Below are 57,671 nucleotides of genomic sequence, written 5' to 3'. Positions count from 1 at the left end.
CTACCAGTCGTCGCTGAAAAAACAGGAACTTGGTGTTCCCAACAATCGGGACCTGGCAGCCATGGCGGATGACTACGGTATCAAAGCGCCAACCGGCCCTGCCGGCTCGCTGATCATCTTCGAGTGCAACACGCTCCACGCCTCCAATGCCAATATGTCGCCCTGGCCGCGCAGCAACCTGTTTTTCGTCTATAACAGTGTGGAAAACCAGCTCCAGGCCCCATTCTGCGGCAACAAACCGCGCCCGGATTTCCTGGGCAACCGCAACAGCACTGAGGCATTGGTGCCAGTCACCTCCGAGGAACGCCGGAAGACCGGTTAGCGCTATTTACCGATACAGAAGCTGCTGAAGATCTTGCCCAGTAACTCATCAGGCGTCAGATGCCCGGTGATCTCGCCCAGGCTATCCTGGGCGGCACGCAGGTCTTCAGCCAGAAGCTCGCCGGCACCGAAACCCTCCAGCTGGCTCTGGCCCTGGATCAGCAGGGCCTGGGCGCGCTCCAGGGCATCAAGATGGCGGCGCCGGGCGAGGAAACCACCTTCTGTGGTGCTGGCAAACCCCATGCATTGTTTGAGATGGTCCCGGAGAATCTCCAGGCCCTCGGCAGACTTTGCTGCCAGACGGATCACCGGCGCGCTCTGATGCTCTTCGGCACTGATACCGACCGTTTCACCAGAGAGGTCCACCTTATTCCGTATCACCGTCACCGGGGCGTTGGCCGGTAGCTGGTCGATGAAATCCGGCCAGATTTCATGGGGACTGGTTTTATCGGTGGTAGTCGCATCCACCATCAGAAGAATGCGATCGGCCTGACGGATTTCCTCCCATGCCCGGGCAATACCGATCTGTTCCACTTCGTCCGGGCTGTCCCGCAGGCCGGCAGTATCGATAATGTGCAGGGGCATCCCATCGATGTGGATATGCTCCCGCAGGACATCACGGGTTGTGCCCTCAATCGCCGTAACAATGGCCGCTTCGCGACCGGCCAGGGCATTGAGGAGACTCGACTTGCCGGCATTAGGCCTTCCGCCGATCACCACTTTCATGCCGTCACGAAGAATCGTTCCCTGCTGGGCTTCGGCCAGGATTTTCCCGAGCCGCTCCAGGAGGTTTTGAAGGTCACTGGCCACCTTGCCGTCGGCCAGGAAGTCGATTTCCTCCTCGGGAAAATCGATCGCCGCCTCCACGTAGATCCGCAGATGAGTGACCGCCTCCACCAGATCCTCGATCTGCCTGGAGAACACACCCTGCATCGAACGAACCGCGCAGCGGGCCGCCTGTTCCGAACTGCTTTCAATCAGGTCGGCAATCGCTTCGGCCTGGGCCAGGTCCAGTTTGTCGTTCAGAAACGCCCGCTCGGAAAACTCGCCGGGCCGGGCGAGCCTTGCACCCTGGCTGCACACCTCACGGAGCAGAAGATCGAGAATCACCGTACCACCGTGCCCCTGAAGCTCGAACACATCTTCGCCGGTGAACGAGTGGGGGTTGGGGAAAAACAGGCCGATGCCCTCGTCTATTAACTCGCCATGGCTGTCATGGAAGGGGCCGTAATGGGCATATCGCGGTTTCGGCTCAAACCCCAGCATCTTTTTTGCAATGGCGAGGGCCTTGGGCCCAGAGATACGAACAATGCCAACTCCGGCCTGTCCCGGTGCGGTGGCGATGGCTGCGATGGTGTCAGAACTCTGGCTCATGCTTTTTCCACAGGCTGAAAACAACAAAGGCTCCATACAGGAGCCTTTGCCGGGTCGGTTCGGGCACCGGTCAGTGCTTCTTGCCGGCCATTTCTGCTTCGATCTTGCGGGTAATGTACCACTGCTGGGCAATGGACAGAATATTGTTCACCAGCCAGTACAGAACCAGACCTGCCGGGAACCACAGGAAGAAGACCGTAAAGATCAACGGCATCATCTTCATGATCTTGGCCTGCATCGGATCCGGAGGCGTCGGGTTCAGACTCATCTGCAGGAACATGCTGGCACCCATCAGTATCGGCAGGATGAAGTACGGGTCCATGACCGACAGATCCTGAATCCACAGCATGAATGGCGCGTGACGAAGCTGAACACTCTCGAACAGAACCCAGTACAGGGAGATGAACACCGGCATCTGTACCAGTATGGGCAGACAGCCACCCAGCGGATTGATCTTCTCCCGCTTGTACAACGCCATCATTTCCTGGGACATGCGCTGCCGGTCGTCTCCGTACAGTTCTTTCAGCCGGGTCAGCTGAGGCGCAACGGCCCGCATCTTGGCCATAGACTTGTAGCTGGTAGCGGACAGATGGAAAAACACCGCCTTGACCAGAACCGTCAGCAGGATGATGGACACGCCCCAGTTGCCAACCAGGCTATGGAACCAGTCCAGAATGATGAACAGCGGCAGCGAAATGAAGAACAACCAGCCGAAATCAACGGTACGGTCGAGGTTCGGAGCCATGCCTTCAAGGCGTTCAATGATCTTCGGCCCAACGTAGGCCCGGGCACCGATCTCTGCGGTTTCGCCCGGCGCCACACTGGTAGCCGGATAAACAAAGCCCATTACATAGTTCGGGCCACGGCGCGTGGTCTGGTACTGGGCGGGAATATCGCGCTCCGGTACCCATGCCGACAGGAAGTAGTGCTGCAGGAAGGCCAGCCAGCCGTTGGTAACCGACTGATTGATCTGGTTTTCCTGGAGGTCTCCGAAATCAAACTTCTCGTAGGGATCTTCCGGGGAGCTGATGACCAGACCCAGGAAGGCCTGGATACCCATGCTGGTCTGGGAGGTCGGGTCCGGGGACTGATCCCGGACGATCTTGCCGGTGAAATTGGCCTGCCATTCTTCACTCGACTGGTTTTCAACCAGATATTTGACGCCAATTTCGTAGCTGTTGCGTTCAAATTCATAACGCTTGGTGATCTGGACGCCATTATCAGAGGTGTAAGTCAGATCTACCTGAAGCTGGTTGTCGCCTTCCGCCAGTTCATAGCTTGCAGCGTCAGCACTGTAGACCGGAGCCGAACCGTTTTTGCGACTATCCGGGCCATCACGACCAATCAGCCCACTTTCGAGAACGTACAGGCGATTCTGCGTGTTGTTCAGGAGCGTCAACGGCTTTTCGCTGTTCAGGGTATCGTCGTAATCAAGCAGCCGTGCTTTTACCAGGTTACCGCTGACCCGATCGATCTGCAGATCGTAGACATCGGTGCGAACTGTGATGAATTGATCGCTGACCGCGGTGGTGGTTTCGGTTGAGCTGATGACAGCCTGACCAGTCTCCGGAGTGGTGAACTCGCCATCACCATCAACCTGAGCGGAGCTGTCCTCCGGAAGCACCATATTGTCGGAATTGCCCATGTTGCCAGCGGTTTGCGAAGGCTGGGATTCAGCGACCTGAGCCGTCTCGGGCGGCTGATGGTAGTCCTCATTCCAGGCAAGCACCATCAGATAACTGACAATAGCCAGGCCGGCAAATAATACGATGCGTTGAATATCCATAGAGTTACTGTCTGGTCTGGGTTGTTGTATGGGAGTGATCAGCGTGTACGCAGGCTGTTGCGGTTTCCGGAGCCCGGGGTTCTGCCGTTCCCGGTACAGGATCATAACCGCCTTCCGCCCAGGGATGACACCTTAACAGACGCCGGATTGCGAGAAATAATCCTTTAAGCGCGCCATGGTGGTTAATGGCTTCAACGGCGTATTGTGAGCAGGTGGGGTAGTGGCGGCAGTGACTGGCCATCAGCGGGCTGATTGCATACTGGTAGAAGCGGATGGGCAGAAGCAGAAGCTTGCGCATTAACCCGTTCCTCGATTGGCAGATTCCGATGGTGCTGCCCGGGATGGCTGAGATTGAGCGTACTTTTTCCTGAGACGTCGCCAGAGGTCATCCATGGATGCCCGAACCGAGTGGTTGTCCAGGGAAACCAGCCCCTGGCGTCCCAGAACCACGAGATCCAGGCCGGGCAGGTCCGTCTGGTGACGGAAACTTTCCCTGACCTGGCGCTTTACCCGGTTTCTCTGAACTGCAAGCTTCAGGTTTTTCTTCGAGAAGATCAAACCGATCCTGGCGTGACCGAGATTATTCGGTGTCGCCAGGATCAGAAAATTCCGGTGTGGAACTTTCAGCTGCACGTCGTTGAAGACTTTGCCGTAATCAGCAGGTCGCAAGAGACGATGTGATTTCGGGAAACTCAAAGCCTTCATGAGGCAATCAGAGCTTACGCGGACAGACGTGCGCGGCCCTTGGCACGACGACGGGAAATAACCTTGCGGCCGTTGGCAGTGGCCATACGGGCACGGAAACCGTGAACGCGCTTACGCTTCAGGACGCTTGGTTGAAACGTTCTTTTCATGGTGATGATCTCACAATTCGTAAGTTGGAAATTCAGTAACTGGCTGGAAAATGAACAGCCAAAACAGGAGCGGCATTCTATGCAAATACCGGTGGGAATTCAATGCTTATTGCTAGGGGGTTATGCGCATGCCCGAAATTCGGAATCAGGCAGGTCAGCTAATAAATTCAGTAAGTCTCTTTAGAATTCTTTTAAGGATTAATTATTACTGTTATTAGTACCGCAGGTTTCTGTGGATAAGCGAAGAAAATAACAGAAAAACAGTTCGTTGGGCGGTTTATAAGGGTATTGATAAGGCGCCCTGAGATCTGTGGACGATGGCAGGGTGAAATGTGGGTAAGTCGTTTTCGAAGCGAGGTTGAAAGTTATCCCCGGTTGCATCCCGTGGTTCCTAACAGGGTTAAACCCGGGCTGTACACACAGGGCTGTGGGTAACTTTCATTGTAGGAATTTTCTGTACACAAGGTTGTAGGTAAGTTCGTAAAAAATTGAAATACAAAGAAATAAATTTCCACAGGCTGTTCATGAACTGGCTTTAGCCCTTTCACTGGAGGGCCGGTCGGGTTAGAATTCGGGGTCATCTCACAGGACAGGAAGTCCCTTGTCCGTTCAGAGACATTTCAGGGTTATCGGGAGCAGGCTGTCGTGCCAAACAGTATGTGGCATCAATGTCTTGAAGTACTCCGGGACGAGTTTCCCGCACAACAGTTCAATACCTGGCTCAGGCCCCTGCAGTCCGATCACCGGGAGGGGCAGCTGATGCTGTTCGCCCCAAACCGTTTTGTCATGGATTGGGTAAACGAAAAGTACCTGCGACGTATCGAAGAGGTGCTCAAGGATCTGAACGGTGGGCAGGCGCCCCGGGTCAATATGAAAGTGGGTTCCGCACCCCGTGAAGGCGAACCGGTCAAACGGTCGGAAGCACCTGCCCGCGTCAACGGTCAGGTTCAGGAAGAGGCCGGCAGCCGGGTAACCGAAGAAGAAAAAGGCGTGGCCGCCACCGTTGCATCCACACCATCCGTGCGCCCGAAGAGTGACACCCAGCGGCGTCCGGTTCAGGTTGAAGGTGACATCAAACACCAGAGCTTCCTCAACGAGGGGTTCACCTTCGAAACCTTTGTGGAAGGCAAATCCAACCAGCTCGCCCGTGCCGCATCCATGCAGGTGGCCGAGAACCCGGGTGGCGCCTACAACCCTCTGTTTTTGTACGGCGGGGTTGGTCTTGGTAAAACACACCTGATGCATGCGATCGGCAACGAAATTGTCCGTCGTAACCCCAAGGCGAAGGTGGCCTATCTCCGTTCGGAGCGTTTTGTTGCCGATATGGTGAAGGCATTGCAGCTTAACGCCATCAACGAGTTCAAGCGCTATTACCGTTCAGTGGACGCGCTGTTGATTGATGATATCCAGTTCTTCGCCCGCAAGGAGCGTTCCCAGGAAGAGTTTTTCCATACCTTTAATGCGTTGTTGGAAGGCGGGCAGCAGGTAATCGTTACCTGCGATCGGTTTCCGAAAGAAATTGTGGATATGGAAGAGCGACTCAAATCGCGGTTTGGCTGGGGCCTGACGGTGATGGTAGAGCCGCCGGAACTGGAAACGCGGGTTGCCATTCTGATGAAAAAGGCCGATCAGGCCAATGTTAAGCTTAGCAGCGAAGCGGCCTTTTTTATTGCCCAGAAGATTCGTTCAAACGTTCGGGAGCTCGAAGGCGCGCTTCGTCTGGTGATAGCGAATGCTCACTTCACCGGCTCTGAAATCACTCCGCCGTTTATCCGGGAGAGCCTGAAAGACCTGTTGGCGCTGCACGAGAAACAGGTGAGCATCGACAACATTCAGCGCACGGTGGCGGAATATTACAAGATCAAGGTGGCCGATCTGCTATCCAAGCGCCGGACTCGAACGGTGACCCGGCCAAGGCAGGTCGCCATGGCGTTGTCGAAGGAGCTGACCAATCACAGCTTGCCGGAGATTGGTGATGCCTTTGGCGGGCGTGACCACACCACCGTATTGCATGCGTGCAAGAAAATCGTGGAGTTGCAGGAGACTGATCCGGGCATCCGCGAGGATTATCAGAATTTTATGAGACTGCTGACCACCTGATGCCGGGCGTTGGCGAACAACATTCACCCTTCCAACATAAAGAAAGCTGAGTGCCATGAAACTGACGATCAGCCGTGAATCCCTGCTTACCCCGCTGCAAAGCATTGCTGGCGTGGTGGAAAAGAAACAGACCATGCCCGTGCTCTCCAACGTCTTGCTGGTGGCCGAGGACAATACCCTGACCCTGACCGGTACCAATATGGAAGTGGAACTGGTGGCGCGGGTAACACCGGTGCATGTAGATCAGCCCGGCCGGATTACCGTCCCGGCCCGCAAGCTGTCGGATATCTCCCGGGCCCTGGGTGACGAGGCGCCGATGGAGTTGTCGCTTGAAGGCGATCGGTTGCACCTGCGGTGTGGCGCCAGCCACTTTACCCTGTCGACCCTGCCGGCGGAGCACTTTCCGAACGTGGAAGACGAAGATGAGAGCTTCCGTCTGGAATTGCCCCAGAAAGAACTCGGCCGGATGCTCGATGCCACGGCGTTCGCCATGGCTCAGCAGGACGTGCGCTATTACCTGAACGGACTGTTGCTGGAAGTGGACAAGGACCATGTGCGGACGGTAGCTACCGACGGCCATCGATTGGCCATGGCACATCTGGAACTGGCCACCAATTGCCCGGAGCTGCGTCAGGTTATTGTTCCGCGCAAAGGGGTACTGGAACTGGCCCGGTTGCTCGATGATGTGGAAACACCGGTGACCCTGGTTATTGGCGATAACCACCTGCGAGCGACGGTGGGGTCTTATACCTTCACCTCGAAACTGATTGAAGGCAAATTCCCCGACTACAATCGCGTGATTCCGCGCGGGGGCGACAAGATCGTCCTGGCGGACCGCGCCACCTTGAAGAACACCCTGCAACGGGCGGGCATCCTGTCCCACGAGAACATCCGCGGCGTGCGCCTGAACCTGGCATCCAATGAACTCCAGGTATTTGCCAACAACCCGGATCAGGAACAGGCCGAAGACGCGCTGCCGGTGGACTATCAGGGCGAATCCCTGCAAATCGGTTTTAATGTAGGCTATCTGGTGGATGTCATGAACGCGCTGGATGAGGACCAGGTAAAAATAACCCTGTCGAATCCGAACAGCAGTGCGTTGATAGAGGCGCAAAACGATAACCGTTGCCTCTATGTTGTCATGCCCATGAGGCTGTAGGAGGAGATGAGATTGATGAGTACCGTAACGAATGGAATCAAAGGCGCCTTCAGGATTGGCCAGACTGTGTCGGTACTCGGGCGCACCGGGATCAACTGGCTTCGGGGGGATCGCCCTCCAACGCCGCGCTTGCTGAGGCAGACGTTTGAATCCCTCGGTGCAACCTACATCAAACTGGGACAGTTCATTGCCAGCTCCCCGACGTTTTTCCCTAAGGAGTATGTCGAGGAGTTCCAGCACTGCCTGGACAGAACACCCAACCTGCCCTTTGGTGTGATCAAGAGAATTATCCGGGAAGAGCTTGGTCGGCCCCTGGAGGAAGTCTATTCGGAAATCGATCCGGTGGCCCTGGCGTCGGCATCGATTGCCCAGGTTCACGCCGCGCGTCTGGTCTCCGGTGAAGAAGTGGTGATCAAGGTTCAGAAGCCGGGTGTGGAAAACATTCTCTTAACCGATCTTAACTTCCTGTACCTGTCTGCCCGTATTCTGGAAATTCTGGCGCCAAAACTGTCCTGGACCTCCATGTCCGGTATCGTCGAGGAAATCCAGCGGACCATGATGGAAGAGTGCGATTTCATCAAGGAAGCGAGCAACCTGAAGGTGTTCCGGGAGTTTCTGCACGATACCCATAATGAAGATGCGGCAGTACCGAGGGTGTTCGAACACTGCAGCACCCGGCGGATCCTGACCATGGAGCGGTTCCACGGTGTGTCCCTGACCGATCTGGAAAGTATCCGCGGTTACGCCCGTGATCCGGAGCGTACCCTGATCACCGCCATGAACACCTGGTTTTCCAGTTTGACCCAATGTGAGTTTTTCCACGCGGATGTGCACGCCGGCAACCTGATGGTTCTCAAGGACGGTCGGGTTGGTTTTATTGACTTCGGAATTGTTGGTCGTATCAAGCCGGATACCTGGCAGGCGGTGAGCGATTTTATTTCAGCCGTTATGGTTGGGAATTTCGAGGGAATGGCCGACGCGATGATCCGCATCGGTATTACCCGCCAGACGGTTCGGGTAGATGATCTGGCCAGCGATTTGAGACGGCTCTACCAGCAGATGGACCGAATGGTGCCCGACGAGGTTCCCTATGAGGCGGAGCAGGCAGAAGACGATGTTAATCATATCCTGATGGATATGGTTAAGATCGGCGAAAGCCATGGCCTGCATTTTCCAAGGGAATTCGCTTTGCTACTGAAACAGTTCCTGTATTTCGATCGCTATGTTCACATCCTTGCACCAGAAATGGATGTGTTCATGGACGAACGGTTGAACATGCTCCACTGAGGCTGTCGCCTTGAGCGATTGGCTTTTGTACACTAGGGCAGCGTTACCGACGGGAAGGTAACGCTGCCTTTTTCGTTAAAGGGTTTTGTGTTGTTTCCTGCCCTCGTCCCCTTCGAGTCTGCTTTTCTATGGCGCTTGTAAAATTCCAGACTGAGAACTTCCGTAACCTGTCGTCGGCGCCGGTCAGCTTTTCATCGTCGTTTAATCTGCTTTACGGAGAAAATGGAAGCGGCAAAACAAGCGTGCTGGAAGCCATCGGTTATCTGGGATTGGGCCGTTCGTTTCGGGTGAACAGACACCAGGCAGTGGTTAGTCATGGCGAACAACGGCTGACAGTGTTTGGTGGTCTCGATCATGGGTTGGACTCACGCAGGCATGGCAGCGAGACCGATCTGGTGCATCGCCTGGGAATATCCCGGGATGTGGGTCAGAAGGAAACGATGTTACGGGTGGATGGTGAGGCGGTCAGGAGTCTTTCTGCCCTTGCCAAGCATCTGCCGGTATCTGTGATCGATCCTGGTGTTTTTGATGTGGTGGCAGGTGGACCCGGCAAGCGGCGTCAGTTTCTGGACTGGTTAGTGTTCCACGTGGAACCTTCCTTTGGATCTCTCTGGCAACAATGCCAGAGAGTGACATCACAGCGGAATCAAACGCTAAGAAATGGTAGACTAGACGAAGCTTTGTTGCGTGTCTGGGATCATCAGTACGCTACCCTGAGTGAGCGCATTACTGAGGCCCGTGCCGGCACCTTTGGCCGGTTCAAGTTGGCTTTTGAAAAGCTGGTTCGGGAAGTAGAGGTACCCTGGACCGAAGGTCTGAAGCTCGAGTATTACCCGGGCTGGGATGTCAGTCGGCCGCTGGCAGAATTACTGGTAGACCATCGGGATCAGGAGCGAAAAGTCGGGCACACATTGTATGGTCCGAATCGCGCAGACATCCGGTTGAAGTTTCAGGGCAGGCCTGTTGCCGAAACGTTCTCCCGGGGCCAGCAGAAAACCCTGGTGATTTTGATGAAGATTGCCCAAGGCATGGTGTTGAGTGCCATGGGCAAACAGGTGACCTTTTTGCTCGACGATATTAACGCCGAGTTGGATGAGGGCCATCGCGCCATGCTGGCTATCAGGTTACAGGCATTACGTTGTCAGGTGTTTATCACGTCGATTGAGCGTCCTATGGTGGATCAGCTCTGGCCCGAGGGTAATGCACCGGATTACAGATTGTTCCACGTGGAACATGGCAAATTGACGGAAGAATAAGACCGGTGCGAAGAGCAAAGAATGCTCCGGCCTATCACGCTTCAGGAGTTTCCGAATGAGTGAATCGAACTATAATTCCTCCAGTATCAAAGTCTTGAAAGGGCTGGATGCGGTGCGAAAGCGGCCAGGCATGTACATCGGGGATACCGATGATGGCACTGGCCTGCACCACATGGTCTTTGAATTGGTGGATAACTCCATCGACGAAGCGCTTGCGGGCTACTGCTCAGAGATTGGTGTGATTATCCACCCGGACGAATCGGTAACCGTGAAGGACAACGGCCGTGGCATTCCGGTGGACCTCCACGAAGAGGAAGGCGTTTCTGCTGCGGAAGTTATCATGACCGTGCTGCACGCCGGCGGTAAGTTCGACGATAACTCCTACAAGGTGTCCGGCGGTCTTCACGGCGTGGGCGTCTCGGTGGTGAACGCATTGTCCTCTACCCTCACCCTGACCATTCGTAGAGACAACAAGGTTTACGAGCAGACCTACACCCACGGTGTTCCCAATGCACCTCTGGCAGCCGTCGGCGAGACTGACGCATCGGGTACCAAGGTGCATTTCATTCCCTCGCCGGAAACCTTTACCCACATTGAATTCCACTACGACATTCTCGCCAAGCGTCTGCGTGAGCTCGCGTTCCTGAACAGTGGCGTGCGCATTCGTCTGACCGACGAGCGTTCTGGCAAGGAAGAAGTCTTCGAGTACGAAGGTGGCCTGCGCGCCTTTGTCGAGCATCTGAATTCCAGCAAGACCCCGATCAACCGCGTTTTCCATTTTAATCGCGAGCGCGAAGACGGTATCGCGGTGGAAGTCTCCATGCAGTGGAACGATGCTTTTCAGGAGAACATCTACTGCTTTACCAACAACATCCCCCAGCGCGATGGCGGCACACACCTGGCCGGCTTCCGGGCGGCCCTGACCCGTTCCCTCAATAACTATATCGAGCAGGAAGGTCTGGGGAAGAAGGCGAAAGTTGCGACCTCCGGTGACGATGCCCGGGAAGGCCTGACTGCCATCATCAGCGTCAAGGTTCCGGACCCGAAGTTCTCCTCACAGACCAAGGACAAGCTGGTCTCCTCCGAGGTGAAGACCGCGGTTGAGCAGGAGCTGTACCAGAGTTTTGCGGAGTACCTGCAGGAGCAGCCGAACGAAGCCAAACTCATCGTCAACAAAATGCTGGAAGCCGCCAGGGCTCGTGAAGCCGCTCGAAAGGCGCGTGACATGACTCGCCGCAAAGGCGCCCTGGATATCGCCGGTCTGCCCGGCAAACTGGCCGACTGCCAGGAGAAGGACCCCGCCCTTTCCGAACTTTACATTGTGGAGGGTGACTCGGCCGGTGGTAGCGCCAAACAGGGCCGTGACCGCAAGACCCAGGCAATCCTTCCGCTGAAAGGTAAGATCCTGAACGTGGAAAAAGCCCGCTTTGACAAGATGCTGTCCTCTGCAGAAGTGGGCACCCTGATCACGGCTCTGGGCTGTGGTATCGGCCGGGAAGAATTCAATCCCGATAAACTGCGTTACCACTCCATTATCATCATGACCGACGCGGACGTGGACGGTTCTCACATCCGGACACTGCTGCTGACCTTCCTGTTCCGTCAGATGCGCGAAATCATCGAGCGTGGCCATGTCTTTATCGCCATGCCGCCGCTTTACAAGGTCAAGCGTGGCAAGCAGGAGCAGTACCTGAAGGACGAGAAGGCCAAGGAAGCTTACCTCACCCAGACCGCTCTGGAAGGTGCCCAGCTCTATGTGAACCCGGAAGCCCCGGCGATCAAGGATTCCGCTCTGGAAACCATGGTCAAGGACTACCAGGCGGTCATGAACATGATTGGGCGACTGTCTCGGGCCTATCCGGCCAAAGTGCTGGAGCAGATGCTGCAGAACGTCACGCTCAAGCCTGAGCATCTGAAGGAAGAAGCTTCCGTGGCTCGCTGGGTTGCGCGTCTCGGCGATGGCCTGGACCTGGATACCCGCACCGGTACCAAATACACCTTCTCGGTCACCAAGGATACCGAGCGGGCGCTGTACCTGCCGAAGGTAACCATCTACGTGCATGGCATTCCCTACGAGCATGTATTCGGCCATGAGTTCTTTGAATCATCCTCGTACGCAGCGATCGCCCGCATGGGTGAAACTCTGGATGGCCTCATTGAAGACGGCGCCTATATCCAACGTGGCGAGCGTAAGCAGCCGGTGCTGTCGTTCGAAGGTGCCCTGGACTGGTTGATGAAAGAGGCCCAGCGCGGTCTGAATATCCAGCGCTATAAGGGTCTTGGCGAGATGAATCCAGAGCAGTTGTGGGAAACCACCATGGATCCGGAGACCCGCCGCATGATGAAAGTGACGATCGAAGACGCCATTGCGGCAGACCAGATCTTCACAACCCTGATGGGCGACGATGTCGAACCGCGTCGTAACTTCATTCAGACCAATGCCCTGGAAGTGACCAACCTGGACGTCTGATCACAACCGTCCAAAAGGCACAAAAAAAGCGGCGAAGGCTTCAAACCTTCGCCGCTTTTTTTGTTTTCGATCCTGTTCGGCAACGACCGACCCCTGGAGGTTTTATTTACCGGTGCTCGATTCCGACGATTCGTTTCGCTCCCTCTCTTTCTCCGCCAGATGCGGTGCCATCACCTCTTCCAGCGTGTACCCGGTCAGCCGGCGAATAGTGCGCCAGAGATAATAAAAGATCAGCATCATCATAATCATGGAAGGAATGGCGATCATGGGATAGCTCACCAGGGTCATCCGACCAAGCTCCTCATTGAACGCCTCGGTACCGGACGGGCTGACCACGATCCATTTAGCAATCACGTAGTTCATGATGGATGAAAACAGGAAGGTGCCCGCAAAGAAGTAACTCGCCTTGAGCAGGCGGGCCTCGAATTCCTCAACCCGATTGTGTTCTTCAAGGGTCTTATGGATCTTATCGACATCCAGAACACTTGGGTTATACAGAAGGGTGCGTACCAGAGGGTACTTGGTTCGTGTGGAAGCCAGTACCGCCAGACCTATAATCGCGGGAATCGCGGCTTCCTTGATGGCTAACCAACCCGCATCCAGCTCAAGCAGGCCAATGCCGCCTGTCAGCCCGACACTGACCAGACCGAGTACCGCAATGAAGTTTTTCTTGCGGTACTTGATCAGTTCGAACAACCCCCAGCCCAGTGGAAACGCCAGGCCGATGACCAGTGCGTTCACGCTGCCCAGATGTTCTTCGCCACTGAACTTCATCAGGATAACGGATGGAATGATAATACTGACCAGCAAGTCGACCCAGGGCCTTGGCTTGTGGTCCGGAACGTTGGCGGAGCTCGGAGACGTCATGTTCTAGCCTGATTGGTGAAACTGGAGCAGGCCGGAAGGCACTGCCGGAGTAGTCTGGGCAGTATACGATGAATACAAGTGTGGACGTAACCGCCGTCACCGCACACAGAAGCGGCGGTCTGGCTGAATAGACGCTTTCCAAACGGGCATAAAAAAGCCGGGCTTATGCCCGGCTTTTCTGTTTCCTCTTGAACGTCAGCGCCGATCAGGCACCCACTTCCTTGAGGCTTTCTTCCACAATCGCCAGTCCTTCTTCCAGCACCTCGTCTTCGATGGTGACCGGCATCAGGAACCGCAAGGTGTTGCCGTACATACCACAGCTCAGGAGAATCAGACCCTTCTCCTTCGCCTTCTTGGTTACCGCCGCTGCCAGTTCCGGCTTCGGCGTACGGCTTTCCTTGCTTTCCACCAGCTCAAACGCAGCCATGGGACCAAGATTGCGCACATTGTCGACGTGGGCAAACTGTTCCTGCCACTGGCTGAAGCGCTGCTTCAGTTTTTCGCCCAGCGCCTGGGACTTGCCGAGGATGTCCTCTTCCTTGAACACGTCGAATACGGCCAGGGCTGCCGCACAGGCGGTCGGGCTGCCCGTGTAGGTGCCGCCCAGAGAGTTCGGGCCGGACGCGTCCATGTACTTGTCGGTACCGACGATGGCGGAAATCGGCATGCCATCAGCCATACTCTTGGCCATGGTCATCAGATCCGGCTCAACGCCACTGTGCTCGATGGCAAACATCTTGCCGGTCCGGCCAAAACCGCTCTGCACTTCGTCTGCGATCATCAGGATATCGTTCTCGTCGCAGATCTTGCGGATTTCCTTGAGGAAGCTGGTCGGAGCCGCGTAGAAGCCGCCCTCACCCAGCACCGGCTCGATAACGATCGCTGCGGTGTTGCGGGCCGGGGAATCGGCTTTCATGGCCATTTTCAGGCCACGCAGTGCTTCATCTTCACTGACGCCGTGGTACGGAACCGGATAAGGCGCGCGATAAACGGTGCCGGGCATGGGGCCGAAATCCGTCTGGTACGGCGCTGCCTTACCGTTCATGGCCATGGTGTAGAAGGTCCGGCCGTGATAACCACCGTCGAAGCAGATGACGTTGGTTTTGCCAGTCGCTGCACGGGCGATCTTCATGGCGTTTTCCAGGGCCTCGGCACCGGAGTTGGCCAGCATTACCTTGGCGTGGCCACGCACAGGAACCACACCGCTGAGCTTCTCCGCCAGTTTCACGTAGCCCTCATAGGGCATAACCGTCTGGCAGGTATGCATCAGCTTGTCCAGCTGTGCCTTGACCGCTTCCACCACCTTCGGGTGGCGATGGCCGATGTTCAGTACGCCGATGCCGCCGGCGAAATCGATCATGCGCTTGCCGTCTGCATCCCACAGCTCTGCATTCGTTGCATGGTCGGCAAACTGTTCGTTGGGACTTGCCGCGCCCGCCGCAACGTAGCGTTCTTTGAGTGCCTGCAATTCTTTATTGCTCACTTTGCCATTCTCCCTGGGTTCAGGTTCGAAAGTTTCACCTACCAGTGTAAGTAGTACGGTCACAGGAAACAAACCGACTATTGTCTCCCTCAGGCGGCATCGTCCCGAAACTGCAGTTTTGCGAGGCGCTGATAGAGGGCGTTATGGCGCATCAACTCCTCGTGACTTCCTACTGCCAGCAGGCGTCCCTGGTCCAATACCGCAATACGGTCAGCGTCCCGGACAGTGGCCAGTCGATGGGCAATCACCAGGGTGGTTCTCCCGGCGGTGAGCGCCGGCATAGCCTGTTGGATCAGGTTTTCACTTTCCGCATCCAGGGCACTGGTAGCTTCATCCAGTAACAGGATCGGGGCATCGGCCAGCAGCGCGCGGGCAATGGCAAGACGCTGCTTCTGGCCACCGGACAGGCCCAGGCCAGCATCCCCGAGTGGCGTCTCGTAGCCCTTTGGCAGGCTCTGGATGAAATCATGGGCATGGGCGATTTTCGCAGCCCGTTCGACATCCTCCTGGTTGGGATCGGGCCGGGCATAGCGGATATTGTCGGCCACGGTGCCATGGAACAGGGCGGGATTCTGAGGCACCAGTGAAAAACACCGGCGCAGGGCATCGAGAGACAGCTCGGCCGTGTCGAGACCGTCGATCAGAATTCGGCCCCCTGTCGGCTGGTAAAAGTGCAGTAACAGATCAAACAGGGTGGATTTGCCGGCTCCGGACGGGCCCACCAGGGCCAGGGTCTCGCCAGCTTTAACTTCAAGCGTAAGATCCGTAAGCGCGGGCTGTTCCAGCCGCCCCGGATAGCTGAAGCTGAGCCGGTCAATCCGGATTGCTCCCTGCACGTGTTCAGGCAGTTTCAGCGTCGACTCTTTGCGCTCAAACGCCGGCTCCGTCTGCAGCAGTTCAAACAGCCGCGCCGCCGACCCCGCAGCCCTTTGCAACTCGCCGATGACCTCGCTGATGGCGCCGGCAGCAACACCCACCAGAAGACTGTAGAAGACAAAGGCTGCCAGCTCACCCGGGCTGATCCGGCCGTGAATAACGTCCAGGCCCCCTATCCAGATAACGATGCCCACAGCGCCCATCACCAGGGAAATGGCCAGTGTGGTCAGCCAGGCGCGCTGACGGATACGCTGGCGGGCGATCTCGAACGCCCGTTCAGACACTTCGGAAAAATATTTGCGGTCGTGGGGCTGATGGTTGAAGGCCTGAACGGTCTTGATCTGCGTGAGGTTCTCGCCCACGTAACTGCCAACATCGGCAACCCGGTCTTGGCTTAAACGGGAAAGAGCCCGCACCCGCCGGCCATAGAACAGAATAGGCGCGATCACTAGGGGAAAGCCCAGCAGAATAATGCTCGCCAGTTTGGCGTTGGTGATGAACAGCAGCAGCAACCCCCCGACCAGCATCAGGGCATTGCGCAGCGCAATGGAAACGGTGGAGCCAATCACCGACTGCAGAACCGTGGTATCGGCGGTGAACCGGGACTGGATTTCCAGGGCCCGGTTCTGCTCGAAAAAGCCCGGATGAAGATCAATCAGGTGGTTAAACACCTTCTTGCGAATATCCGCCACCACCCGCTCGCCGATCCAGGACACGAGATAGAACCGGGCAAACGAGCCAAATGCGAGCCCCAATACCAGGATGAAAAACAGACCGATGGCTCTGGCCAGATTCTCCGGCGACTCGGTGGCTAATCCCTGATCGACAAGAATACGTAAACCCTGCCCTAACCCGAGCGTAATACCGGCCGTAAAAATCAGCGCCACCAGGGCACCTGCGACGGCCCGGCGATAGGGGCTGATAAAGTCGATGACCAGTCTCAGGGCCTTGCGGTGACGAGTGTTAATGATGTGCCTCCTGGATACGGGGTGCTGTAGACTCCGCTAACAATACGGTTTGTACTCCATACAAGACCTATCATACAGCTACGCAAGAGCGTGCGGGTGGAGCAGCTTGCCAGGACCGTCGAAAGCCAGGGATGGCTTTCGCCGAGCGTACAGGGACGTATTTACAGCGTGTCCTGGCAAGCTGCTCCACCCGCGCGCTCGACTACTCCGAAGCGGAAGGAACATGAATTGAGAGCCTACGCCGACAACGATTACCCGGCAGATCATAAACCGGACTGGAAAATCATTTCAGGCCTCTGGCCCTATCTCGCCGAATTCCGCGGCCGGGTAGTCCTGTCCCTGGTTTTGCTGGTGTTGGCCAAGCTGGCGACTGTTGCCACGCCCATTGCCCTGAAATACATCGTCGACTACCTCGACCAGAACCGCGGCGCGGACATGCTGCTTTGGATCCCGGTGATCCTTGTGGTGGCTTACGGCGCGTTGCGCTTTGGCGCCACCCTGTTCAATGAGCTTCGGGATGCGGTATTTGCCCGGGTAGCTGAACGGGCCATGCGCCGGGTGTCCCTGCGAGTGTTCGAGCACCTGCACCAGCGGGAACTGGCCTTCCACCTGGATCGAAAGACCGGTGGCCTGGCGCGGGATATCGAGCGGGGTACCAACGGCATCAGCTTTCTGCTCCGCTTTACCCTGTTCAACATTGTGCCCACCCTGCTGGAGATCCTGATGGTCGCCGGCATTCTTTTCGTGGTGTTCAACGTGGGTTATGTGCTGGCGATCCTGGTGGCCGTGGTGGTGTATGTGGTCTTTTCCATCAAGATCACCGAGTGGCGGACGAAATTCGTGCGCGAAGCCAATGCCCGGGATAACCAGTCGAACTCGCGGGCCATAGACAGCCTGCTGAACTATGAAACCGTCAAATACTTCAACAATGAACGCTATGAGGCGCAGTTATACGACGTTGATCTGGACGACTGGGAACAGGCCCGGCTGAAAAACCGGTTGTCCCTTGCCGCGCTTAACTCCGGTCAGGCACTGATTATTGGTCTGGCGATGATCGTGATCATGGCCATGGCTGTTCGGGAGGTGGCCAGCGGAGAGATCACCCTCGGTGACTTCACCATGATCAATGCCTACCTGCTCCAACTGTTCATTCCCCTGAATGCCCTGGGTTTCGTCTATCGGGAAATCCGGCAGGCCCTGGTGAATGTCGAGCGCCTGTTCAAACTGCTGGGGGATAAACCGGCCATTGAAGATGCCCCGGACGCCACCGAGCTGGTTGTGGATAAAGGCGAAGTCCAGTTTGAACACATCCACTTTGCCTACCGCCCTGACCGTCCGATTCTGAAGGATGTGAATTTTTCCATCCCGGCCGGTCACAAGGTGGCGGTGGTGGGCGCCAGTGGTGCGGGCAAGTCTACCCTCGCCCGCCTGTTGTTCCGCTTTTACGACGTCGATCAGGGCGCCGTACGGATCGACGGCCAGGATATCCGAAATGTGACCCAGGACAGCCTGCGGTCGGCGATCGGTGTGGTGCCCCAGGATACCGTGCTGTTCAACGATACCCTGTACCGGAACCTGGCCTATGGCCGGCCGGAAGCCACCGAGGAAGAGGTCTATCGGGCGGCTCGAATGGCTCACCTGGAAGACTTTATCCACAGCCTGCCGGAGGGTTACGAGACGAAGGTTGGCGAGCGTGGCCTGAAGCTCTCTGGTGGCGAAAAGCAGCGAGTGGCCATTGCCCGGGTGATTCTGAAGAACCCGCCGTTGCTGATCCTGGATGAGGCTACGTCATCCCTGGATTCACTCTCGGAGCAGGCCATCCTTACGGCGCTCAAGGAAGTGAGCCAAAGGCGAACAACACTAGTGATTGCGCACCGGCTGTCCACTGTTATGGATGCGGACAGCATCCTTGTGATGGAGGGTGGAAAAATCGTGGAGAGCGGACACCATCTGGATTTGTTGGCCCGGAGGGGCCATTATGCCCGGCTCTGGTCGCAGCAGCATCAATCCGACAGCAAGGATGGCGAAACCTAGTCGGTGTCCTGTTCCGACGACCGGAACACAACCACTTGATTCCGGCCTTGCGCTTTACCCCGATACATAGCCTGGTCGGCTCGCACAAGAATCTGGCTGGGCTTCTCGTCGGCCCGGTCAGCGATTGCGACGCCGCAGGTGATGGTGCCCCGGAGTTCCTTGAAGCCAACAAATTCCAACTCTTCGACGGATTGTCTTAGGCGTTCAGCCAGTTGTCTGGCACTGCCTTCATCGCTTTGGGGCATGAGCACAGCAAACTCCTCGCCACCGATCCGTCCGAGAGTGTCACCAGACCGTAGTTCACTCTTGATTCGGTGAGCCGTTTCCTTGAGCACCAGGTCGCCGATGTGGTGCCCGTAACGGTCGTTCACTTTCTTGAACCAGTCAAAATCGAGCAGTACTGCTGCATAGCCGGCTCCGTTTCGTTTCATCCTCTCAAATTCCCAAGACAAAACCTCGGTAAAGCGCCTGCGATTGGCTACGCCTGTCAGGTCGTCGATGGTCGAACTTTTCCGGAGCTGCTCTTCCAGTGCTTTTTGAGATGTGATGTCCAGGATGGCACCGTGCCAGACTACTGTGCCGTCCGGTTTGAATTCGGGCTGCGAACGACCCAGAACCCAATTGGTGACACCGTTGTTTACCACCCGATACTCGCAGATCCATTTCTCGCCGCTGCTCCGGGAGAGATTGATGGTCTGCTCTACGTATTTGAGATCTTCCGGGTGGATCGCGTTGAAAACGATCGAACCATCTTCCCGTGCCTGTTCAGGGGTGACACCATAGACCCGTTCAATGCCGGCACTGGCATAGGGAAACGTCATGGTTCCGTCCGGTCTGATCTCGAACTGGAACACCACACCCGGCAAGAGCGACGCCATTTTTTCAAAACGCTGGATCGTTTGCTGTTGCTCAGCCTTGATTTGCTCCAGTCTCTGTTCGTACTGCTTGCTGCTGGAGATCTCTATGTGCGTTCCGGAAATCCACTCGGGCTCGCCTTCAAGTGTCCGACTGACGAGGCGACCATAATCTCTGACCCAGACCCAGTGGCCGTCGCGATGACGCATGCGCGCTTCACACTCGTAATACTCTGAGTCGCCACGGAAATGAGTATTTAACTTCTGCTCGGACAGAGCCAGATCGTCCGGGTGGGCGTGCTTCATCCAGGTTTCAATGGAAATCGGTTGGAGTTCTTCCAATGAGTAGCCAATGATTTCGGCCCAGCGCTCGTTAAAAATGGTTTCCCCGGTCTGAACGTTCCATTCCCAAGTGCCGGCGGCGGTGCCATCAAGGATGGTTTTTAGACGGGAGGCTTCGTCTTGCTGAAGATAAAAAGAATGAGAGGGCATTCCATATACTGCTTGTCAGAGAATTTCCGGCGATCATATAAGAACCTGTCGCCGGAGGCGATACCCATTAGTCAGTAGATTCCGCAAGCGCGAGCGCCAATCCTGAGGCCCGGGTGACCTGTTGCGAGACGGCCTCCCTGAGCACCAGAGTATCCCCGGCAATCAGGCTGAACCAGTTCCGGGCCCGGGTAATGCCCGTATAGACCAGCTCTTTTGTCAGGACCGGGCTCAGGCGGTCTGGCAGCACCAGGCAGGTGTGGTTGAACTCCGAACCCTGGGACTTGTGCACCGTCATGGCGTACACGGTTTCCAGCTGCTGCAGACGACTGGGCGAGATCCAGCGGATACCGCCAGCGGTGTCGCTATCCGGAAACGCCACCCGCAGGGTATAGCGGGGCTCACCGGTGTCGGTCCGATCCCAGGGCACGTTGACGGCAATGCCAATGTCGCCGTTCATCAGGCCCAGGTTGTAGTCGTTGCCGGTAATCAGCACAGGCCGGCCCTCATACCAGCCCTCGGCCCGCGGGATCAGTTTTTCACCCAGTAACTGCCTTGCGATCCGGTCGTTCAGGCCTTCCACGCCCCAGGGGCCCTTGCGCAGGGCACAGAGCACCTGAAAGTCACTGAAGGCTTCAAGGAGCTGCACCGCCATCGCATCCCAGTCTTCGCGGGGGCTGTTTTCGTTCAGGCCATGATTCTGCAAGCGTTCGAGGTAATGGCGGTAACCAACTGGTGGTGGCAGGCTCTGGCCATTCACTTGCCGGCCCTGCCCGGCATTTCGGAATGCCTCGGGTGAGCCGGTGATGGCATGTCGACACACCAGGTCCAGGGTGTCTTCTGTGTCCCCACTTTTCGACCGGCTGTTAAGCAAAATGACATCGTCGAATTCTGCTTCCCGGATCTGGCGCAACACGCCGTTATCAAGCGCATTAGTATTCACTGCTTCGGCAAAGGCGCGGATACCGCTGTCCTCCCGGAACCGGTAGCTCTTGCGCAGCATGGCCACGGCCTGATCCATGGGTTGGCCGGTTTCGTCCACCAGTGACTCCGGTATCTCGCCTCCGGCCATGACGGCCAGCCACTGGGCCGTCTCCGGTGTGTAGTGGGCCTGCAGCGCCCGCTGGCACAGCTCTCCCAGAACCGCACCGGCATCCACGGAGGCCAGTTGGTCCTTGTCGCCCAGCAGGATCAGCTGGGCGTTGGCGGGCAGGGCATCGAACACCGATGCCATCAGATCCACGTCCACCATCGAGGCCTCGTCGATGACCAGGATATCCACCGGCAAAGGATTGTCCCGGTTATGGCGGAATTTGCGGGTATCCGGCCGGCTGCCCAGCAAGCGATGCAGGGTCGTGACCCTGGTAGGAATATCATTCAGGTCCACGTTGCCCGGCAGCTCGGCAAGCGGCAAGCGGCTGACCGCCCCACCGATCGATTCGTTCAGCCGGGCAGCGGCCTTGCCGGTGGGGGCGGCCAGGCGAATCCGGTATTTCCGACCCGCCCGCTCTGGGGATTCCCCGGCGACCGCCTGCAAGGCCGCCAGCAGGTTGACCACGGTGGTGGTCTTACCGGTGCCGGGCCCACCGGTGATAACGGCAAAATGGTTTCGAGCCGCCAGGGCACAGGCCAGTTTCTGGTAATCCACCGGTTCTGACGACTGAAACAGGGTGTCCAGCGCAAGAGACAGGGTGCGGGCGGGCAGGGATTCCGGGCCTGTCAGGGGCGACGGCAGAGCCAGCCGGTGCCGGATGCCGTCAGCGATACGTTGCTCGTAGCGCCAGAATCTCCGCAGGTAGAGCCGGGTCTCGTTCAGCACCAGTGGTGTTGTATGTGAGCCATCACTTACGGCGCAGGCGCCTTCCAGTATGATCAAGCATTCCGGCAGCGTTACAAGTGCAAGCACGTCGGCGGGCTTGGGCCGGTCCGGCTCGCTGGTGCCGGAATCGGTGAGCGGCTCCTGGACCGACTCCTCTGGCGGCAGTGACAGGGTATGCCCGGCATCGGCCAGGAGATTGCCCAGATCGACGCAGACATGGCCACGCCCCACCTGATGGGAGACCAGTGCCGCCAGCAGCAGGAGCAGTGGGTCCGGGCGTTCGCCCTGCTCTTCCGAGAGCTCCCGGATCAGCCGGGCAAACCCCACATCCAGCGCGCGGATCCACTCCGCCTGCTGCCAGTGCAGCAGCAGGGTCTCGGTTCTATCCGGGCTCGAGAGCAGATCGTTGATATCGAAGGTGGTATCACCGGCAGCGGGTACGGTCGGCGTTTCCGCAGCGATGTCCTCCGCGAACAGATCAATCTGGTGGTCGGACTTTCCGGTTTGGGAGCGGGAACGGCTCATGCGGCCACCTCCGCAACCGACTCGCCATCAAACAGGGCATCCAGTTGTTCAATCAGGGCTCTGGGCGGTTTGTCGGTGAAGGCGCCACCTGTGCTGGAATCAATGCCTCGCAGGAACAGATACACCGCGCCGCCAATGTGTCGGTCGTAGTCGTAATCCGGCAAACGGGCTTTAAGCAGCCGGTGCAGGGCCAGCAGGTAGAGCACGTATTGCAGATCGTAGCGTTTATCCAGGATGGCGTTGCCCATTGCCTGATCGGTATAGGCGCTGTCGTCTTCGCCCAGGGTATTGGATTTGTAGTCCAGCACGTAATAGCGCCCGTTGTGTTCGAACACCAGATCGATAAACCCCTTGAGCATCCCGTTGAATCGGGTCTCTTCGACTCGGGGACGGTCCGCGCGATTCAGGGTGTGCACGGTTACCAGCTCGTCGAGTTTGCGGATACTGACGTTGCGGCTTTCAAACCAGAACTCCAGTTCCGGGCGCAGGGTGATCAGGTCCGCCAGGCAGACGGTTTCTGCACCGGCCCGGTCGAGGCTCAATGGTTTGCTGATCAATGCCAGCAACCAGCGCTCCAGCGGCTCCACCCACTCGTTCCAGCCACGGGTCCCGCAGCGCCGAGTCAGTTGTTCATGAAGCAGCGGCGGGTTATCCACAACCCGCTGGAACCCCTGTTGCGTGCACCATTCCAGCAATTCGTGCAGGAAGGTGCCGGGTCCGGCGCCTTTCGGGAAGTTATGCTGGTTGCACTGGTTGGCCATTTGAGCCGGGTTTTCCTCTTCGTCCAAGGTACTTTCTTCCAGCAGGTTCTGGGTCTGGGCATCTTCCACCTCACCGGTAAACGCGATCCCGGTGCCGGTCATGCCGGTGTATTCGATGGAGGAGTAGCTGGCAATCCACCAGTCCTCTCTGGCCTCACGGGAAGAGACCATGGCCGGGCCAAGCGCTTCGGGCGCCGGTTCGTGGTAGTGCGTATCGTCCGGATCCGGTAACGGGGTTATCCGGATCTCTGCTCTGCCCTCTGCCAGTTTCCCCAGGCAATCGCTGATACGGCTTTGCCCTTCGCCGGCAATCAGGTAGCCCAGTCCGCTTTGCTGCCAGTTGTCCAGGGCCGCCGTGCCGACCCAGGTGGCGAAGCGGGCCCGGGTCAGGGCTACGTAGAACTTGCGGATATCCTCGCCGAGGCGCTCACGGTCAGCCCTGGCCACGTCGTCCGGCGACGGGTCGAACACGGTGACCAGCCTGCCCTGGTCATTGTGATAGCGCACGAAGGCCTGCTTTTCACTCTGGGCGCGAAAAGCTGTGCCAAAGGGCAGAAATACCAGCGGGTACTCCAGGCCCTTGGACTTGTGCACGGTGATGACCTTCACCAGGCCGGCATCACTCTCCAGCCGCAGGGTACGGTGTTCATCTTCCTCTTCGGCTGCACGCAGAATCTGGGTGTAGTGGTGCACCAGGGCATGCTCGCCGTCCAGTTGCAGGCTGTCCTGCTGCAGCAACTCGGCAATGTGCAGAATGTCGCTCAACCGCCGTTCGCCGTCAGGGCGTTGCAGTAACCGGCCTGGCACCTCGAAATCCATCAGGAAGGTTCGCAGCATGGGCAGTACACCCTGCTTCTGCCATTGCTGCTGGTAACCAATAAAACGCTCGATTTCCCGTTCCAGCACGAGCTCGTCGGTGAGCAGCTGATTCATGGCATGCCAGGACTGACCGAGGGTGGGTGTAGCGAGGGCCGCGCGGATATAGGCCAGCTGCCGGGGCTCGGCAAATGCCCGAAGCCAGCAGAGCATTTCCTGTGATTCCCGTGAGGTCAGCACCGAATCACGGTCTGACAGGTACACACTCTTGATACGTCGCTGGCCCAGAGCCTCCCGAACTGCGCTGGCCTCGTTGCGGTTGTTGACCAGTATCGCGATGTCTTTGGGGGCAACCGGCTCCAGATCCTCGGGATGATCGGGCCGCGCAAAACCGGCCTGCCCGGCCTGGCCCAGGGTCAGCAATTGGGCGATCTCACTGGCGCAGGTTTCCGCCACATCGGCGGTGGCAGTGCCCTTGGCCATACCTTTCGGATTGCCGTCCCTGTCCTCTTCCCCGGATTCGTGGGTCCAGAACACCAGGCTGGGCTGCACTTCCCCGTTGATCGACCAGCTTCGTTTGGTGCCATGGGCGTCCACACCCTGGAACGGCAGCGGTGAGGTATCGCCCTTGCCGAACAGGAAGGCGCCGTCCCGGCTGTTCTGGTCACTGTGTTCAAAGACCCGGTTAACCGCCGCCACCATGGTCTTGGCGGAGCGGAAGTTCTTACCCAGTGTGTAGGTGCGCTCTTTCACGCCCTGCCGGGCCTGCAGGTAGGTGTAGATGTCGGCACCCCGGAAACCGTATATGGCCTGCTTCGGATCGCCGATCATCAGCAGGCAGGTACCGTGATCGCCACCTGCCACGTTGTAGATGCGGTCGAAGATTCGGTACTGCACCGGGTCGGTGTCCTGGAATTCGTCAATCAGAGCAACGGGAAACTGGCGACGGATCGTCGCGGCCAGCTGGTCGCCCCGGGGGCCGTGCAGCGCATCGTCCAGCCGGGTGAGCAGATCGTCAAAGCCCATTTCCGAGCGTTTCTGCTTTTCTGACTCCAGCCGCTCGGCAATCCAGTGGCTGGCGTGGCGCAGAATGTCGGATTTGGCGTTGGGCTGGTTCTGGCTGAAATCCAGCAGCGCTCCGATGGCATCAAAGGCCGGGTGATGAGGGGCAGGATCATCGCCCTTGAGAATCTTGTCGAGCCCTTCGGGCGTCTGATTCTTGAAGCCCGCGGCGCTATCGATCTTTTCGGGCAAAAGGTCGTCCGATTCCGCCCAGGCAACCAGCAAATCCCAGACCTTGATCATGGCATTCTTGCTGGCGCCATGGAGTCGCTTGCTCTTGTTCAGATCGCTCAGCAGCTCGATGACGTCATCGCGCCACTGGCTCCAGGGGTGGGCTTTCAGAGACTGTGACTGTTCCAGACGCCGGCGGACCACCTGATCGATGGCTTTATGAACGCTCTCCGGGGGTGTGCCCAGGCTCAGGGGATCGTCAATCAGATTGCGAACACCCTGGCGCAGGTCCCCGGGGGTTTTCCAGTGGCTCAGGGCCTCGTCCATCAGCGCCGGCGGCAGAGGATAGACAAAGGTGCGCCAGTAATCCCGGGCGACCTCGTCCAGCAATTCGCTCTGGTCGGTTTCGAGGGTGAGTTTGAACAGGCTGCCGCTGTCGAAGGCGTGCTCGCTGAGCATGCGGTTGCAGAAACTGTGGATGGTCGATACCGCCGCCTCGTCCATCCATTCGGCGGCCAATAGCAGCTTCTTTCGGCATTCCGGCCAGCTGGCCGGATCCGGGTAGCTTTCATCCCGTAGCTGGTAGATCAGTGCCGTCTCCGCGGGTGGATTGGGCTCGTCGGGCGCGTCAGAAAACACCTCGGCGGCCTGGGTGAGCCGGGTGCGGATACGGTCACGCAGTTCCTTGGTGGCGGCCTCGGTAAAAGTGACCACCAGCAGGTTGGGAGGCAGCAGGTTCTGCAGAGGGCTGTCGGGCGACTGGCCGTGGCCAAGCACCAGGCGTACGTACAGAATAGCAATGGTAAAGGTTTTGCCGGTGCCGGCACTGGCCTCGATCAGAGCACTGCCGTTGAGGGCCAGTGCCAGGGGATCCAGGTTCGGATTCCGGTTGGTCATCTGCTCGGTCATTCCAGGCCTCCGATCTGATCTGCAGCCGATTTGTCCTGCTCGGCTTCCCAAACCGGCACGTAGAGCTGATGCAGCAGGGCTTCGAATTCACCGCTGGCCATCAGCAGCTCCGGTGTTTCAAAGGCTCCTCTCAGGTAACCCGTATCCCGCTCCAGAGCAATGGTATATGCCTGCTGCGCCTCTGATATGGCTCGTTCATGGTCACCGACGTACTTTTTGCTGCCGTAGAAACTGGTGATCCAGGCAAAGCCGGCCTCGCAGTGAATGGGCAGCGCCCGGGTGGTGGCGTCCATCCATCCGCTGAGCACCGTTTCGAACAACGGTCTGGCCCGCTCTGGATGCAATGGAGCAAAGCGGAATTTCCGTCCCTCCTCCTTGCCCAGAACCAGGGTCTCAAAAGGTTGACCGCCGAGCTGGCCTGCCAGATGGATCAGCCAGTCCCGCATCAGATTGGCATAGCGTACTTTCTTGCTGGATCCTGAACCGGTCAGCAGGCTGGAACTCGCCACCACCAGCCGGCACAGCTCTCCCTGGGCATTGCAGCGCAGGTTGTCGATCAGATCCGCGATTTCCACCGAACCCAGGGCGCTTTCAAACCGGTAATCAAAGGGCAGCGGTTCAGCAACCGCTTCCGGCCAGTCAGCCAGTGCGTTCTGGTAACGCTCGAACAGATCGGGCAAGCGCCCCGCCAGCTCGGAACGCAGGCGGTGTTCGGTCACGCCCATACCCAGGTCGCCGCGTCGCGCCATGCGGTCCAGAGTTGCCTGCAACCTATCGTGCAGTTCCTCGTCGCTGCTGGCTTTCAATAGCCCGTCCTGGATCAGCTCGTTGTCCAGGCGCCAGCGGTCCAGGCCGTCCAGCTCGAAATTTTCGTTGTCGGTGTCGTCGTCTTCAACATCCTCGAAGCGCACCTGCAGCCGGCGCTGGTAAAAGGTGTCGATGGGCTTTTTCAGGAAAGCCGCCAGATCGTTCAGACTGATGGGCTCTTCGGGTGCCTGGTAAGGTAGTGCCGACTGTGTCTGCGCGGCAGCCTCACCACCATGGGCACTGCGCCATTCCCGCTCGTAGGTGAATAACCGGCGTGCCTCCAACACCTCGGCCAGGGGACGGGGCGAACTGTTTTCCCCCTTTCCACCCGCCTCCAGCCCGTTGGCTTTCGGGAAATAGCTCCGGCTGAACGGCTGCAACGGGTGTTGGGTCGTCAGTGCCTCGATGACCCTGGTTTCGGGTTGCCCTGACACAGACCAGAGACTGTCCAGATGATCCTGAAGCTGCCCCACCAGAACCGACGGCGGCCGTTCCGAATCGTCCTTGATGCTGCGGCCGACCCAGCTGATGTAAAGCTGCTCCCGGGCAGACAACAGGGCTTCCAGGAACAGGTAGCGATCGTCTTCCCGGCGGGATCGGTCCCCCGGGCGGTAATCATGGGCCATGAGATCGAAATCCACCGGCGGCCGGGAGCGGGGATAGTCGCCGTCGTTCATGCCCAGCAGGCACACTTTCCGGAAGGGTATGGCACGCATGGGCATCAGGGTGGCGAAATTGACCTTGCCGGCCAGGAAACGCTGGTTCAGGCCGCCTTCATCCAGCCCCTCCAGCAGCACATCCTTGACGATGTTCAGGGGCAGGGTCTGTTCCTCAAGGCCCGCTGCCAGGGCGTCTTCCAGCCACTGCGCCAACTGGCGGCGGAAACGGTTCAGCAGCAACAGGTCGCTGCCTTCGACCTTATGGAAGAACTGCCCGAGCATCTCTGAGAACAGGCCCTCCCATTCGTCCGGTGTGCGATGGGTCTGCAGCGCCTGCCAGAGGGTTTCCAGCTGATGCACAAAGTCGTTCAGGCGGCCGGCAAGGCTGGCCTGCAGGCCCCCGATTTCCCCGAAGGGTTCCACACCGGCCCAGGGCTCATCGTCGCCCATGCCATAGCCCAGCAGCATCGAACGCAGCCCGGATTGCCAGGTGTTGCGCTCCAGCTCGGCGGGCAGGTCCAGGCTTTCCCGGTGCTGGCCGTGCAGACCCCAGCGGATATTGGCGCCCTCGACCCAGCGACGAGCCAGGGGGATCTCGTCTTCATTGATCCCGAAACGGTCCCGTATGCCGGGTACTTCCAGCAGGCTGATGATCTCACTCACCGCAAAACGGCTGCGGGGCAGTGACATCAGGGTTTCCAGGGCAATCAGCACCGGCTCGTGGTGGCGCTGGCCCTGGTCGGAAATGGTGAAGGGAATGTGGCGCTTCCGGCCCGGCTGGTAGCGGCCGAATACGGCCTGGATGTGGGGCGCGTACACGTTGATATCGGGCACCATCACGATGACGTCCCGGGGCCGCAGCGTGGGATCGACGTTGAAGGCGGCGAGAAGCTGATCGTGCAGAATTTCCACTTCCCGCTGGGGGCTGTGGGCCTCGTGGAACGCCAGGGAATGATCCCGCTGAATATCCAGTTGTCGTTGTTGCTGGCGGATTTCCTGGAGGGGCGTCAGGTTGTGGATATCGTTCTGCAGCTGATGCAGCAGGCGCGGTGCGTCCTCGTTGCCATGGTCCGAGAAAATATCAATTTTCTGGTCGGGGGTCTGGAAGCTGCCCCGGTACTGGTCCGGGTTGTCGAACTCGTCCAGCAGCCGGATGTAGTCCCGGCCCTGCTTGCCCCAGGCGGCCAGCAGTGGATTGGCGTGCTGGTGCAGCTGGTCCGGATCCTCAATGGCGGAAAGTGTCGGATGGGTCCTGCCCCGTTTGCGTTCGGCGGTGAGTAGTTCCCGGTCGCTGATGATGTCGGCCCAGTAGAACTGGCAGGGGTTGTGAACACACAGCACCACCTGACTGAACCGGCTCAGGACGTACAGGGCTTCCAGAGCTTGCCGTGGCAGCGACGAGACGCCAAACACCACGATCCGGGTTGGCAGCCGGGACGGGTTGGCCGGCGCCTGAAGTCGCTGGCCCTGTTCCATGAACCGGGTATGGATCTGGGAGCGGCTGGTATGAGCGTCTGCGCCCACATCCTCAACCAGCCGGCGCCAGAGCAGGGGCTGCCAGCGGGTTTCCGCATCCAACGACTTTTCCTCGGCCCGGGCCGTGATAATCACGTCCTTGCCCTGCTCCCAGGCAGCCAGCCAGTCGGCCCGGAACACCTGGTACTGATCAAACAGATCGGCCACCTTTTCGGCCAGCTGGAAATTGCGCAGGTCCGGATCGTTACCTTCCAGAAACCGGGCGAGCGGTGTAAAGGCCTCGTCCTGCCCCACCAGACGTGGCAATAACCGGTACAGCCGCCACACCAGCCGCCGTTTGTCGAAGGGCGACTGTTCCGGTACCTCACCGTCCGGAAGCACGGCCCGGTAGGCTTGCCAGATAAACCGGGCCGGGAACAGGAAATCCATACCGGCGGCAATCCCAAGGCCGCCCTCAAGGCCATCTTCGGTGCGCTTCTCCGCCAGCGCCAGCTTTAGCCACTGGGCAATACCGTTGCTCTGCACCAGGAAGGTCTCGCTCTCCAGTGGCGGCATGGGGTTGTGCCGACAGATGTAGACAACGGCCCGGCGCAAGTCTTCCAGATGGTTGGCGTGGATTGCGTGAAACCCGGGTTCGATCCTGGCGCGTTGCTCGGTGGGCTCGGTGGAGAGTGCGGCCATGAATTTCCTTGTCTGGTGTGCAGTTCAATCCTGTTGCTACAGGTTACCGTATGTGACCACAGATGCGGACTGTCTGAAACGTCTGATCTCCAAAAATCATAACGGCCCGTCGCGACAAACGGTGTCGTGAATTATCGGCAAAAGGGAGAAGCACTATGTGGACACTGATCACTGGCGCGGGGTCGGGCATTGGGCGGGCCCTGGCCCTGGAACTTGCTGCTCAAGGCCACGACCTGATCCTTGCAGGTCGCACCGTGTCGAAGCTGGAGGAGGTCGCGACAAAGCTCCGCGTGGAGGCGCCCGACCGTGAAGTGATGACGCTGGAAGTGGACCTTGCGGATCCCGAAAGCACCCGCAATCTGGCTCAACAGCTAAGTGATGCCGTCGATCATCTCTCAGCGTTCGTGTATTGCGCTGGCGTGGGTGAGCCGGCTGCGGATTTTGCCAGCCTTGGGCTCATCGATTTCCAGGAAGCCCTGGCCGTGAACGTGTCCGCGCCCATGCTGCTCACCCAATCGTTGTTACCGATACTCAAAGGGGGTGAACCCTCGTCGCGAATCGTGATGATTGGTGCGGGTATGGACAAGCATGCGCAACCCGGAACGGGCAGCTACGGGATCAGCAAGATGGCGCTGCGTCGGCTGGTGCGTCAGATGTCCGTTGAGTTCGACACCATGTCGGACGGGCCGGTTGTCAGCCTCTTTCAGCCGGGGCTGGTGGATACGCCGGGTATTCGAAGCCATATCGACAAGGCGGGCAAGTTAGATCTGCCCCACGCGGAGTGGCTGGCCAATCGTCTGACGTCGGGGGATTGCCTGAGTGCCGAACAGGCCGCCAGTGCCATCGTGTTTACGCTCAATCAGATACCGGAGAGCGATTTTCACGGGGCCGTTTTCAACGGCGCCGATCTGGTGGATTCGCTCTCATTCGCTGGAAGCTAGGGGAACGTCAAGCGGGCCCTAGAGAGGGACCCGCATGGTTTCGGAGCCGCTGTCAGGCATACCAATCATTTCATCGGTTCCAGTCGGCGGAATCACCTCGGTGCGCTCGACCTCGTATTCGTGGAAATGTTCTCGCACGGCACAGGCGCCGGTGAACATGACTGGCTTGTCGTAGGGGTCCGTCAGAACGTAGCCCTGACCCTCCAGATAGAACCGCACCATATAATAGCGTCCTTCCATCGAGACAATCTCCAACAGAGAAATCGTGTCGTGCTTGTGTTTTTTCAGTTCGCCAGTGTCCATGTGCATGGGAAGTCTCCCGCAGGTTTGTTGTCGTAAGGAAGGGTACGAACCGCTTTCCGTTACAGGTCATAAAGCGAGCAACTATGAGCAGGATTGATTTGGTGAAAGCCGCCGTGGACGAGCAGTTGAATGACAGCTACGACCTGCTGGCCATGCGGATGCTGTTCCCCCCGGACCGCGTGGAAGTGAAAATTGATCAGGAAATCAAAGATCTGTACGTGTATCCGGAAAGGCTCGATACCGGGTATCGCGACGAATGGCGAGCCATTGCTACCCGGGCCCTGTTCCGGAACGCCTTTGGCGATCACTGGCGGCCTGATGAGGAGAATCTGGAGCGCTACCTGGATTTTCTGAGGGATGAGGCCATTCCCCGCTGTGTTCACGATAATATCGAACTGTTTCGTATGCTCGGCGAGGTCCTTTCAATCGCGAGGTCTGACAACGCCATTGCCTTCCCGGATCCAAAGCGTCGGGCCCTGATGAAGATCATCTGGCCGGAGAAGGCGCGTCGGTGAGAGTAAGCTGGCTGGCGGAACGCGAATCCGGAGCCCTGATCCGACCGTATTGTTTAAAAGATGAACAATAGAGAGGTGCCATCATGGGTCACCAACACATCGTTTCCGGAAAGTGGCTGATTCCCGTGCTTCTGGCTTTCATTGGCTTCGCGGTTCTCGGGTCCCCACAGTCTGTGGCCAGTGACAAAGACGCAGAAATCCGCGACACCATCCTGCGCCAGATCGAAGCGTTTGCGAACAACGACGAGGAGCAGGCCTGGGCCCACGCCTCCGAGGGTATCAAGCGTCGATTCGGGTCGTCACAGGTGTTTGTCGATATGGTTCGTGAAGCCTACCCGGCGGTGCACAACGCCACGGCCATCGAGTTTACCCAGCGCGTGCCCCACGGCGCCTTTGAAATCCAGGTGGTGCGGTTGCAGGGGCCGGAGGGCAAGCGATGGGACGCCTATTACCGGATGGTGCTCACTGAAGGGGTCTGGAAGGTGGCCGGCGTGAGACTCCAGCCGGCCGAGCTGGGCATTTAACGGTATCAAACCAGATGGCGCCCACCATCCAGGGGCAGGGTGCGGCCCGTGATATAGGGGTTGTCCAGCAGAAACTGAAGCGTGGCGACAGCGACCTCAGCCCCCGGTTCTATTCCCATAAGCGACTTCTTCAGGGTTTTCTCCCGATACGCCTGGCTATCGCCCTGGTTGAACATGATCAGGGACGGCGCCACGGCGTTCACCTTGACCCTGGGCGCCAGTAGACGGGCGAACGACAGGGTCAGGTTAGTCAGGGCTGCCTTGCTGGCGGCATAGGCGATATGCTTCGCGCTGCCCTTCTCCACCACGTAGTCGGTCATGTGGATAATGTCGGTTGTCGAACCCTCCTGCTCCAGCATCGACCGGCACGCGAGGTTTATCCGGTAAGGTGTCATCACGTGAATCTGCATCATGGCGTTCATCACGTCTGCCGGGTCGGAGTCTTCGCTCTCTGGTATCCAGTCCGAGGCATTGTGGATAATGGCACGTAGCGTGTCCGTCCGGGATTTCAGGGCCTGGATGAAGTCATCAATGCCCGCATTCGTGGCAAAATCCGCATGGAGACACACTGCTCCCGCCTTCTGCAGCGCCTCGATGGCCGGTCGATAGGAGCGGTAGGTGACGATGATGGGCTGGCCGCGGTCAAGGCAGGCTCTGGCAAAGGCCAGGCCGATGCGTTGGCCGGCGCCGGTAATCAGGATGGGTGCGGTCATGGTGTTCTCCTGTAATCAGTGTCTTACCTACGTTAATGTCATGCCGACGGCTCAACGTGGTAGCGTCACTTTCCCGAACCATCTTGAAGGAAGATCAACCTGGCCATGTCACCGGCGAAGCGACAGAGCACACAACTGGCCACTGCGGATCTCGATAATCCGCTCTATTACCTCGAGAACATGGAAACCGTCCTTGGCTGGGTTCAGAGCCATCACGGTGACTTGCTGACAGCAGAAGAGCTGGATCGACTGGTCAGTTTTCATACCCTTTCAATGCCGGCCCGGGCCTTGCTGACCCGAATGGTGATGCGCACGGGCGATCTCTTCCGGTCGGACAAGCTCAAGTATCCGGAGCTCGGCGTACCAGAGGCCCGTGCCCTCGACGAAATCATGGAGGCAGGCTGGTTGGACACCGATCCTCTGCTCAGCCTGGATGAGCTGTTTCGGTTGTTCACGCTTGGAGAACTGCGTCCGGCCATGGAGCCGCTTTTAAAGGCGGCCGGAGAGCCCGCCAACCTGCCCAAAGGCCGGATGCGCGACGCTCTGCTTCTGCGATTTCCCGACCCTCTGATCGTTGCCGACTGGCTCGGCCAGCACGCCAGACCGGTTATCAGGCTCAAAACCATGGCGTTGTTTGACCGGGTGCGCCTGATGTTTTTCGGCAACCTCCGCCAGAGTTGGTCCGATTTTGTGCTGGTGGAACTGGGCCATCAGCAGTATGAGCCGGTGACCTTCACGCCTGATTCCCGGGCGTTCCAGTATCGTTCAGAGGTCGACCTGTATCTTGCCATGCACCAGTGCCGGGAATGGCTGGACCAGGGCGTACCCGCCCACGAGGTTTGGCAGGCGGTTCCGGCACCCTCGGATAACGCCTGGCTGACCAGCCGCCGGGACCGGCTGTTGCTGGAATTGGGCCGGCAGGCAGAGCGCCAGGGGGAACGGAAGCTGGCGTTGGAGGCTTTCGCCAGCAGCGGCCATCGGGAAGCGCGGCTGAAACAGCTCCGGTTGCTGGAGCGGATGAAGCGTCACCAGGAAGCCTGGGCCATTGCCTCCGAGTGGCAGAACCAGGAACTGAGCGATGCTGAAGCCCAGGGCCTGGCGCGGATTCTCAAGCGGCTTGCGAGCCGGCTTGGCGAGATACCGCCACCGCCCCCAGAGCAGCCGCTCATCCGGGAGATCACCTTCACCCTGCCGAAGCCAGAGGTCGGGTCGGTCGAATACGCCGTTCGGGACCACCTGTATCGGGACGAGGCGCCCGTGCTTTATGTGGAGAACACCCTGATCAACGGCCTGTTCGGCCTTCTGTGCTGGCAAACCATTTTTGCGCCGGTGCCGGGGGCCTTTTTCCATCCCTTCCATGTGGGCCCGGCGGACCTGACCCGGGAAGATTTCGTCAGCCGTCGGAAGGGATCGTTCGAGCAATGCTTTGCGCGGCTGGCGGATGGCAGTTATCGGGAGCGGATACTGGCGAATTACCGGGCCAAACAGGGCACCACCAATCCGTTCGTCATCTGGCCGGTCATCACCGAGGAACTGCTGAGCCTGGCGCTGGACTGTCTGCCACCGGCGGATCTGGAACGCCTGTTCCGTCGCCTGCTGTTGAATATCCGGGAGCATCGTAGCGGCTTTCCTGATCTGATCCGGTTTCTCCCCAATGCGGCTGAGCCTGACAAGCGTTATGAAATGATCGAAGTGAAGGGGCCGGGTGACCGTTTGCAGGACCACCAGATTCGTTGGCTCGAGTTCTTTGCGGTTGAAGGCATCCCCGCCAGTGTCTGTTACGTGCGATGGCAGGCGAGCGAGGCGATGGAATGACGGTGACAGTTGCCGTCCGGACTCTGTGCGAGTTTGCCGCGCGTAAGGGCGACCTGGACTTCCGCTATACCCCGGCACCCAGTGCCGAGGAGGGCATTGCTGGCCATCAGGCAATCCAGTCCCGGCGCGGCTACGGCTATAAAAGCGAGCATTTACTGACCGGTGAATGTATGGGGTTATTGCTTTCCGGCCGCGCCGATATCTATAACCCCCACCGAGGCCGGCTGGAAGAGATCAAAACCCATCGGGGCGACCTGTCCCGAATCCGTGAGCATCAGCGGGCACTCCATCGCGCTCAGCTGAGAGCCTACGGCGCGCTGTTGTGCCGGCAGGAAAACCGGAAAACCCTGGAGCTGGCACTGATCTATTACGACACTGGAAGAGACAAGGAAACGCCAGTGGTGGAGACCGCCAGTGCCAAAGAGCTCTGGCAGGAACTGGAAACCCTGTGTAGTCATTACAAGGCCTGGGCTGAGCAGGAAGAACATCACCGCGAGCAGCGCAATGTCCTGCTTTCAGGCCTTAGATTCCCCTTCCCCGCATTTCGCCCCCGGCAGCGCCAGCTGGCGGAGACGGTGTACAAAAACTCGGTAAAGTCCGGCACCCTTTTGCTGGAGGCCCCCACAGGCCTGGGCAAGACCCTCGGCACCCTGTTCCCGGCGTTGATGGCGATGCCAGCAGCCGGCCAGGACCGCCTGTTCTACCTCACCTGTCGCAATACCGCCCGTCAGCTGGCCATGGATGCGGTAGCCCGCCTGCGTTCGGCTCAAGCTGCCCAGCATTGGCCACTGCGAACATTGGAACTGGTCTCGAAAGACGATGCCTGCGAGCACCCGGACAAGGCCTGTCATGGCGATTCCTGCCCCCTGGCTAAAGGGTTTTTCGACCGGCTTCCTGACGCCCGGGCGGAAGCCGCCCAGAGCGAAGGCACGCTGGATCAGCACACTCTGGCGAAGATCGCCGCCGGTCACGATATTTGCCCCTACTTTCTGGCCCAGGAAATGGCCCGGTGGAGCGATGTGGTGATCGGGGATGTGAACCGGCTGTTCGATCAATCCGCCCTGCTCCACGGTTTGATTCGCCAGAACAGCTGGAAGGCCAGCGTGCTGGTGGATGAGGCCCATAACCTGGTGGACCGTGGCCGGGGTATGTATTCGGTTCGGCTGGATCAGCAGCGCTTACTGAGGATCAAAAAAACCGCACCGAAGCCGCTGAAATCCGCCATCGATCGCACCGCCCGCGCCTGGCAGAGCCTGATCCGGGATTACCAGGCTGATACAGAAAGCCCGGAGTTTCTGGAGACACTGCCGACGCAATTGCTGGGTGCCCTGCAGGCCATGGTCTCGAATCTGACCGATTACCTGGCCGATAATCCCCCGGATCTGGCCCTGCAGGAGCTGTTGTTTGAAAGCGTCGCCTTCATGAAGCTGGCGGACTCCTTTGGTGATCATTCCCTGTGTGAGTTCCAGCGCGCCGGTCGGGGGCGGGCCAGCCTGACCATCCAGAACCTCATTCCGGCGGATTTCCTGAGGGAAAGGTTCGAGGCGGCGCATTCGGTTCTGCTGTTTTCCGCCACCCTGAGCCCCGGTGTTTACTTCCGGGATTTGCTGGGGTTGCCCGAGGATTCCCGTTTTACCTCCTTGCCCAGCCCGTTCAGCGCCGACCAGCTGCAGGTGCAGTTCACGCCTGGTATCAGCACCCGCCAGGCTCACAGGGAGGCATCACTCAAACCGATTGCCGACCTGATCGCCCGCCAGTTCCGTGAGCGGCCCGGGCATTACCTGGCGTTTTTCAGCAGCTTCAAATACGCGAAGCAGGCCAGCGACGCGTTGGCGGAGCATGCGCCGGATATACCCCAGCGAGCTCAGCAACCGGGCATGTCGCCTCAGCATCGAGCAGACTTTCTGGCCGGTTTCCGGAACCCGGAGGGCAGTGTGGCGTTTGCGGTGTTGGGCGGGGTGTTCAGTGAAGGCATTGATCTGCCCGGCAATCAGTTGATCGGTGCCTTTGTGGCCACCCTGGGCTTGCCGCCGTTCGATGCCTGGCATGAAATCCTGAAGGGTCGCCTCGAAAAACGCTTCGGCGCCGGCTATGACTACACCTATCTGATTCCGGGGCTGCAGAAAGTGGCCCAGGCGGCGGGGCGGGTGATTCGCACCCCGGAAGACCGGGGGGTGATCTGGCTCATTGATGACCGGTTTCTGCAGCCGGCCATCAGCAGGTTTTTTCCGCGCTGGTGGTTTGCACAGGGCGACTCTGCCGATCCGCGGCCCGAGTCTTCAGAGACCGGTTAATCACTATGGTGTCTACAGGGCCTTCCTGTGCAATAGCCGACAGTGCCTGCTCAAGTGTCGCATTGGCGATGGCCTCATGATCCTGGGGCAGAGAGTTGACCGCCAGTGGAAGAAAGTCCAGCAGCCGGTCATCGCCGAAGGTCGCTATTTTCAGAGCCTTCGGAAGCGGGTCCGGCTGATCGAGCAGAACATCCAGAACCCCTTGAAGCAGTGTGAAAGAGGCTGTAACCAAGGCATCCGGCAAGCCATGGTCAGTCAGGATCCGACGCATCATTGCGGCACCGGAGGCGCGATCGTAGTGGAGGCCACTTTCTACCAGCGGGGCAATGCCGGCCTCATTTGCGGCCGCCAGAAAACCTTCCCGGCGCTCCCGGGTCATGGCGATCTCCGGCACGGCATCCAGCCAGGCGATACTGGCGGTTTTCCCTCCCAGCACAGAACGGGTCAGGATCTCGGCTGCTGAGCGGTTGTCGCTGACCACACATCGAATCTTATCCGGAGACTGGGCGCGATCAACAGCAATCACCGGTAGACCTTCTTTTTGCAGTTGGGGATAAAAGGGGTCGTCCAGGGCCAGAGCACTGGCAACAATCAGGGCGTCGCAGCGCCTTGCTTTCAGTGCTCGGGCCAGGGATTTTTCGGTCTCGGGGTCGTCATCAGAGCCGGCAATCAGGAGCTGATAGCCTCTCGCCCTCGCGCCCTGCTCAAGCAATTTGGCCAGGCGGGCATAACTGGTGTTCTCGAGATCCGGCAGAATAAATCCGAGGGTCCGGCTGGCCCCACCCCGTAGCGCTGCCGCCTGGGTATCTACCTGAAAGTTGTGCTTACGAGCCACCGTAAGCACTTTTTCGATGGTGTCCTGTTTGATGCGCCGTGCAGCCCCCTGACCATTAATGACATAGCTGGCCGTGGTTCTTGAAACGCCGGCAAGCCGGGCAAGTTCTACAAGGGTCATGGACGACAGCTCCGATTAAAAGATTGCTTGATTTCTGATCATATCTGTTTCACCATCGATTTTAAGCATGCTGACACGATTCAGCAAACAAAAACTGATACGCAGTATCAAAACAAAAAGCGAGGCAACCTCATGCTGACGCTAACTGCCAATGACGTTCGATTGGGTGCCACTGCCTCTGACTGGCAGGACGCACTGCAACAGGCTGCTCGAGACCTTGAGCGCGCTGGCCGGACTTGCCCGGAATACCTGGCTGGAATGAACGCCCGTGAACAACAGTCTTCCACGGTATTGGGCAACGGCATCGCCATTCCCCACGGTACACCGGAAAGCCGGGATGCCGTCCTTGAAACCGGTGTTCGCATTCTTCAATTCCCCGAGGGGGTCACCTGGCACGATGGTGCGCGGGTGCATGTACTGGTAGCCATCGCTGCACAGTCCGACGAGCACCTGGATATTCTCCGCCATTTGACCCGGGTACTGGATAAGCCAGGACTGGCTGAGAAGCTGGGCCATGCTACGGATGCCGCGGAACTGGTTGCCTTGCTTTCCAAAGCTCCGGCCGTTGCCAAATGCGACAGCGAGACGCTCTGTCTCGGAATAGATGCCTCCACACCGAACGAACTGGCCTTGATTGCAGCTGCACGTCTGCAGAGTTTGCGGTGCGTCGACACGGATTTTCTGGCCAGCATTGTCGGCCAACCGCCGGTGGATCTTGGTCAGGGCTTCTGGCTGACCCACCACACTGTTGGCGCCAGGCGCCCGACCCTTTCATTGGCAACACCAAAGCGTGCAACTGCGGAACTGCGTGGGGTGTTCTGTCTGGCCGGACCCGGTGATGAGTGCCATGACCTGCTGGAGCGCATCGATACTTTCCTGGCTGGTGATGAACCTATTCAGGGCCTGAGTGCTGAGGCCTTGTTGGCAAGGCTTTCCGGCGAGGCGGCCGATGCAGTGACGGCGAAAGTCACCCTGTTGAATACCCATGGCCTACACGCGCGACCCGCCAAGCAACTCGTCCAGGAGGCGCGTCGCCACAATGCCAGTATTCGGTTGCGCCTGTTGGAAGGCGAAGGTGCCGCAGTATCCGCTACCAGCCTGACTCGGGTGATCGGCCTGGGCGCCCGCAGGGGCCAGACGTTGGTGCTTTCGGCGACTGGGGATGACGCAAGCCAGGCCATTCAGTCTCTGACCAGCGCCATTGAAGGCGGCCTGGGTGAAAAAGTTTCTCCATTGCGGTCTGCGGGTCCGCAAACCAAGGTGCCTGAAGCCGAACAGGCTCCCGCACTGACGGATGATCAGCCGGTTAAAGCGGTTGCCGCATCTCCCGGACTGGCGCTGGCACCGGCTTTCGTCATGCGACAGCCGACCCTTGAATATCCGCAATTTGCAGAAGATAGCGAACAACAGATCCAGCGCCTCAACCAGGCCGTCGATAGTGCTGACGGTCAGCTTCGAACCCTGATCCGTCAGGCGGAAGGCGGCGAAGCCGCGCCTATTCTCTCGGTACACGTGGAAATGCTTCAGGACGAAGATCTCTACCAGGCTACGTTGGAAGCGATCAACGAAGGGGCGTCCGCCGAAGCAGCCTGGTGGAAAGCCATAGATACCGCGGCCAGGGCCCAGGAAGCGCTGGCGGACCGTTTGCTGGCCGAACGTGCCGCGGATCTGCGGGATGTTGGGCGCCGGGTCCTGTCCAACCTCTGTGGCGTGGCCATGCCGACGCCGCCGGACACTCCTTATATCCTGGTGGCTGACGATCTCGGGCCATCGGATGTGGCTCGGCTGGATACCACCAGGGTGCGTGGCCTGGTCACAGCCCGCGGGGGAGCGACGTCCCACAGTGCAATTTTGGCCCGAGCCCTGGGGCTGCCTGCGGTCGTAGGTGCCGGTGAGCGAATACTGACAATCCTGAATGGCTCCGATCTGGTGGTGGATGGCGAACGGGGTTGCCTGGTGCCGAACCCCGGGGCCGAACGCTGCGAGAAGATCCGTCGCCGTCTGCAACAACTGGACGCGTTGCAGGCCGAAGCTCATGAGAACCGCAATCAACCTGCTACCACCGTAGATGGCCATACCATCGAAGTCTGCGCCAATCTCGGCAACACCGCCCACACCCCGGATGCTGTTGAACGGGGCGCCGACGGTGTTGGCCTGCTTCGAACCGAGTTCATTTTCATGGCCCATCCGGAAGCGCCGGATCTGGCCACTCAAGTCACTGAATACCAGCACGCATTCGATGCCCTGGACGGTTTGCCCCTGGTAGCCCGTACCCTGGATGTGGGTGGCGACAAGCCGCTGGATTACTGGCCGTTACCCCAGGAAGACAACCCTTTTCTGGGCATGCGTGGCATCCGCTTGTCACTGACCCGCCCGGACATTCTGGAAACCCAGGTCAGGGCCCTGCTGACTGCGGCAGGTGATCGCCCCCTTCGCATCATGTTCCCCATGGTGAAGGATCTCGAGGAGTTCCGAGCAGCCAGGGCCATTGTTACAAAAGTCCAGAGCGAGGTTTCGGCCAGTAATGTTCAGGTCGGCGTGATGATTGAAGTGCCCTCCTGTGCCTTGCTGGCTTCGACCCTGGCGCCGGAAGTGGATTTCTTCTCGATAGGTACCAATGACCTGACCCAGTACACACTGGCCATCGACCGCGGCCATGGGCAGCTCTCCGCGGAATCGGATGGACTGCACCCCTCGGTATTGCGGCTGATCCGGATGACCGTGGAAGCTGCCCATGCCCACAACCGTTGGGTCGGGGTGTGCGGGGAGCTGGCCTCAGATCCCCAGGCGATTCCGGTTCTGGTCGGGCTGGATGTCGACGAACTGTCTGTGACCAGTCGTCGGGTGCCCCTGGTGAAGGCCTGTATTCGCGGTCTGAACCTTGAAAACGCCCGACAACAGGCTGAAAAGGCGCTGTCTCTGGCGACGGCGTCCGAGGTACGTGATGCCCTGGAGGCCTGGTGATGGCCCGTATCCTGACAATCACCCTGAATCCGGCTCTCGATCTGAGTGTTGAAACGGCGCCCCTCGCTCTCGGAGAGGTAAATCGCACAGGTCATACCCTGATGGAGCCGGCCGGAAAAGGCATCAATGTAGCTCGGGTGCTGGCGCGTCTGGGCCATTCGGTCACCGTTGCAGGGCTGTTGGGAGACGCCAATGCTGCGCCCTTTGAACGTCTGTTTGAGGCAGAGGGCCTGCAGGACAGTTTTGTACGCGTTCCCGGCCAGAACCGAAACAACATCAAGATTGCTGAGGCTGGCGGCCGGGTAACCGATCTGAATGGCCCCGGTTTCCGGGTCCCGGATGACGCAGTTCAGCGCCTTCAACTCCGCCTCAAATCCCTGCTGCCGGAATGCGACGCGGTGGTCATCGGAGGCAGTTTGCCAGATGGCTTTCCGCCTTCTGGATTGGCAAACCTTGTCGAGCAAGCTTCCCAAGCAGACAAACCGGTATGGCTGGATACCAGTGGCGCGGGCCTGAAGGCCGGCATCAAAGCTGGTCCCTACGCCATCAAACCCAACACGGACGAGCTGTCTGACTGGGCCGGCACACCCCTGAAGGATTTGGCCTCAGTGGCAGCTACGGTTGACGGCATCCGTGCCGGTGGCGTGTCCGACGTGGTGGTATCCATGGGTGCAGACGGCGTGTTCTGGTCGTCACCGGCCGGCATCCTGAGGTCCCGGGTACCCCCGGTCTCGCTGGTCAGCACCGTGTGCGCCGGCGATACCTTGCTCGCAGGCATGCTCCATGGCGTGCTTGGTGGACAGTCTGAAGACACAGTGTTGGCGTTCGCCACGGCTTTGTCTGCCGAATGTGTGCAACACATTGGTGTCGGAGACCCCGGGGCCCCGGACTTTCCCTCCCTTCTCCAACAAACCCGGGTGCAGCCATGGCCCGGGCAAAACAACACCGGAGAGATACGGTTATGAATCTGATCATTGTGACCGCCTGCCCCCAGGGCGTGGCGACTCGTTTCCTGGCCGCCCGGGCCCTTGAGCGGGCGGCGAACCGGCGCGGCTGGTCTGTTACCACCGATACTCGAGGCCCGGATGGTAAAGCCGACAACAAGCCCAGCGAAGCGGCAATCCAACAGGCCGATCTTGTTATTGCCGCGGTCGGTGTTCCGGTAAATCTGGATGTCTATGCCGGCAAACGCTTGCTGCAGATTCCGGTCACCGCTGCCCTGCCAGACCCAGACGCCATCCTTTCCCGGGCGCAGGCGGAGGCCACACCCTGGGACCCGGCAATGGCCAGTCAGGAATCTATAGCAACCAGTACCGCTGTCGGCAGTACCTCTGCCGGTAAGCGGATCGTTGCCGTTACTGCATGCCCCACTGGCGTCGCCCATACCTTTATGGCGGCAGAGGCCCTGACCGCCGCGGCGCAATCCGCTGGCCACAAGATCCGTGTAGAAACCCAGGGCTCAGTTGGCGCCCAGGATCCTCTAACTGCCAAAGAAATCGCCGCTGCCGACGTGGTGATCCTGGCCTGTGATATCGAGGTGGACCCGGGACGCTTTGCCGGCAAGCGCGTGTGGCGGACCTCGACCGGTGCCGCCCTGAAAAAACCCTCCGATACCATCCGTGATGCCCTGGCCGAGGCCGTGGTTTTTGAAGGCGGCCAGCAGAAAGCTACCAGTGGTGCCGGAAGCGGCGAAAAGCGGGGCCCCTATAAGCACCTGCTCACCGGCGTGTCCTTTATGCTGCCCATGGTGGTTGCTGGCGGTTTGCTGATCGCCCTGTCCTTCGTATTCGGGATTGAAGCGTTTCAGGAGGAAGGCACGCTGGCTGCCGCCCTGATGCAGATTGGTGGTGGCACCGCCTTCAAACTGATGATTCCGTTGCTGGCCGGATACATCGCCTGGTCGATTGCCGACCGTCCCGGCCTGGCGCCGGGAATGATCGGTGGGTTTCTGGCGGGCGAACTGGGAGCCGGATTCCTCGGCGGTATTGTTGCGGGTTTTCTCGCTGGTTATGTAGCGCGCTTTATCAGCCAGAAACTGCCAATGCCCGAGAGCATCGAATCACTGAAGCCGATCCTCATCATTCCCTTGCTGGCCAGTCTGGTTACCGGCCTGGGGATGATCTATGTGATTGGAGAGCCCATGGCTGCCATCATGGGCGCCCTGACCGGATTCCTCGAGGGCATGGGAACGACCAATGCGATCCTGCTTGGTGGCATTCTGGGCGCCATGATGTGCTTTGACCTGGGAGGGCCTGTCAACAAGGCGGCCTATACTTTCGGCGTGGGACTGCTGTCTGAGGGCAGCGGCGGCTCGGCACCCATGGCTGCCATCATGGCGGCAGGAATGGTACCGGCTATCGGCATGGGTGTGGCGTCTTTCATCGCCCGGCGAAAGTTTGCAGAGGCGGAACGCCAGGCCGGACGGGCATCATTTGTCCTGGGATTGTGCTTCATCTCGGAAGGTGCAATACCGTTTATGGCAAAGGATCCGTTGCGGGTTATCCCGGTGTGTATGATCGGTGGCGCAATTACCGGTGGTTTGTCGATGCTGTTCACCGTCAAGCTGATGGCACCCCATGGCGGGCTGTTTGTGCTTGCCATTCCGAACGCGGTGAGTGCGGTATTGCCCTACCTGATTGCGATTGCGGTGGGATCACTGGTGATTGGTTTCGGTTACGCGTTGCTGAAAACTGGCAAGGCGGAAGTGGCGACAGCGGTAAGCTGAAAATGTAAAAATTGCGGCCCTCAGGCGAGGGCCGCAATTAATCAACCGAATACAAAAAACGCCAGCTTGTTGCCGTCCGGGTCTTTCACATAGGCGCCGTAGAACTGGTCCGGGATTCGCTGCCCGGGCTCACCGTCGCAGGTAGCACCAAGCTCGATCGCTTTCTTGTACATGGCATCCACATTCTCTTTGGAACCCGCGGGAAGGGCGACCATATTGCCGTTGCCGGGATGGTTGGGTTCTTCATTGAAGGGAACGCACACCGCGAGCATGGGGGCACTCATGCTTTTGCCGATAAAAGCGATGCGGCCCATGTCCAGAAGCACCTTGGCCCCCTGGTCGCTTAACAAATCGGCATAGAATGCCTTTGCTCGTTCCATATCACTGACGCCAAGGGTGACGTATCCGATCATACTCTTTCTCCGTTCATGGTTGTGTGGAGAGCCAGAATACGCTGTTTTTTGCCTGTCAGCTCTTTTCAGCGCCGATTTCGCTGACTACCACCTGATTTCTGCCCGCTCTCTTGGCCTGATAAAGCAGTTGATCGCAGGCTGACAACAGCTCCCGAACACCGTTTATACTTCTGCTCCAGCATACGACCCCGGCACTCAAGGTAACATTGAAAGGGGTGCCATCGTCGCTGACAAAGCTCTCCGTCTCCATGCCGATACGCAGGGATTCGGCAACGTGGCGGGCATCACTCAACGTGGTGTGAGGCATCAGAACGATAAACTCCTCCCCCCCGGTTCGGGCGACAATATCAGTCTTGCGAGTCCGTGTTTCGATCAGATTGGCCACCGTGCGCAATACCGTATCGCCGGTAAGATGGCCCCAGGAATCGTTGACGCTTTTGAAGAAATCAATGTCCAGGGAGAGTAATGAGAAAGGATGGTCGTAACGGGCGGATTGTTCTTCCAGTTCCTCAAGCTTTCTGAGCAGGTATCTCCGGTTATAGAGCCCTGTCAGTTCATCGGTAATCGTCAAAGCTTCCAGCTGGAATTCCAGGCGTTTCTGATCGTCGATGTCAGTAATAACACCGTGCCAGGTAGTGCTGCCGTCCGGATTTCTCTCCGGCTGGGAGACACCTCTTAGCCATCGGATTTCGCCGTCCTTGATGATCCGGTAGTCGCAAACCCATTCGCTTAGCGTCTTGCGGGAGCGCTCTATGGTTTCGTGGACTCTTGAAATATCTTCCGTATGAATGGCTTCAAACATCCGTTCCGGGTTGGTTCGGGTTTCCTCTGCTGTTAAGCCATAAAAATCCTTGGCCTTGCGACTCATGTAGGGGAAGTGAAAGCTGCCATCTTTGTTGAGGGTAAAGGTATAAATGACCCCCGGGAGAGATTCGGCAAGCTGTTGCAACTGGTGTTGGGAAACTTTCTCTTCCGTGACATCAAGATGTGTACCCATCAGCCAACGGCTTTCTGCCGTCTGGCCATTGTTGAACAGGGTCCCGCGGGTGTGGATGTAACGCCAGTCTCCGTCCTTGTGAAGCATACGCACCACGCATTCAAACTGGTGGGCATCACCGCTCAGGTACGCGGTCAATGCCTGGTTTGCTGACTCGATATCGGTGGGATGACTGAGCTTTTCCCAGGTCTGGAACGACAATGGCGAAAGCTCTTCCAGGGTGTAACCCAGCATGGTGGCCCAGCGTTCATTAAAAATGATTTCGCCGGTGTCCAGGTTGTATTCCCAGGTGCCTGCCCCGGTGCCGTCAAGAATGGCATTGAGCCTGGTTTCTGCAGTCAGGTGCATGTGATCCCTCACACGAACGCCGCTTGTTCGCGGCTAGTTGTGGCCCGAATGGTAACGAGCCCAATTGAAATTATTGGCCCAGTCGAGCGCTTCTGCCAGTGGCAGAGGTGGACTGTACCGGTAGCCCTGTCCGACATCACAGCCAAGTTCGAGGAGACGTTGTTCCTGCTCGGCGGTCTCCACCCCTTCCGCCACAGTGCGCCTCTGAAAACTCTGGGACAGGCGTAAAATAGCTTCTACGATCATCGAGTTATCCTGGTTTCCTATCAGATCGCCCACAAAGGTTCGGTCGATTTTTACTTCCTGGGCCGGCAATGTCCGGAAGTAATTCAGTGACGAGTAGCCGGTTCCGAAATCGTCCAGGGAGATGCAAAGACCGGTATTGCGACAGACACTGAGATTCTTCATGACGGTAGTGGTATCGTCCAATGCCGTCGTTTCCAGGATTTCAATGATCAGCCGGTCACGCACTTCGTGAGGGCACTCGTTCAGCGTGCCTGTGATATCGTCCGGGAAGTGTTCACTCAGGAAATGGGAGGGGCTGAGGTTGATACTGAGAGTATACGGCAGCCCCAGGCTCATGAAGTCACAGATCACGCTGACCGCGCTTTCCATCACGAACAGTCCAACCTGTCTGGCGTAGTCGGTAAACTCCAGGTGCTCCAGAAAGCGCGCCGGGGAAAGGAGTCCCTCCTCCGGGTGGTTCCAGCGAATCAGTGCTTCAAAACCCTCAACCGTTCCGGTGCGGTAGTTGATCTTCGGCTGGTAGTAGAGTTCGAACTGTTTTTTCGCCAGCGCTTCGTCAACCTGTTCGAGTACACGAACTCGCTCCTTGCGATTAAAGTGAGACGCCAGATCAAACAGGCTATAGGTATCCTTTCCCGAATCTTTGGCCGCATACATGGCTTGATCGGCATGCCGAAGCAGCGTGTCCGGGTCTTCGGCGTCATCGGGATAAACGGTCACCCCCATACTGGCCGACAGTTTCATGACGGCATTCTGGTAGCTGATGGGCCGGCGGATAGCTTCCAGAATCCGGTTGTAGACTGTTGAGTCTTCGACATCCCTGAGAACAGCGACGAATTCATCGCCCCCGAGTCTGCCGATGGCATCGTGTTGCCGTATAGTGGCTTTCAGACGTTCGGAAATGATCTTCAGAACAGCGTCGCCCAATGCATGGCCGTGGTGATCGTTGATGGCTTTGAAACCGTCCAGATCAATGAAGCAGAGCGCCACCGTGCCATGGCGGAGATTAGCCTCATGGAGCTCCTGGGTGAAGATTTCCGTGAGTCTCCGGCGGTTGGGCAACCCAGTAAGGGCGTCATAATTGGCGGCTTTTTCAAGGCGTTCCTGATGCTGTTGTTTTTCGTGATGCAGGCGCTTCCGTTCAATCAGGTTCCCGAGGGTTTGTAGCAGTGGCTCCAACTCTTCGGCTAGCCTGACCTTATATCCCCCGAGGCGATTGGCCAGCCCTACGAGCCCCACCTGTTGATCGCCCGAGAAGACCGGAATGCCGATATAGGCGTCGATGTTTGGGTGCCCCTCCGGCAATCCTCCACGGCGGGGGTCGGTGGTAACATCCTTCGAGACCACAACTTCTCCCGTGGTCATCGGAAGGGCAATTAGGGTATCAAGGCGGTCGAAAACCAGCCCTCGCCTTTCCACCTGCTGGTAAAGCGCCTGTGTTTTCGGATTCCAGGCAATGTTGGTGATCGCGCCGATTTTCAGATAAGGGTCGCCGTTGGGCCGGAACAGGGTTTCACCGATGAAACCGAACTGGCTGCCTGTGAGAGACAGCATGTCATTCAGCATTTGCTCGAAGGCAGCATGCTGGTTATCACTGGTAAGAAAGACGTTCAGGGCCCTCTGGATCGACCGGTTGAGGTGGGAAACCTCGACGAACTCATGGTTTTCGATCGACAGGTAGGTTCGCTCGAGTTCGTCTTCTATCATCGTGGCCAGGTTGCGAAGGATATCGAGGTCCAATTCCCCGAAATCCCTCGGCTTATCGTCGATAATGCAGATCGTGCCGATTTTGAAACCGGTTGGCTCGCGCACCGGCATGCCGGCATAGAATCGAATATTGGGGAAGCCGGTCACAAGGGGATTTTGCGAAAAGCGTGGATCTTTCGTGGCGTCCGACACTATAAACGCCTTGTCCTGCTGGATTGCGTAATCGCAAAAAGCAACGGAGCGGGGGGTTTGGCTGGCTTCGAGGCCCTGGCGGGATTTGAACCACTGCCGTTCGCTATCAATTATCGAAAAGAGCGCGGTTTTCACGCCATAGTATTGGCGGGCAATCCGGGTGAGCCTTTCGAACCGATCTTCCGGGGGCGTATCAAGGATGCCCAGGCGCTCAAGTGCTGTGAGCCGACGCTTCTCCAGGGTACTGCTGTCCATGGTTCTGACTCACCTTGTTTGACCAGACGACTGCTGGGAAAAAAGTTCAATGGCTTCTTCAACAGGTAACGGCCTCGACAGTAGATAGCCCTGGCACAGATGACAACCCATTTCACGTAACAGTTCGAACTGCTCAACAGTTTCTACGCCCTCTGCAATAACCTGAATATTGTGAGCGACGGCGATATCAATAATGGATTTGACGATCACTGCTCCTTTTTCCGTCGAGACCTCATCCACAAAGGTTTTGTCGATTTTCAGGTCATCAATGCCGAGGTATCGCAGATAGTTCAGTGAAGAGTAACCAGTGCCGAAATCATCAATAGCGATACGGACACCCTGGGTGCGAAGCGCATCAAGGTTATGATGGGCTTCTTCCGACCGTTCCATGACCGCACCCTCGGTAATCTCGAGTTCGACGCTTTCGATCGGAATCTGCGCCTCTGCGATGCTCGCCAATACCCACTTGTGGAAATCCGCCTGTGAAAAGTGTGCTGGTGTTATGTTGATGGCGACCGGTGGGAAACCGGGAATCGTGGCTCGAGCGGTCGATATAAGTGCAAAAACCTGACTCAGAACATACCGATCCAGCTCCAGGCCCAGAGAGGATTTTTCCGCGATGGGAACAAATTCACCCGGAGAGACAAATCCCTCCTTTGGATGGTGCCAGCGAACCAAAGCCTCATAGCCGGCTATCGATCGATCAGCACACTTGTATTTTGGTTGCAGATAGACTGCCAGTTGCCGATTCTCGATGGCATCCTTCAGCCCCTGCTCTATTTCTATTTGCCGATGAAGAACCCTGTGATGTTCGGAATCAAAAACGCCGATACGCTGGTTGCGTCGCCGTGCAGACCCTTTGGCGGACTCCGCCAATTCCGGTAATACTTCAACAACCCCGGAATCCGCAGGGTACATCGCAATCCCGATGGTTGCCCTCACGTTCAACTGGTTTTCCCGAAGTTTAAAAGGCTTCGAAACGTAGTCGACAATGCGTTCAGCAATAGCCTCTGCGTCTGCACGGCTGCTGACATGCAGTGCGACAAGGAACGTATCCGCTCCTGCGCGCGCGCAATGATTGGCGCGCTGAATAGCGCGACCGATACGGTTGGCAAGCTTGATAAGAACTGCATCGCCAATCTCGTAGCCATAACGCTGATTGATAAGGCTGAAATGTTCAATATCGATGAAGAGGAGCGCCCCGGGACTGGCGCTTTTGAACCAGACCTTGCAATCTTCAACCAGTGTTTGTTTGTTGAGCAAACCAGTTAAAGGATCGTGTGTCCTGAGGTAGTGTGCCTGCTGGAGTGCCTGCTCCTGTTCAGATACGTCGATGCCAAAGCCCTGTACCTCGGCATCATCGCTTCCGGGCGCCGAGGTCCTTCGAAAGCTCCATTCGACCAGCGTTTGCGCGCCATCTTTTCCAATCATCGTCACTTTGACGGCAATCTCTTCAGACGCATCCTTATCATTGAACAGTGAGGCCAGTCGTTGACGGATATGGTGGCCCGGTTCATTGAAGAAGACCGTGATGGGGGCGCCGATAATGTCGGTGTTCTCTGTGCCCAGGGCCCTGGTAAATGAGGCATTAGCAAAGGTAATGCGGAAATCGCTGTCGAGGCGAAGGATAAACTGTTTCTGCGCCTGGACGATTTCCCGATAGCGCTCCTCTGCTGCGGCAAGCTTGTCGAGTGCATTTTTATAACTGCTTAGGTCGTGGCAGATGCCGACAAACAGATGTTGGTCAGCAAGCCTGGTCTCGCCTACGGATAGGTGCATTGGGAAGGTTTGGCCGTTTTTCCGCTGGCCCCGGACATCACGACCGATGCCAATAATTTTTCCAACGCCGCTGCTTTTGTAGTTTTCAATGTATTGGTCATGATGCCGGGCGTCGGGCTCAGGCATGAGCATGGACACGTTATTACCCAATACCTCCTCGGGAGCATAGCCGAAAAGCACTGTCGCAGACTCAGAGAACTGCTGAATGATTCCTTTGTCATCGATAACGATAATGGCATCAACCGCCGCATCCATCAGCGCCGACGCCAGGCCTTGCTCAATCATTGTCGTCGTGCCACCTGGAATTATCCGTCATTTGAACCTAACGACGAGCTCGTGCAAATCGTTCGCAATCTGTTCAATGTTTTTCACGCATTGGGTGGACTCCTCACCTTTGGCCAGGTTGTTGGACGCCAGATCGGATATTTTTTCCACCTGCTCATTAATCTGGTCCGACACCTGAGCCTGTTCTTCCACCGCTGCCGCCATCTGCAGCGCCATTTCAGCAATGTTGGTGACGGACTCGGCGATATCATTCAGAGTGCTCTCGGCCGAGAGCATTTTTTCCATGCCTTCGTCTGCTGACAGTTTGCCTTCGTCGGCCTTTTGATTGGCCTCCTCAGAGCGAGAAATCAATTCGTTTACGATGCCATGGATTTCACTCGTCGAGTTGCGGGTGCGGGAGGCCAGACCTCGCACCTCCTCGGCTACCACAGCGAAACCGCGACCATGTTCCCCGGCCCTGGCTGCTTCTATGGCGGCATTCAGTGCCAACAGATTGGTCTGTTCGGCGATTTCCTCGATAATCTTTGCAGCGGAGGCTATTTGTTGAGTCTGTTGCGCCAATTCCCCGACGGAATCGCTGATGCCATGGACGGAACCCTTAAGGGTCTCAATCGCCTCCCGAGTGCCGCGAACAACAGAGCGACCCTCATTGGCAAATTCCTTGGCACTGTCTGCTCGCTCTGCGGTTGATTGAACATTTGATGAGACTTCAGCAATCGTTTGAGACATCTCGTGCACGGCCGCTGCAACCTGTTCGGTCTCGGACTGCTGCTGCTTCAGGGCCTCCTGTGCTTCGAAACTGACCTCCCGACCTTTAACAGAGTGCAGCCTCATCTCATCGGCAGAATCTTCAAGTCTGGTAAGTACCGCATCCAGGTGTGCTTGTTGGGCTTTCACTGCGACTTTGATGCGCCCAAGTGGCAGGTCGTCATCGGTGTAGCTCTTTGCAGCGAGATCATCCGTAAAGCTGTGTTCAAGTAGCTTCGTGACCGACCCCATTAGTTGCTTACGGGCCAGATGCATCCAGCCGGCATAAGCAATGACGCCACCGGCCAGAACCAGTTCCGAGAAGGTTTGCTGACCGGCCAGGAACAGGGCGCCTGCGACGATGAATACCAGGACAAGAAAGATGGTGGGCGGCTGCACCCTGTGCCACAGAGGAACGCCGGATTTGCCTGCACGTATGGAGGCATACAGTTTTTCCGCCCGCTCCACGTCTTCTCTGTCCGGGCAGGATCTGACGGACTCGTACCCGACCACCTTACCGTTCTCGGTTACGGGCGTAACGTAGGCACTGACCCAATAGTAGTCACCGTTCTTGCACCGATTTTTTACCAGACCCATCCAGGGTTGGCCGGCTTTCAGATGGGACCACATGTTTTCGTAGGCGGCCGGCGGCATATCCGGATGCCGGACGATGTTGTGGGGCTGGCCGATCAGCTCATCACGAGTGAAACCACTCACCTCGACAAACGCAGAGTTACAGTGGCGAATCTTCCCTTTCAGATCAGTGGAAGAAATCAGTTTCTGGTTAGGCGAGAAGGTTTTCTCGTTATCCGTGACCGGTAGATTCTTTCGCATGACGGGGCCTGATTTGAATGGAAACAGGAATGTTTACTATTTCAAAGTAGGACAATTAATGCAAAAGAACTATAGGGAGTACAGATTAAGGAGCTAAGGAAATTCCCGATTGCAATAGTAAAACTGCCCGGAATTCAAAGCCGAAGCACCTTATTTTCCAGTTGTTCTCATGTGTAACACAAGGTTTCGGTGCCTTTACCCCTAAAGGTTTGGCAACTTATCTTTTGGCCGGTTTCGCGAGCCATTCATGCCCCTTTAACATGCCATGCCAGTAAAGGGTCGGCAGCTGCTTGGCCTTCAGCCACCAGGCGGCTCGGGTAGCCTTGGTGCCATCGTTGATCCATTTCGGGAAGCTGGGCTGGAGTACGCCGCCGTAGCCGAATTCCGCCAGTACGATCTTGCCGTTTTCCACGGTCAGCGGGCAGGAACCATAGCCCAGATAGGCGGCCTCAAGGGGCTGGTCTCGGAGCGTGGCCACCAGGTTTTCCGCCACCACCGGCGCCTGTTTGCGCACCGCGGCGGCGGTTTTTGCGTTTCCGGTTCCGCTCACGTCGCCAAGGCCAAAAATGTTGGTGTAGGTTTTATGGCGCAGGGTATCGTCCTCAAGATTCAGCCAGCCGCCTTCATTTGCCAGTGCGGATTCCCGGATCAGCTTCGGTGCCCGCTGGGGCGGCACGGCGTGCAGCATATCAAAGCTTACTTCGCGGTCCTGGCTGTTGCCCTCGCCATCGGTTGAGCGGAAAACGGCTGTTTTCGAAGGCCCGTTCACGGCAACCAGTGTGCTCTGGAAATTCAGGTCGATGCCGTATTTTTCGACATAGGCTTCCAGGGCCGGGACGTAATCGGCGACACCAAACAAGACGGCTCCGGCGTTATGAAACTGGATATCCACATTGTTGAGCACGCCGTGCTTGAGCCAGTAATCGGCAGACAGATACATGGCTTTCTGAGGGGCGCCTGCACATTTGATCGGCATTGGCGGCTGGCTGAAAAGAGCCCGGCCTTTCTTGAGCTTCTGCACAATGTCCCAGGTGTAGCTGGCCATGCCTTCCCGGTAGTTGGAGGTGACCCCGTTGGAGCCCAGCGCCTCCTCAAGACCTTCGATGCCGCCCCAGTTCAGCTCCAGGCCGGGAGCGAGAACCAGCGCCTTGTATTGCATGGATGAGCCGTCACCCAGGGAAACCTGGTTGTTGTCCTGGTCGATGGCGGTCACCGGTTGCTGGTACCAGGACACGAAACTGGGCATGACGTCTGACATGGGCTTGGAGGTGACCTCGGGCCGGAAAACCCCGCCTCCCACCATCGTCCAGCCGGGCTGGTAGTGGTGCCGGATGGCTGGCTCCACGATGGCAATGTCGATGCTGCTATCCCGTTTGTGGATGCTGGATGCTACCGATATACCGGCTGCCCCGCCGCCCACGATTATGACGGTATGAGTTTTGACGCTGCCCGTGGTGGTTGTGTTGCTGGTCATGCCTCGAACCTCTTGTCTTTGTTTGCTCTGCGCGAGTGGTGTTTGAGATATATCAAAGCGTACCAAACTTTAGAGTCTAACGTTATATCAATAGGAAATATAAAGATCGGAAATGCTTTGTGTCATGCTTCAAGGGGAAGACTCTCTCAATCTCGACCTGGATGGCCCCGTGCAAAATGACTGAATGCCGAACTTTTACCCTTCTTGCACTCCTAATGCTGACAGGTCTGCTGGCAGGTTGTGCGTTGCCATCCCTGAAAGACCGCTCACAGTCTGTTGCATTCGTTCAGGCGCAGACGGCAGATACGCGCCTTGGCAGCGCAGTTGGCAGAGAGATTGAAACCCACCCCGATCTCAGTGGTATTACAACGCTGGAGCATCCACTGGACGCTTTCGTTGCCCGCGCTTTGCTCGCAGAGGCCAGCGAGAGATCCCTGGATGTCCAGTACTACATCTGGCGGGACGATATTACCGGCAAGCTGCTTCTGTACTCGCTATATCGCGCGGCCGAACGTGGCGTTCGGGTTCGGCTGCTTCTGGATGACAACGGCATCGCCGGCCTGGACGATTTCCTGGCGGCGTTAAATCATCACGACAACGTCGAGGTTCGGCTGTTCAATCCGTTTGTGATTCGTAGTTCCAGGACTTTGGGCTTTCTGACGGACTTTGGTCGCCTGAACCGCCGGATGCACAACAAGTCATTCACGGCTGACAACCAGGCCTCCATTATTGGCGGCCGCAACATTGCTGATGAGTATTTCGGTGTGGGTGACGGTACGCTGTTCGCGGATCTGGATGTTCTGGCGATCGGGCCCGTCGTGGAGCGTGTCTCCAGGGATTTTGATCGCTACTGGGCGAGTCAGTCCGCGTATCCGGTGGATCGGTTGCTCGCAGGCGCCGATGATGAGGATCTGGATGCCATGGCAGCAAGTCTTGCTTCCGTCGAACAGGATGCTGAAGCCCGGCGCTTCGTGGCTGCTTTGCAGAATTCGGATTTTCTCAGGGAATTGCTGGACCGGGAGGTCTCTTTTGTCTGGGCGCCGGTAGAGATGGTGAGCGATGATCCTGCCAAGGCTCAGGGGCTCGAAGGAGAGCAGGGTCGATTGAGCCAACAGTTGGCCCTGGCGTTGGGTGAACCTGAAAAGACAGTGACCCTGGTTTCGCCCTACTTCGTCCCCGGTAATCGTGGCGTCGAGCTGTTTCGCGAGCTTGAAAGCGCCGGTGTGCAGGTGCGGATTCTCACCAACTCCCTGGAAGCCAATGACGTCGCCCTGGTGCATTCAGGCTATGCGAAATACCGGGAGGCCCTATTAGAGGCGGGCGTTGAGTTGTTCGAGCTGCGCAAATTCAGGTCTGAGGATGACGACAGCAAGTCGAGCCCTCGCGGCATTGCCGGCAGCTCGGCCGCCAGCCTTCACGCCAAAACCTTTGCCGTAGATGGTCAGTCGCTTTTCGTTGGTTCCTTCAATTTCGACCCCCGTTCAGCGAATCTGAACACCGAGCTGGGTTTTCTGATCAAGAGCCCGGAGCTGGCGACCGCACTGGAATCCGCCTTTCCCGAGAAAGTCAGACTGGCGGCTTATGAGGTTGTGCTGGATGAAGACGGCGATCTCCGGTGGCTGGAATTCACTGGAACAGACACGATTGAGCACCGCCATGACCCGAATACCGGCCCTTTCGAACGGGCATTGGTGTACTTGTTCTCGTTGTTGCCTGTGGAGCCGTTGCTTTAGTTACGTAATCAGCGCTGTGATTGACGGCGTCGACGTTAAGTCGATTTTTTGAGGCGAACCGCTAGGGGAAAAACGGGAAGATGGTCGGCGTGGCAGGATTCGAACCTGCGACCCCTTCGTCCCGAACGAATTAATTGAAGAAATCTCCCGGAACAAGCTCATCCAAAAACTTTCAACATTTTTCAACAAAAATCATTTAAAACAAAGTAATACAGTACTCGTCCTGATTCTTTCTAATTCCGTTTTGTTACTTGCGATTAGTGAGCTGTGGTGGCAGTTTGGTGGCTGGGATAGTTTTCCAGCAGAGGGTGCCAGTGAAAACCAAGATCACGGTAGCAGTAGCAAGAGAGTTTGTTTGTGCCGAAAACGCAGGGAAAAGGTTATGGGATACCGAGGTATCGGGTCTGCATCTGCGCGCTATGGCAGGGGGCGCTAGCTGGTATCTCCAATACCGAACCGCCACTGACCACAAGAAAAGGACTCTTAAGCTGGGTCGGTTTCCCTCGATGACTGTTGCTGAAGCTCGTAAGCGAGCTGGTATGGAAGCCGCAAAGGTGAAGTTAGGTAGAGACCCCCAGGCGGAGCGCGAAGCGGCAAAGAGAGCAAATCAGAGGGAGAGGGAAGAGACCGTTCGAGCTTACCTCGAAGGCCCTTACGCTGTGTACCTCGATAGGCGGAAAGGTGGTAAGACTACGAAGGGATTGATCACTAATCATTTTCCTCTCTGGCTGGATAAACCAATGTCCTCGCTCAGGCCTGAAGACCTGGCGCGGTGGCAGTCGGAACAGGAGCAAGCCGGCAAATCGTGGGGGACCATCAAGCGAGCATGGGATGCAATGCGAGCCATGCTCAACTACGCGGCTTCACCCAAGCGAATGTTCCTGGCTAAGAATCCGCTGGCGGGCTGCACGCTCGAGCCTCCGGCATTGAATGAAGAGCAGCTTGCTTCAGCCGGAGCGGAAAGACGTTTCTTGAGTGACGAAGAGGTCGCACAGTTATTTACTGGGCTCGTTCTCTACCAAGAAGAGCGTCGAGCGGAGCGCAGACGGTCCCGAGCACACGGTAAAAAGCACTTACCTGATCTCGACCAGTTAGAGTATGTCGATCATGTCGAGCCGTGGATTCTAACGATGTTTTATACCGGGTTCCGGCCCGGCGACTTGTTTGGTCTTCGCTGGGAGCATGTGAACCTGAACTTCAAAACGATTAGAAAGATCGTTGAGAAGATCGCCCATTATCCCGAGCACAGCAGACCAAAGGAATTTCCTCTCTCAGACGCTGCTGTGGATGTTTTGGCTCGGTGGAGCCAGCAAGAGGGTAAGCCTACCCAAGGATACGTTTTCCAATCCAAACGCAGCGAAAGCGGGCGTATGGATAGTCATGCCATGCAGAAGCCCTGGAAGCAAATCAAGCGCTTGGCCGGACTACCCGAGTCTCTTCACCTCTATACGCTTCGCCATCACTTTGCATCGTCATTAGTGATGGCTGGCGTCGATCTGCTCACGGTTTCCCAATTAATGGCCCATGCAGATATCAAAACGACGATCGAACATTACGGTCATTTGAAACCCGGCAAGGCGAGAGATGTCGTGAATCTTTTTGCCTTGGAGCAAACCCCGAGCAATGGAGAAGAACGTAGATATGGCAATTGATCATCAAGAGTCAATTTCGATCAATGAAATTCACAAGGAAATCGTAACGCGAGGTCTTGGAAAGAAAGGCACACTTGTTGTTCCTTACCCCTCGGCCGAATACGTTCGTCATAACAATTTGGAAAAGTCAGAGAATCTTGGTTACGAGAATGTTTCACGACTCTTTGACAGAAAGCCCAGTTTGAAACCGGATAAAACTTGGGAGCTTATTGCGCAGTGGCGAATAGACGGCCTAAAAATTACCGGCTTTGACCCTGATAAACCGAATCCCTTGAGCGAGGCGACTGTAAACAGGGGAGATTTGGCTAAATTTCTCAAAGAGAATGAGTACGCGATTCCTGCGGGGTTGGTTAATGAGCTGGGTCTATCGGGTGCTGCTACACCGATCATGGACCCTGACTCTACCTATATGTCGGCGGGACTGAGGGCTGTCGTGCAGGCTTCAGTTGAGTTTTGGAAGACCGCGGACAGAGACGATAGCTCAACCCATCCGACGAGTACTGAAGTCGTCGAGTACCTAACTGACAACCCCGTACACAATATCCCTCGCTCTTATGCAGAGAAGTACGCGACTCTTATTAGGCCTGCCTGGGCAGCGAAGGGTCGCCGCGCCAAGAGCACGTGAAAAGGGTATGCGTAGGAATGTGGTCCTGATTAAAGCCTCTTAAAAACAGAAAGTTACAGCTTTCTTGGTTAAGAATCAGGAATATATTTAAGCTATTAGCCTACATTTCCTAGTGGTCGAATCGCTCCCGAATCCACAGTAATTCGGGAGTATTTCGATGAACGATCCAACCCTCCATTCCAAGAAATTAAACACTCGTGACGCTGCCCTTGTCCTGGGTTGCTCTCCGAACACGCTAAGACTTTCACGCCATACGGGAACTTTGTTCGGGCGCCCTACTCCGGCCTACCTAAAACTCGGCCGTTTGGTCCGATATGAGGAAGAGAGGCTTCAACAATGGCTTGCGCAGTTCGATGAGCAGCGCAACACGGCGGAGGGCGTTTAAGATGAAAGCATCCTCTAGTTCACGAGTTTCCAGCCACGCCTCATACCATGAGTGCATAAACCGCTGAAGGTTGCCACCCATTCCACGTGAAGCCTGCCACCCGGACCGGAGCAAGACTGCCACCCATCGGAGCGTAGCGACGCGGGGTTTCTCTTCTTACTCCGAAGTCTCAGTGCCCGTCAACCTTGCCTGCTGTTTTCGCATGGATTCCCCTCGCAGATTGATCTTGTAGGCGTTGTGTACGAGCCGGTCCAGGATGGCGTCGGCCAGAGTGGCGTCACCGATTACGCCATGCCATTCTTCGATGGGTAATTGGCTGGTGGCGATGGTGGAGCGCCTGCCATGCCGGTCTTCCAGGACCTCCAGCAAGTCTCGCCGATTCTCTG

At 57.6% G+C, this 57,671-nt stretch carries 40 protein-coding genes and 1 pseudogene (1 of these 41 running past the window's edge); 19 read left to right on the top strand and 22 right to left on the bottom strand.

Features of this window, described 5'->3' with window-relative positions:
• On the top strand, positions 1–322 hold the final stretch of the coding sequence (thpD, locus tag BM035_RS05755; RefSeq protein WP_053113394.1) for an ectoine hydroxylase. It extends 614 nt beyond the left edge of the window; only the last 322 of its 936 coding nucleotides appear in the window; the start codon falls outside the window, past its left edge; its stop codon occupies positions 320–322.
• Positions 323–324: 2 nt separating this feature from the next.
• On the opposite strand, the gene mnmE is transcribed toward thpD, so the two are convergent.
• The 5 genes from mnmE to rpmH all read right to left on the bottom strand — a co-directional run bounded on the left by mnmE (position 325) and on the right by rpmH (position 4,335).
• The gene (mnmE, locus tag BM035_RS05750) at positions 325–1,695 is read right to left on the bottom strand and encodes a tRNA uridine-5-carboxymethylaminomethyl(34) synthesis GTPase MnmE (RefSeq protein ID WP_053113395.1); all 1,371 of its coding nucleotides are present in this window, start codon (positions 1,693–1,695) and stop codon (positions 325–327) included.
• A 70-nt stretch (positions 1,696–1,765) separates the two neighbouring features.
• Entirely contained in the window at positions 1,766–3,481 is a 1,716-nt protein-coding gene (gene yidC, locus BM035_RS05745; RefSeq protein ID WP_053113396.1) for a membrane protein insertase YidC, read from the bottom strand.
• Positions 3,482–3,485: 4 nt separating this feature from the next.
• On the bottom strand, positions 3,486–3,779 hold the full coding sequence (yidD, locus tag BM035_RS05740) for a membrane protein insertion efficiency factor YidD (RefSeq protein WP_008172546.1): 294 nt from the start codon (positions 3,777–3,779) through the stop codon (positions 3,486–3,488).
• The gene (rnpA, locus tag BM035_RS05735) at positions 3,779–4,186 is read right to left on the bottom strand and encodes a ribonuclease P protein component (RefSeq protein WP_075267623.1); all 408 of its coding nucleotides are present in this window, start codon (positions 4,184–4,186) and stop codon (positions 3,779–3,781) included. The genes yidD and rnpA overlap by 1 nt, the downstream gene beginning before the upstream one ends.
• Positions 4,187–4,200: 14 nt before the next feature.
• The gene (gene rpmH / locus BM035_RS05730; protein WP_008172542.1) at positions 4,201–4,335 is read right to left on the bottom strand and encodes a 50S ribosomal protein L34; all 135 of its coding nucleotides are present in this window, start codon (positions 4,333–4,335) and stop codon (positions 4,201–4,203) included.
• 657 nt (positions 4,336–4,992) lie between these two features.
• Between rpmH and dnaA the strand changes: the two genes are divergently transcribed.
• The 5 genes from dnaA to gyrB all read left to right on the top strand — a co-directional run bounded on the left by dnaA (position 4,993) and on the right by gyrB (position 12,607).
• Positions 4,993–6,435, top strand: a complete 1,443-nt coding sequence (gene dnaA / locus BM035_RS05725; protein ID WP_014578837.1) for a chromosomal replication initiator protein DnaA — start codon at positions 4,993–4,995, stop codon at positions 6,433–6,435.
• Between the two features lie 55 nt (positions 6,436–6,490).
• Complete coding sequence (gene dnaN / locus BM035_RS05720) at positions 6,491–7,594, top strand: DNA polymerase III subunit beta (protein ID WP_008172539.1); 1,104 nt, start codon at positions 6,491–6,493, stop codon at positions 7,592–7,594.
• Between the two features lie 15 nt (positions 7,595–7,609).
• Positions 7,610–8,881 (top strand): ABC1 kinase family protein, encoded by a 1,272-nt coding sequence (locus BM035_RS05715; RefSeq protein WP_008172537.1) that lies wholly within the window; start codon positions 7,610–7,612, stop codon positions 8,879–8,881.
• Between the two features lie 128 nt (positions 8,882–9,009).
• A complete protein-coding gene (recF, locus tag BM035_RS05710; protein WP_008172536.1) occupies positions 9,010–10,137 on the top strand; it encodes a DNA replication/repair protein RecF in 1,128 nt (375 codons plus the stop codon).
• A 55-nt stretch (positions 10,138–10,192) separates the two neighbouring features.
• Positions 10,193–12,607 (top strand): DNA topoisomerase (ATP-hydrolyzing) subunit B, encoded by a 2,415-nt coding sequence (gene gyrB / locus BM035_RS05705; RefSeq protein ID WP_053113400.1) that lies wholly within the window; start codon positions 10,193–10,195, stop codon positions 12,605–12,607.
• A 102-nt stretch (positions 12,608–12,709) separates the two neighbouring features.
• On the opposite strand, the gene BM035_RS05700 is transcribed toward gyrB, so the two are convergent.
• The 3 genes from BM035_RS05700 to BM035_RS05690 form a co-directional block, all read right to left on the bottom strand.
• Positions 12,710–13,474 carry a VC0807 family protein gene (locus tag BM035_RS05700; protein WP_008176596.1) on the bottom strand — a complete coding sequence of 255 codons (765 nt, stop codon included), beginning with the start codon at positions 13,472–13,474 and terminating at the stop codon, positions 12,710–12,712.
• A 205-nt stretch (positions 13,475–13,679) separates the two neighbouring features.
• Entirely contained in the window at positions 13,680–14,957 is a 1,278-nt protein-coding gene (gene gabT, locus BM035_RS05695) for a 4-aminobutyrate--2-oxoglutarate transaminase (RefSeq protein ID WP_053115502.1), read from the bottom strand.
• Positions 14,958–15,046: 89 nt separating this feature from the next.
• Positions 15,047–16,777, bottom strand: a complete 1,731-nt coding sequence (locus BM035_RS05690; RefSeq protein ID WP_053113401.1) for an ABC transporter transmembrane domain-containing protein — start codon at positions 16,775–16,777, stop codon at positions 15,047–15,049.
• 252 nt (positions 16,778–17,029) lie between these two features.
• On the opposite strand from BM035_RS05690, the gene BM035_RS05685 reads away from it, so the two are divergent.
• Positions 17,030–18,835 carry an ABCB family ABC transporter ATP-binding protein/permease gene (locus tag BM035_RS05685; protein WP_053113402.1) on the top strand — a complete coding sequence of 602 codons (1,806 nt, stop codon included), beginning with the start codon at positions 17,030–17,032 and terminating at the stop codon, positions 18,833–18,835.
• On the opposite strand, the gene BM035_RS05680 is transcribed toward BM035_RS05685, so the two are convergent.
• The 4 genes from BM035_RS05680 to recC form a co-directional block, all read right to left on the bottom strand.
• Positions 18,832–20,181: a sensor domain-containing diguanylate cyclase gene (locus tag BM035_RS05680; RefSeq protein ID WP_053113403.1), complete on the bottom strand. Its 1,350-nt coding sequence runs from the start codon at positions 20,179–20,181 to the stop codon at positions 18,832–18,834. The genes BM035_RS05685 and BM035_RS05680 overlap by 4 nt on opposite strands.
• Positions 20,182–20,248: 67 nt before the next feature.
• A complete protein-coding gene (recD, locus tag BM035_RS05675) occupies positions 20,249–22,522 on the bottom strand; it encodes an exodeoxyribonuclease V subunit alpha (protein WP_092030648.1) in 2,274 nt (757 codons plus the stop codon).
• Positions 22,519–26,241, bottom strand: a complete 3,723-nt coding sequence (gene recB, locus BM035_RS05670; RefSeq protein ID WP_092030646.1) for an exodeoxyribonuclease V subunit beta — start codon at positions 26,239–26,241, stop codon at positions 22,519–22,521. The genes recD and recB overlap by 4 nt, the downstream gene beginning before the upstream one ends.
• Entirely contained in the window at positions 26,238–29,864 is a 3,627-nt protein-coding gene (gene recC / locus BM035_RS05665) for an exodeoxyribonuclease V subunit gamma (protein ID WP_092030645.1), read from the bottom strand. Before recC ends, recB begins: the two co-directional genes overlap by 4 nt.
• Before the next feature lie 155 nt (positions 29,865–30,019).
• On the opposite strand from recC, the gene BM035_RS05660 reads away from it, so the two are divergent.
• Complete coding sequence (locus tag BM035_RS05660; protein ID WP_053113407.1) at positions 30,020–30,805, top strand: SDR family NAD(P)-dependent oxidoreductase; 786 nt, start codon at positions 30,020–30,022, stop codon at positions 30,803–30,805.
• An 18-nt stretch (positions 30,806–30,823) separates the two neighbouring features.
• Here BM035_RS05660 and BM035_RS05655 read toward each other — a convergent pair whose 3' ends face one another.
• Positions 30,824–31,114, bottom strand: a complete 291-nt coding sequence (locus BM035_RS05655) for a DUF6482 family protein (RefSeq protein WP_053113408.1) — start codon at positions 31,112–31,114, stop codon at positions 30,824–30,826.
• A gap of 77 nt (positions 31,115–31,191) precedes the next feature.
• Between BM035_RS05655 and BM035_RS05650 the strand changes: the two genes are divergently transcribed.
• Both BM035_RS05650 and BM035_RS05645 read left to right on the top strand, forming a co-directional pair.
• Entirely contained in the window at positions 31,192–31,623 is a 432-nt protein-coding gene (locus tag BM035_RS05650) for a hypothetical protein (RefSeq protein WP_053113409.1), read from the top strand.
• An 83-nt stretch (positions 31,624–31,706) separates the two neighbouring features.
• Positions 31,707–32,147 (top strand): DUF4864 domain-containing protein, encoded by a 441-nt coding sequence (locus BM035_RS05645; RefSeq protein ID WP_092030643.1) that lies wholly within the window; start codon positions 31,707–31,709, stop codon positions 32,145–32,147.
• A 5-nt stretch (positions 32,148–32,152) separates the two neighbouring features.
• On the opposite strand, the gene folM is transcribed toward BM035_RS05645, so the two are convergent.
• Positions 32,153–32,860: a dihydromonapterin reductase gene (gene folM, locus BM035_RS05640; RefSeq protein WP_092030642.1), complete on the bottom strand. Its 708-nt coding sequence runs from the start codon at positions 32,858–32,860 to the stop codon at positions 32,153–32,155.
• Between the two features lie 105 nt (positions 32,861–32,965).
• On the opposite strand from folM, the gene BM035_RS05635 reads away from it, so the two are divergent.
• Both BM035_RS05635 and BM035_RS05630 read left to right on the top strand, forming a co-directional pair.
• Positions 32,966–34,675 carry a VRR-NUC domain-containing protein gene (locus BM035_RS05635; protein ID WP_092030640.1) on the top strand — a complete coding sequence of 570 codons (1,710 nt, stop codon included), beginning with the start codon at positions 32,966–32,968 and terminating at the stop codon, positions 34,673–34,675.
• On the top strand, positions 34,672–36,969 hold the full coding sequence (locus tag BM035_RS05630) for an ATP-dependent DNA helicase (protein WP_227507856.1): 2,298 nt from the start codon (positions 34,672–34,674) through the stop codon (positions 36,967–36,969). Before BM035_RS05635 ends, BM035_RS05630 begins: the two co-directional genes overlap by 4 nt.
• Here the strand turns inward: BM035_RS05630 and cra are convergent.
• The gene (cra, locus tag BM035_RS05625; RefSeq protein WP_053113413.1) at positions 36,890–37,924 is read right to left on the bottom strand and encodes a catabolite repressor/activator; all 1,035 of its coding nucleotides are present in this window, start codon (positions 37,922–37,924) and stop codon (positions 36,890–36,892) included. The genes BM035_RS05630 and cra overlap by 80 nt on opposite strands.
• A 132-nt stretch (positions 37,925–38,056) precedes the next feature.
• Here cra and ptsP point away from each other — a divergent pair, with 132 nt between their 5' ends.
• The 3 genes from ptsP to BM035_RS05610 are packed head-to-tail and all read left to right on the top strand — an operon-like array spanning position 38,057 to position 43,613.
• Positions 38,057–40,888 carry a phosphoenolpyruvate--protein phosphotransferase gene (ptsP, locus tag BM035_RS05620; protein WP_092030827.1) on the top strand — a complete coding sequence of 944 codons (2,832 nt, stop codon included), beginning with the start codon at positions 38,057–38,059 and terminating at the stop codon, positions 40,886–40,888.
• Positions 40,888–41,853: a 1-phosphofructokinase gene (pfkB, locus tag BM035_RS05615; RefSeq protein ID WP_053113414.1), complete on the top strand. Its 966-nt coding sequence runs from the start codon at positions 40,888–40,890 to the stop codon at positions 41,851–41,853. The genes ptsP and pfkB overlap by 1 nt, the downstream gene beginning before the upstream one ends.
• Positions 41,850–43,613 carry a PTS fructose-like transporter subunit IIB gene (locus BM035_RS05610; RefSeq protein WP_053113415.1) on the top strand — a complete coding sequence of 588 codons (1,764 nt, stop codon included), beginning with the start codon at positions 41,850–41,852 and terminating at the stop codon, positions 43,611–43,613. Before pfkB ends, BM035_RS05610 begins: the two co-directional genes overlap by 4 nt.
• 41 nt (positions 43,614–43,654) lie before the next feature.
• Here the strand turns inward: BM035_RS05610 and BM035_RS05605 are convergent, their stop codons facing one another.
• The 6 genes from BM035_RS05605 to BM035_RS05580 all read right to left on the bottom strand — a co-directional run bounded on the left by BM035_RS05605 (position 43,655) and on the right by BM035_RS05580 (position 52,890).
• A complete protein-coding gene (locus tag BM035_RS05605; protein ID WP_053113416.1) occupies positions 43,655–44,026 on the bottom strand; it encodes a VOC family protein in 372 nt (123 codons plus the stop codon).
• 55 nt (positions 44,027–44,081) lie between these two features.
• A complete protein-coding gene (locus tag BM035_RS05600; protein ID WP_092030638.1) occupies positions 44,082–45,371 on the bottom strand; it encodes a sensor domain-containing diguanylate cyclase in 1,290 nt (429 codons plus the stop codon).
• Positions 45,372–45,404: 33 nt separating this feature from the next.
• Entirely contained in the window at positions 45,405–47,771 is a 2,367-nt protein-coding gene (locus tag BM035_RS05595) for a sensor domain-containing phosphodiesterase (RefSeq protein ID WP_053113418.1), read from the bottom strand.
• A gap of 9 nt (positions 47,772–47,780) precedes the next feature.
• Positions 47,781–49,835 (bottom strand): putative bifunctional diguanylate cyclase/phosphodiesterase, encoded by a 2,055-nt coding sequence (locus BM035_RS05590; protein ID WP_053113419.1) that lies wholly within the window; start codon positions 49,833–49,835, stop codon positions 47,781–47,783.
• A gap of 27 nt (positions 49,836–49,862) precedes the next feature.
• The gene (locus BM035_RS05585) at positions 49,863–51,416 is read right to left on the bottom strand and encodes a methyl-accepting chemotaxis protein (RefSeq protein ID WP_092030636.1); all 1,554 of its coding nucleotides are present in this window, start codon (positions 51,414–51,416) and stop codon (positions 49,863–49,865) included.
• Between the two features lie 217 nt (positions 51,417–51,633).
• On the bottom strand, positions 51,634–52,890 hold the full coding sequence (locus BM035_RS05580) for an NAD(P)/FAD-dependent oxidoreductase (RefSeq protein ID WP_053113421.1): 1,257 nt from the start codon (positions 52,888–52,890) through the stop codon (positions 51,634–51,636).
• 176 nt (positions 52,891–53,066) lie between these two features.
• On the opposite strand from BM035_RS05580, the gene BM035_RS05575 reads away from it, so the two are divergent.
• The 4 genes from BM035_RS05575 to BM035_RS23165 all read left to right on the top strand — a co-directional run bounded on the left by BM035_RS05575 (position 53,067) and on the right by BM035_RS23165 (position 57,285).
• Positions 53,067–54,623, top strand: a complete 1,557-nt coding sequence (locus BM035_RS05575; protein ID WP_092030635.1) for a phospholipase D family protein — start codon at positions 53,067–53,069, stop codon at positions 54,621–54,623.
• A gap of 314 nt (positions 54,624–54,937) precedes the next feature.
• Entirely contained in the window at positions 54,938–56,275 is a 1,338-nt protein-coding gene (locus tag BM035_RS05570; protein ID WP_139216021.1) for a site-specific integrase, read from the top strand.
• Positions 56,265–56,900, top strand: coding sequence for a hypothetical protein (locus BM035_RS05565; RefSeq protein ID WP_092030631.1), 636 nt, complete (start codon positions 56,265–56,267; stop codon positions 56,898–56,900). Before BM035_RS05570 ends, BM035_RS05565 begins: the two co-directional genes overlap by 11 nt.
• Before the next feature lie 157 nt (positions 56,901–57,057).
• The gene (locus BM035_RS23165; protein ID WP_139216019.1) at positions 57,058–57,285 is read left to right on the top strand and encodes a helix-turn-helix transcriptional regulator; all 228 of its coding nucleotides are present in this window, start codon (positions 57,058–57,060) and stop codon (positions 57,283–57,285) included.
• A 156-nt stretch (positions 57,286–57,441) separates the two neighbouring features.
• On the opposite strand, the pseudogene istB reads toward BM035_RS23165, so the two are convergent.
• A pseudogene (istB, locus tag BM035_RS05560) lies at positions 57,442–57,671 on the bottom strand (IS21-like element ISSpu5 family helper ATPase IstB); the annotation flags it as partial.

This window comes from Marinobacter sp. DSM 26671, assembly GCF_900112835.1.
Classification (GTDB): Bacteria; Pseudomonadota; Gammaproteobacteria; order Pseudomonadales; family Oleiphilaceae; genus Marinobacter; species Marinobacter flavimaris.
This window is presented reverse-complemented; position numbering and strand designations above follow the sequence as displayed.

Coding starts and splice junctions, on each gene's coding strand:
- BM035_RS05655 (WP_053113408.1), bottom strand. CDS start 31,114: ATGCACATGGACACTGGCGAACTGAAAAAACACAAGCACGACACGATT.
- recB (WP_092030646.1), bottom strand. CDS start 26,241: ATGACCGAGCAGATGACCAACCGGAATCCGAACCTGGATCCCCTGGCA.
- yidC (WP_053113396.1), bottom strand. CDS start 3,481: ATGGATATTCAACGCATCGTATTATTTGCCGGCCTGGCTATTGTCAGT.
- recC (WP_092030645.1), bottom strand. CDS start 29,864: ATGGCCGCACTCTCCACCGAGCCCACCGAGCAACGCGCCAGGATCGAA.
- mnmE (WP_053113395.1), bottom strand. CDS start 1,695: ATGAGCCAGAGTTCTGACACCATCGCAGCCATCGCCACCGCACCGGGA.
- BM035_RS05585 (WP_092030636.1), bottom strand. CDS start 51,416: ATGCGAAAGAATCTACCGGTCACGGATAACGAGAAAACCTTCTCGCCT.
- rnpA (WP_075267623.1), bottom strand. CDS start 4,186: ATGAAGGCTTTGAGTTTCCCGAAATCACATCGTCTCTTGCGACCTGCT.
- BM035_RS05635 (WP_092030640.1), top strand. CDS start 32,966: ATGTCACCGGCGAAGCGACAGAGCACACAACTGGCCACTGCGGATCTC.
- BM035_RS05605 (WP_053113416.1), bottom strand. CDS start 44,026: ATGATCGGATACGTCACCCTTGGCGTCAGTGATATGGAACGAGCAAAG.
- folM (WP_092030642.1), bottom strand. CDS start 32,860: ATGACCGCACCCATCCTGATTACCGGCGCCGGCCAACGCATCGGCCTG.
- ptsP (WP_092030827.1), top strand. CDS start 38,057: ATGCTGACGCTAACTGCCAATGACGTTCGATTGGGTGCCACTGCCTCT.
- BM035_RS05700 (WP_008176596.1), bottom strand. CDS start 13,474: ATGACGTCTCCGAGCTCCGCCAACGTTCCGGACCACAAGCCAAGGCCC.
- pfkB (WP_053113414.1), top strand. CDS start 40,888: ATGGCCCGTATCCTGACAATCACCCTGAATCCGGCTCTCGATCTGAGT.
- gyrB (WP_053113400.1), top strand. CDS start 10,193: ATGAGTGAATCGAACTATAATTCCTCCAGTATCAAAGTCTTGAAAGGG.
- yidD (WP_008172546.1), bottom strand. CDS start 3,779: ATGCGCAAGCTTCTGCTTCTGCCCATCCGCTTCTACCAGTATGCAATC.
- BM035_RS05565 (WP_092030631.1), top strand. CDS start 56,265: ATGGCAATTGATCATCAAGAGTCAATTTCGATCAATGAAATTCACAAG.
- cra (WP_053113413.1), bottom strand. CDS start 37,924: ATGACCCTTGTAGAACTTGCCCGGCTTGCCGGCGTTTCAAGAACCACG.
- BM035_RS05595 (WP_053113418.1), bottom strand. CDS start 47,771: ATGGACAGCAGTACCCTGGAGAAGCGTCGGCTCACAGCACTTGAGCGC.
- BM035_RS05600 (WP_092030638.1), bottom strand. CDS start 45,371: ATGCACCTGACTGCAGAAACCAGGCTCAATGCCATTCTTGACGGCACC.
- recD (WP_092030648.1), bottom strand. CDS start 22,522: ATGAGCCGTTCCCGCTCCCAAACCGGAAAGTCCGACCACCAGATTGAT.
- BM035_RS05660 (WP_053113407.1), top strand. CDS start 30,020: ATGTGGACACTGATCACTGGCGCGGGGTCGGGCATTGGGCGGGCCCTG.
- BM035_RS05680 (WP_053113403.1), bottom strand. CDS start 20,181: ATGCCCTCTCATTCTTTTTATCTTCAGCAAGACGAAGCCTCCCGTCTA.
- BM035_RS05630 (WP_227507856.1), top strand. CDS start 34,672: ATGACGGTGACAGTTGCCGTCCGGACTCTGTGCGAGTTTGCCGCGCGT.
- BM035_RS05580 (WP_053113421.1), bottom strand. CDS start 52,890: ATGACCAGCAACACAACCACCACGGGCAGCGTCAAAACTCATACCGTC.
- BM035_RS05610 (WP_053113415.1), top strand. CDS start 41,850: ATGAATCTGATCATTGTGACCGCCTGCCCCCAGGGCGTGGCGACTCGT.
- dnaA (WP_014578837.1), top strand. CDS start 4,993: ATGTGGCATCAATGTCTTGAAGTACTCCGGGACGAGTTTCCCGCACAA.
- BM035_RS05575 (WP_092030635.1), top strand. CDS start 53,067: ATGACTGAATGCCGAACTTTTACCCTTCTTGCACTCCTAATGCTGACA.
- dnaN (WP_008172539.1), top strand. CDS start 6,491: ATGAAACTGACGATCAGCCGTGAATCCCTGCTTACCCCGCTGCAAAGC.
- BM035_RS05650 (WP_053113409.1), top strand. CDS start 31,192: ATGAGCAGGATTGATTTGGTGAAAGCCGCCGTGGACGAGCAGTTGAAT.
- rpmH (WP_008172542.1), bottom strand. CDS start 4,335: ATGAAAAGAACGTTTCAACCAAGCGTCCTGAAGCGTAAGCGCGTTCAC.
- BM035_RS05645 (WP_092030643.1), top strand. CDS start 31,707: ATGGGTCACCAACACATCGTTTCCGGAAAGTGGCTGATTCCCGTGCTT.
- BM035_RS05715 (WP_008172537.1), top strand. CDS start 7,610: ATGAGTACCGTAACGAATGGAATCAAAGGCGCCTTCAGGATTGGCCAG.
- recF (WP_008172536.1), top strand. CDS start 9,010: ATGGCGCTTGTAAAATTCCAGACTGAGAACTTCCGTAACCTGTCGTCG.
- BM035_RS05590 (WP_053113419.1), bottom strand. CDS start 49,835: ATGATTGAGCAAGGCCTGGCGTCGGCGCTGATGGATGCGGCGGTTGAT.
- BM035_RS23165 (WP_139216019.1), top strand. CDS start 57,058: ATGAACGATCCAACCCTCCATTCCAAGAAATTAAACACTCGTGACGCT.